The 57,671-nt window shown below is 72.0% G+C and carries 48 protein-coding genes and 1 pseudogene (1 of these 49 cut by a window edge); 27 read left to right on the top strand and 22 right to left on the bottom strand.

Annotation, left to right across the window (positions count from 1 at the left end; genetic code table 11):
- The first annotated feature begins 31 nt into the window (after nt 1–31).
- Entirely contained in the window at nt 32–217 is a 186-nt protein-coding gene (locus ACZ4EG_RS09800) for a hypothetical protein (protein ID WP_467790230.1), read from the top strand.
- A gap of 50 nt (nt 218–267) precedes the next feature.
- Here the strand turns inward: ACZ4EG_RS09800 and ACZ4EG_RS09795 are convergent, their stop codons facing one another.
- From ACZ4EG_RS09795 to ACZ4EG_RS09785, 3 genes are all read right to left on the bottom strand, one after another.
- Nucleotides 268–918, bottom strand: coding sequence for a class I SAM-dependent methyltransferase (locus ACZ4EG_RS09795; RefSeq protein WP_453546828.1), 651 nt, complete (start codon nt 916–918; stop codon nt 268–270).
- A gap of 163 nt (nt 919–1,081) precedes the next feature.
- The gene (locus ACZ4EG_RS09790) at nt 1,082–2,464 is read right to left on the bottom strand and encodes a S1 family peptidase (protein ID WP_453546156.1); all 1,383 of its coding nucleotides are present in this window, start codon (nt 2,462–2,464) and stop codon (nt 1,082–1,084) included.
- Nucleotides 2,465–2,581: 117 nt separating this feature from the next.
- Nucleotides 2,582–3,412 (bottom strand): SAM-dependent methyltransferase, encoded by an 831-nt coding sequence (locus ACZ4EG_RS09785; protein WP_390705923.1) that lies wholly within the window; start codon nt 3,410–3,412, stop codon nt 2,582–2,584.
- A gap of 188 nt (nt 3,413–3,600) precedes the next feature.
- Here ACZ4EG_RS09785 and ACZ4EG_RS09780 point away from each other — a divergent pair, with 188 nt between their 5' ends.
- From ACZ4EG_RS09780 to ACZ4EG_RS09770, 3 genes are read left to right on the top strand one after another with little or no spacing between them, the layout of a single operon-like run.
- Entirely contained in the window at nt 3,601–4,779 is a 1,179-nt protein-coding gene (locus tag ACZ4EG_RS09780; protein WP_453546161.1) for a MalY/PatB family protein, read from the top strand.
- Between the two features lie 49 nt (nt 4,780–4,828).
- The gene (locus ACZ4EG_RS09775; protein ID WP_453546163.1) at nt 4,829–5,587 is read left to right on the top strand and encodes a type 1 glutamine amidotransferase domain-containing protein; all 759 of its coding nucleotides are present in this window, start codon (nt 4,829–4,831) and stop codon (nt 5,585–5,587) included.
- A 10-nt stretch (nt 5,588–5,597) separates the two neighbouring features.
- Nucleotides 5,598–5,984 (top strand): PPOX class F420-dependent oxidoreductase, encoded by a 387-nt coding sequence (locus ACZ4EG_RS09770; protein ID WP_453546165.1) that lies wholly within the window; start codon nt 5,598–5,600, stop codon nt 5,982–5,984.
- 40 nt (nt 5,985–6,024) lie between these two features.
- On the opposite strand, the gene ACZ4EG_RS09765 is transcribed toward ACZ4EG_RS09770, so the two are convergent.
- The 5 genes from ACZ4EG_RS09765 to ACZ4EG_RS09745 all read right to left on the bottom strand — a co-directional run bounded on the left by ACZ4EG_RS09765 (nt 6,025) and on the right by ACZ4EG_RS09745 (nt 13,117).
- On the bottom strand, nt 6,025–8,787 hold the full coding sequence (locus tag ACZ4EG_RS09765; protein WP_467790229.1) for an alpha/beta hydrolase: 2,763 nt from the start codon (nt 8,785–8,787) through the stop codon (nt 6,025–6,027).
- Between the two features lie 222 nt (nt 8,788–9,009).
- The gene (locus tag ACZ4EG_RS09760) at nt 9,010–9,432 is read right to left on the bottom strand and encodes a Zn-ribbon domain-containing OB-fold protein (RefSeq protein WP_390706245.1); all 423 of its coding nucleotides are present in this window, start codon (nt 9,430–9,432) and stop codon (nt 9,010–9,012) included.
- 143 nt (nt 9,433–9,575) lie between these two features.
- Nucleotides 9,576–10,340 carry a TetR family transcriptional regulator gene (locus tag ACZ4EG_RS09755; protein WP_467790228.1) on the bottom strand — a complete coding sequence of 255 codons (765 nt, stop codon included), beginning with the start codon at nt 10,338–10,340 and terminating at the stop codon, nt 9,576–9,578.
- 75 nt (nt 10,341–10,415) lie between these two features.
- Nucleotides 10,416–11,702 carry a cytochrome P450 gene (locus tag ACZ4EG_RS09750; RefSeq protein ID WP_467790227.1) on the bottom strand — a complete coding sequence of 429 codons (1,287 nt, stop codon included), beginning with the start codon at nt 11,700–11,702 and terminating at the stop codon, nt 10,416–10,418.
- Nucleotides 11,703–11,767: 65 nt separating this feature from the next.
- Entirely contained in the window at nt 11,768–13,117 is a 1,350-nt protein-coding gene (locus ACZ4EG_RS09745) for a glutamine synthetase family protein (protein ID WP_453546174.1), read from the bottom strand.
- Between the two features lie 369 nt (nt 13,118–13,486).
- Here ACZ4EG_RS09745 and ACZ4EG_RS09740 point away from each other — a divergent pair, with 369 nt between their 5' ends.
- From ACZ4EG_RS09740 to ACZ4EG_RS09695, 10 genes are all read left to right on the top strand, one after another.
- On the top strand, nt 13,487–13,675 hold the full coding sequence (locus ACZ4EG_RS09740; RefSeq protein ID WP_467790226.1) for a ferredoxin: 189 nt from the start codon (nt 13,487–13,489) through the stop codon (nt 13,673–13,675).
- 3 nt (nt 13,676–13,678) lie between these two features.
- Nucleotides 13,679–14,887 carry an NAD(P)/FAD-dependent oxidoreductase gene (locus ACZ4EG_RS09735; RefSeq protein ID WP_467790225.1) on the top strand — a complete coding sequence of 403 codons (1,209 nt, stop codon included), beginning with the start codon at nt 13,679–13,681 and terminating at the stop codon, nt 14,885–14,887.
- Nucleotides 14,888–14,897: 10 nt separating this feature from the next.
- Complete coding sequence (locus ACZ4EG_RS09730) at nt 14,898–15,710, top strand: acetoacetate decarboxylase family protein (protein ID WP_467790224.1); 813 nt, start codon at nt 14,898–14,900, stop codon at nt 15,708–15,710.
- Between the two features lie 96 nt (nt 15,711–15,806).
- The gene (locus ACZ4EG_RS09725) at nt 15,807–17,267 is read left to right on the top strand and encodes an aldehyde dehydrogenase (protein WP_453546184.1); all 1,461 of its coding nucleotides are present in this window, start codon (nt 15,807–15,809) and stop codon (nt 17,265–17,267) included.
- Nucleotides 17,260–18,195: a 3,4-dihydroxyphenylacetate 2,3-dioxygenase gene (locus ACZ4EG_RS09720; RefSeq protein ID WP_467790223.1), complete on the top strand. Its 936-nt coding sequence runs from the start codon at nt 17,260–17,262 to the stop codon at nt 18,193–18,195. The genes ACZ4EG_RS09725 and ACZ4EG_RS09720 overlap by 8 nt, the downstream gene beginning before the upstream one ends.
- 12 nt (nt 18,196–18,207) lie before the next feature.
- On the top strand, nt 18,208–19,053 hold the full coding sequence (locus tag ACZ4EG_RS09715) for a fumarylacetoacetate hydrolase family protein (RefSeq protein ID WP_467790222.1): 846 nt from the start codon (nt 18,208–18,210) through the stop codon (nt 19,051–19,053).
- A 28-nt stretch (nt 19,054–19,081) separates the two neighbouring features.
- Nucleotides 19,082–19,693 carry a TetR/AcrR family transcriptional regulator gene (locus tag ACZ4EG_RS09710; protein ID WP_467790221.1) on the top strand — a complete coding sequence of 204 codons (612 nt, stop codon included), beginning with the start codon at nt 19,082–19,084 and terminating at the stop codon, nt 19,691–19,693.
- A 160-nt stretch (nt 19,694–19,853) separates the two neighbouring features.
- Complete coding sequence (locus ACZ4EG_RS09705; protein WP_467790220.1) at nt 19,854–21,311, top strand: APC family permease; 1,458 nt, start codon at nt 19,854–19,856, stop codon at nt 21,309–21,311.
- 61 nt (nt 21,312–21,372) lie between these two features.
- A complete protein-coding gene (locus tag ACZ4EG_RS09700; protein WP_467790219.1) occupies nt 21,373–22,863 on the top strand; it encodes an aldehyde dehydrogenase in 1,491 nt (496 codons plus the stop codon).
- Nucleotides 22,860–23,561, top strand: coding sequence for a gamma-glutamyl-gamma-aminobutyrate hydrolase family protein (locus ACZ4EG_RS09695; protein ID WP_467790218.1), 702 nt, complete (start codon nt 22,860–22,862; stop codon nt 23,559–23,561). Before ACZ4EG_RS09700 ends, ACZ4EG_RS09695 begins: the two co-directional genes overlap by 4 nt.
- Nucleotides 23,562–23,584: 23 nt before the next feature.
- Here the strand turns inward: ACZ4EG_RS09695 and ACZ4EG_RS09690 are convergent, their stop codons facing one another.
- A complete protein-coding gene (locus ACZ4EG_RS09690) occupies nt 23,585–24,157 on the bottom strand; it encodes a MarR family winged helix-turn-helix transcriptional regulator (protein WP_390731157.1) in 573 nt (190 codons plus the stop codon).
- Between the two features lie 188 nt (nt 24,158–24,345).
- Here ACZ4EG_RS09690 and ACZ4EG_RS09685 point away from each other — a divergent pair, with 188 nt between their 5' ends.
- Together ACZ4EG_RS09685 and ACZ4EG_RS09680 are read left to right on the top strand one after the other, a co-directional pair.
- Nucleotides 24,346–25,194 (top strand): ATP-grasp domain-containing protein, encoded by an 849-nt coding sequence (locus ACZ4EG_RS09685; protein WP_467790217.1) that lies wholly within the window; start codon nt 24,346–24,348, stop codon nt 25,192–25,194.
- A 55-nt stretch (nt 25,195–25,249) separates the two neighbouring features.
- Entirely contained in the window at nt 25,250–25,948 is a 699-nt protein-coding gene (locus tag ACZ4EG_RS09680; protein ID WP_467790216.1) for a peptidoglycan-binding domain-containing protein, read from the top strand.
- A gap of 280 nt (nt 25,949–26,228) precedes the next feature.
- Here ACZ4EG_RS09680 and ACZ4EG_RS09675 read toward each other — a convergent pair whose 3' ends face one another.
- The 6 genes and pseudogenes from ACZ4EG_RS09675 to ACZ4EG_RS09650 all read right to left on the bottom strand — a co-directional run bounded on the left by ACZ4EG_RS09675 (nt 26,229) and on the right by ACZ4EG_RS09650 (nt 35,420).
- Entirely contained in the window at nt 26,229–28,646 is a 2,418-nt protein-coding gene (locus tag ACZ4EG_RS09675; RefSeq protein WP_467790215.1) for a SpoIIE family protein phosphatase, read from the bottom strand.
- Nucleotides 28,647–28,731: 85 nt separating this feature from the next.
- On the bottom strand, nt 28,732–29,115 hold the full coding sequence (locus ACZ4EG_RS09670; RefSeq protein WP_363297995.1) for a hypothetical protein: 384 nt from the start codon (nt 29,113–29,115) through the stop codon (nt 28,732–28,734).
- Nucleotides 29,116–29,517: 402 nt separating this feature from the next.
- Nucleotides 29,518–30,441 (bottom strand): MurR/RpiR family transcriptional regulator, encoded by a 924-nt coding sequence (locus ACZ4EG_RS09665; protein ID WP_453546204.1) that lies wholly within the window; start codon nt 30,439–30,441, stop codon nt 29,518–29,520.
- Between the two features lie 129 nt (nt 30,442–30,570).
- Complete coding sequence (locus ACZ4EG_RS09660; protein ID WP_467790421.1) at nt 30,571–32,139, bottom strand: phospholipid carrier-dependent glycosyltransferase; 1,569 nt, start codon at nt 32,137–32,139, stop codon at nt 30,571–30,573.
- 239 nt (nt 32,140–32,378) lie between these two features.
- A pseudogene (locus ACZ4EG_RS09655) lies at nt 32,379–34,313 on the bottom strand (phosphatase PAP2 family protein).
- A gap of 198 nt (nt 34,314–34,511) precedes the next feature.
- Nucleotides 34,512–35,420, bottom strand: a complete 909-nt coding sequence (locus tag ACZ4EG_RS09650) for an N-acetylglucosamine kinase (protein WP_467790214.1) — start codon at nt 35,418–35,420, stop codon at nt 34,512–34,514.
- Nucleotides 35,421–35,681: 261 nt separating this feature from the next.
- On the opposite strand from ACZ4EG_RS09650, the gene ACZ4EG_RS09645 reads away from it, so the two are divergent.
- From ACZ4EG_RS09645 to ACZ4EG_RS09625, 5 genes are all read left to right on the top strand, one after another.
- A complete protein-coding gene (locus tag ACZ4EG_RS09645; RefSeq protein WP_467790213.1) occupies nt 35,682–36,812 on the top strand; it encodes an ROK family transcriptional regulator in 1,131 nt (376 codons plus the stop codon).
- A 271-nt stretch (nt 36,813–37,083) separates the two neighbouring features.
- Nucleotides 37,084–38,415 (top strand): ABC transporter substrate-binding protein, encoded by a 1,332-nt coding sequence (locus ACZ4EG_RS09640; RefSeq protein ID WP_467790212.1) that lies wholly within the window; start codon nt 37,084–37,086, stop codon nt 38,413–38,415.
- Nucleotides 38,416–38,572: 157 nt separating this feature from the next.
- Nucleotides 38,573–39,550: a carbohydrate ABC transporter permease gene (locus tag ACZ4EG_RS09635; protein ID WP_390705950.1), complete on the top strand. Its 978-nt coding sequence runs from the start codon at nt 38,573–38,575 to the stop codon at nt 39,548–39,550.
- A 15-nt stretch (nt 39,551–39,565) separates the two neighbouring features.
- Nucleotides 39,566–40,444, top strand: a complete 879-nt coding sequence (locus ACZ4EG_RS09630) for a carbohydrate ABC transporter permease (RefSeq protein ID WP_467790211.1) — start codon at nt 39,566–39,568, stop codon at nt 40,442–40,444.
- Nucleotides 40,445–40,462: 18 nt separating this feature from the next.
- Nucleotides 40,463–42,292, top strand: a complete 1,830-nt coding sequence (locus tag ACZ4EG_RS09625; RefSeq protein ID WP_467790420.1) for a hypothetical protein — start codon at nt 40,463–40,465, stop codon at nt 42,290–42,292.
- Nucleotides 42,293–42,322: 30 nt separating this feature from the next.
- Here the strand turns inward: ACZ4EG_RS09625 and ACZ4EG_RS09620 are convergent, their stop codons facing one another.
- On the bottom strand, nt 42,323–42,988 hold the full coding sequence (locus ACZ4EG_RS09620; RefSeq protein ID WP_467790210.1) for a nucleoside/nucleotide kinase family protein: 666 nt from the start codon (nt 42,986–42,988) through the stop codon (nt 42,323–42,325).
- 94 nt (nt 42,989–43,082) lie between these two features.
- Between ACZ4EG_RS09620 and ACZ4EG_RS09615 the strand changes: the two genes are divergently transcribed.
- Nucleotides 43,083–43,823 carry an HAD family hydrolase gene (locus ACZ4EG_RS09615; protein ID WP_467790209.1) on the top strand — a complete coding sequence of 247 codons (741 nt, stop codon included), beginning with the start codon at nt 43,083–43,085 and terminating at the stop codon, nt 43,821–43,823.
- Nucleotides 43,820–46,162 (top strand): glycoside hydrolase family 65 protein, encoded by a 2,343-nt coding sequence (locus ACZ4EG_RS09610; protein WP_467790208.1) that lies wholly within the window; start codon nt 43,820–43,822, stop codon nt 46,160–46,162. Before ACZ4EG_RS09615 ends, ACZ4EG_RS09610 begins: the two co-directional genes overlap by 4 nt.
- A gap of 41 nt (nt 46,163–46,203) precedes the next feature.
- Here the strand turns inward: ACZ4EG_RS09610 and ACZ4EG_RS09605 are convergent, their stop codons facing one another.
- Nucleotides 46,204–47,097 carry a M48 family metalloprotease gene (locus ACZ4EG_RS09605; protein ID WP_453546226.1) on the bottom strand — a complete coding sequence of 298 codons (894 nt, stop codon included), beginning with the start codon at nt 47,095–47,097 and terminating at the stop codon, nt 46,204–46,206.
- On the bottom strand, nt 47,094–47,477 hold the full coding sequence (locus ACZ4EG_RS09600) for a BlaI/MecI/CopY family transcriptional regulator (protein WP_453546228.1): 384 nt from the start codon (nt 47,475–47,477) through the stop codon (nt 47,094–47,096). The genes ACZ4EG_RS09605 and ACZ4EG_RS09600 overlap by 4 nt, the downstream gene beginning before the upstream one ends.
- A 193-nt stretch (nt 47,478–47,670) precedes the next feature.
- Between ACZ4EG_RS09600 and ACZ4EG_RS09595 the strand changes: the two genes are divergently transcribed.
- Nucleotides 47,671–49,158: a hypothetical protein gene (locus tag ACZ4EG_RS09595; protein ID WP_467790207.1), complete on the top strand. Its 1,488-nt coding sequence runs from the start codon at nt 47,671–47,673 to the stop codon at nt 49,156–49,158.
- Nucleotides 49,155–50,102 carry a lysylphosphatidylglycerol synthase transmembrane domain-containing protein gene (locus ACZ4EG_RS09590; RefSeq protein ID WP_467790206.1) on the top strand — a complete coding sequence of 316 codons (948 nt, stop codon included), beginning with the start codon at nt 49,155–49,157 and terminating at the stop codon, nt 50,100–50,102. The genes ACZ4EG_RS09595 and ACZ4EG_RS09590 overlap by 4 nt, the downstream gene beginning before the upstream one ends.
- Nucleotides 50,103–50,105: 3 nt before the next feature.
- On the opposite strand, the gene ACZ4EG_RS09585 is transcribed toward ACZ4EG_RS09590, so the two are convergent.
- From ACZ4EG_RS09585 to ACZ4EG_RS09575, 3 genes are all read right to left on the bottom strand, one after another.
- Nucleotides 50,106–51,308 carry a serine/threonine-protein kinase gene (locus tag ACZ4EG_RS09585; RefSeq protein WP_467790205.1) on the bottom strand — a complete coding sequence of 401 codons (1,203 nt, stop codon included), beginning with the start codon at nt 51,306–51,308 and terminating at the stop codon, nt 50,106–50,108.
- Nucleotides 51,309–51,581: 273 nt separating this feature from the next.
- Entirely contained in the window at nt 51,582–52,322 is a 741-nt protein-coding gene (locus tag ACZ4EG_RS09580; protein ID WP_467790204.1) for a phosphatase PAP2 family protein, read from the bottom strand.
- 72 nt (nt 52,323–52,394) lie between these two features.
- Entirely contained in the window at nt 52,395–53,057 is a 663-nt protein-coding gene (locus ACZ4EG_RS09575) for a DedA family protein (RefSeq protein WP_390705961.1), read from the bottom strand.
- Nucleotides 53,058–53,308: 251 nt separating this feature from the next.
- Between ACZ4EG_RS09575 and efeU the strand changes: the two genes are divergently transcribed.
- Both efeU and efeB read left to right on the top strand, forming a co-directional pair.
- Nucleotides 53,309–55,594, top strand: coding sequence for an iron uptake transporter permease EfeU (gene efeU, locus ACZ4EG_RS09570; RefSeq protein WP_467790203.1), 2,286 nt, complete (start codon nt 53,309–53,311; stop codon nt 55,592–55,594).
- Nucleotides 55,595–55,647: 53 nt separating this feature from the next.
- Nucleotides 55,648–56,919: an iron uptake transporter deferrochelatase/peroxidase subunit gene (gene efeB, locus ACZ4EG_RS09565; RefSeq protein ID WP_467790202.1), complete on the top strand. Its 1,272-nt coding sequence runs from the start codon at nt 55,648–55,650 to the stop codon at nt 56,917–56,919.
- Nucleotides 56,920–57,142: 223 nt separating this feature from the next.
- Here efeB and ACZ4EG_RS09560 read toward each other — a convergent pair whose 3' ends face one another.
- On the bottom strand, nt 57,143–57,671 hold the 3' portion of the coding sequence (locus tag ACZ4EG_RS09560; RefSeq protein ID WP_453546246.1) for a hypothetical protein. 431 nt of this gene lie beyond the right edge of the window; 529 of the gene's 960 nt are visible here — the last part of the coding sequence; its start codon lies off the right edge, out of view; it ends in the stop codon at nt 57,143–57,145.

Below are 57,671 nucleotides of genomic sequence, written 5' to 3'. Positions count from 1 at the left end.
TTACTCACATCGCCTTCACGTTCACCGGCATATGCTTCACATCATGTCCACCACTGTTGAAGCCGCCTCCGAGCGATCGGCCGCGGAGGTCAACGAGGAGATCAGAGCTTTGTGGCTCCGGTCGGGCGGGACACTGACCGTCGAGCAGCGCGAGGAGTACCAGCGCCTCGTCCTGGAGTGGTCCGCAGCGGCCCCGTCCCCGTCGCGGGCGGCCTGAGCGCCGTCTCTTCCCGCCGCCGGGGCGCTCGGGGGCTCCGATGTGCTTCGTCACGTGTGTTGCTTCCTTTTGCAGCGCAGGAAGATCTGCTCCTCGGGCTGCACGTCCACGCTCGCCGGCGCGTAGCTGTACGAGGTCTCCCCGACGATCTCGAAGCCCGCCGTCACGACCACCTCGCGCAGTTCCTCCCGCAGATAGCCGGACACCCGGATGGTGCTCCCGATGAACGGGATCGTGAAGTCGTCCACGTCCGCCTCCACCATCGACAACGCCAAGAGGCCGCCGGGAGCCAGCAGATGGTGGATGGTCCGCAGAGCGAGGGGGATCTCCGCGCGCGGCAGCATGAGCAGGGAGAAGAAGGCCGCGACCGCGTCGAAGCGGCCGAGGTCGCGGGGGCCGCCGGGCCGCAGGTCCGCGAGGTCGAGCTGATGGAACCGCGCCTCGGGCACGTTGTGGCGGGCCAGGTCGAGCATCCCGCGCGACAGGTCGACGCCGACGACCTCCAAGCCGGCGTCCACCAGTTGACGCGCGGTGGGTAGCCCGGTGCCGCAGCCCAGGTCCAGCGCGCGGGACCCGGCCGGCAGGGACTCGATGAGCCACTCGGTGGCGGCGATCTGCCCGTCCTTGTGCGGGAACGCCACGTCGTAGCGGTTGCCGATGGCGTCGAAGGCCTCTGCCTGACCCGTACGGTCGACCTGCATGTTCGCGTAACCGTGCTCGTCGGTGGGGCTGTTCACGAATAATCTCCCCTTTGGAGACCTCTTGATGTGATTTCTCACAAGTCGCAGGGCCGTGCAACGTCTGACCTGGCCGGAGCGGCTCGTGCCGGAGCGATCACCAAGAGTATTAGCCCGCCGGGGTGGATCAACCCCAGGTTGCCGAGTAATACCGCTGATACGCCCGGCGGTCCGCCTCCGCGCGGAAGTACCGGGTCGCCACCAGCGCGATCAGACTGCCCGCGATGACCAGCAGACCGGGACCGACGTTGCGGGTGTCGGTGAGCCGGGACAGCAGCGTCGCGCCGTCCGTGGTGCCGGTGACCGGGGCCGCGGACCCCGGCGAGGCCGCGCTGGGCGCCACGGCGCCCTGGTTGGCCGCCGTGGACGGCGCGCCGGACGGTGCGGCGTTCTGGCCGCCGTTGGCGTTCTGCTTCGAGACGATCAGCTGGACGCCGAGCGCGGACATCGCCTTCGTCACCGGCTGGAAGAACGTCGTACCGCCCGTGGTGCAGTCGCCGCTGCCGCCCGAGGTCACGCCGAGCGCGATGCCCTCGGAGAAGAGCGGGCCGCCGCTGTCGCCCGGTTCGGCGCACACGTTGGTCTGGATGAGTCCGGTGACCGTGCCCTCGGGATAGTTCACGGTCGCGTTGAGCGCGGTCACCTGGCCGTCGTGCAGCCCGCTGGTGCTTCCGCTGCGGAACACCCGCTGCCCGACGGTCGGATCGGCCGCCCCGGTGATCAGCACGCCCTTTCCGCCGCCGACGGCGACCACGTCGGCCCCCTGGCCGGCCTTGCCGGACGCGTACTGGATGAGCGAGAAGTCGCTGCCCGGGAAGTTGGTGTTGACCGTCGTGCCCAGCTGCTGGTTGCCCTGGTTGTCCCCGAACCAGATGGTGTTGGGGGGACCGCAGTGCCCGGCGGTGAGGATGAAGTCGCTGCGCCCGTTGGTGACGTTGAAGCCCAGGGAACAGCGCCCGCCGGTCGACAGGATGGGCTGCGCCCCGTTCAGGCGCGTGGTGAATCTGCCCTCGGTGCGGTCCATCTCCACGAAGCTGCCGATGCCCGTGGCGACCCGGGTCATCCGGGACCAGTCCGCGGCGGAGACGGTCCGGTCCGCCTCGACCACCACCCGATTGGTCCGGTAGTCCACCGCCCAGGCCGTGCCCGCCACCCGGGGTGCCGAACGCAGGGTGGCGGTGGCCGACTTGAGCTCGTTCATGCTGTGCGACACGATCTTCGCCTCGGCACCCGCCCGCTTCACCTCCGCCGCGGCCCGCTCGTCGGTGACCGCGACGACCGGGCGGCCGTCGGCGCCGATCCAGCTGCCCGCCGTACGGGCGGTGCCCAGCCTGGACACCAGGGCGGCGCCGGTGTTCCCGGCCGTATCCGCCGAGCTGAGCGGGAGGGCGGACGTACCGGGAGTCTCGCTCGCCATGGCGGTGGTGACCATCGCGCCTCCCAGAAGGAGTCCGCCGACCGCCGCCAGCTGCGTCACCCGCCGGACGACCCGTCGTCGTGCGTGCCTCATGCATGGCTCCCGAACCGTGAACGCGCGGTGTCAACACCGCGGGGCCCTCCGGTCGTTGAGCGCCCTTCCATGCATACGTGGCCCGGCGCGACGGCGTTCACCCCGTGGGTGATCTTCTCAGGCCTTGCGGGCCACCCCGCTGAACATGGCCACTTCCTCCGGCTCGGTGCCGTCCGTGTTCTCAGGCCGCCAACGTGAGCAGGACACCACGCCGGGCTCCAGCAGTTCGAGGCCGTCGAAGAACCGGGCGACGTCCTCGGGGGTGCGCTGGGTGAGCTTGGGCGTGCCGTGCTCGTTCCAGAACTTGACCGCCTCGTCCACGTCCGGCATCGACGGGCTGGTGATGGTGTGCGACAGCACGAGGTGGCTGCCGGACGGCAGCCGGTCCACCAGCCGGCGCACCAGGCCGTACGGGTCCTCGTCGTCGCCGACGAAGATGACCACGCCGAGCAGCATCAGCGCGACGGGCTTGCTGAAATCCAGCGTGCCGGCCGCGTGCTCCAGGATCGCGTCGACATTGCGGAGGTCCTCGTCCAGGTAGTCGGTACGGCCCTCGGGCGTGCTGGTGAGCAGGGCACGCGCATGGGCGAGGACGAGCGGGTCGTTGTCGACGTACACGATCCGGGAGTCCGGGGCGACGCTCTGGGCGACCTCATGCGTGTTGTCGGCGGTGGGCAGCCCGGTGCCGATGTCGAGGAACTGGCGTATGCCGACGTCGCCGACCAGATGCCGCACGGCGCGCCCGAGGAAGAGCCGGTCCGCGCGGGCGTACTCACCGATGCCGGGGTGCAGCTGACGGATCTGGTCGCCGGCCGCGCGGTCGACCTCGTAGTTGTCCTTGCCGCCGAGCCAGTAGTTCCAGATCCGGGCGGTGTGCGGCTGGTCGGTGTGGATGCGGGCGCGCAGCGAGGCGGCGACTTCGTTCGTGGCTGCCGGGTTGTCGGTCACGGGGTCAGCTCCTGGGGCCTGGTGCGAGTACGGCGTCAACACGCAATCTAGACGCCCGAGTTGATCTCCGCCGCACGTCCGTGGTTTTCCACCCCCGGCAGGCGGCCGCGCGGAGCGGCGCCGCGGCCGGCCGCGCCGGGATGTGCGCCCGATTCCGGCTCACCCCGCAGGCCCCTATCTTGAGCCCCATGACCAGCATCCCGCACGAGACGACAGGTGAACCGAATCCCCTGAGCGCACTCACCCTCGACCGCCTCCGACGTCGTACGAGCATGAAATGGCGCACCTACCCCGAGGACGTGCTGCCGCTGTGGGTGGCCGAGATGGACGTGCCGCTCGCCGCGCCCGTCGTCCGCGCGCTCACCGAAGCGCTGGAACTCGGGGACACCGGCTACCCGGCGGGCACCGCCTACGCCGAGGCGCTGGCCGCCTTCGCCGCCAAACGGTGGGGCTGGGACGGTCTGGCCGTGGAGCGCACCGCGATCGTGCCGGACGTGATGCTGGGCGTCGTCGAGATGCTCAGGCTGGTCACCGGGCCCGGCGACCCGGTGGTCGTCAACTCGCCGGTCTATCCGCCTTTCTTCCAGTTCGTCGAGCACATGGACCGGCGGGTGCTTCAGGCCCCGCTCGGCGCCGACCTGCGTATCGACCTCGACGGGCTGGAGGAGGCGTTCCGGCGGGCCGTCGCCGGGGGCGGGCGGGCCGCGTATCTGCTGTGCAGCCCGCACAACCCGACCGGAACCGTGCACACCGCAGATGAGCTGGCCGCCGTCGCCGCCCTCGCCGAACGCCACGGTGTGCGCGTCGTGGCGGACGAGATCCACGCCCCGCTGACCGCCGCGGGCGCCGCCTTCGTGCCGTATCTGAGCGTGCCGGGCGGCGAGAGCGGTCTGTCACTGATGTCGGCGTCGAAGGCCTGGAACCTGGCCGGCCTGAAGGCCGCGATCGCGATCGCCGGGCCCCGGGCCGCCGCCGATCTGGCCCGGCTGCCCGAGGAGGTGAGCCACGGCCCCAGTCACCTCGGCATCATCGCCCACACCGCCGCACTGGCCGACGGCGGCGCCTGGCTGGACGCGTTGCTGGCCGGCCTCGACGACAACCGGCGGCTGCTCGCCGCGCTGCTGGCCGAGCACCTGCCCGCCGTCCGCCACCGCCCGGCCGAGGCCACCTACCTCGCCTGGCTCGACTGCCGGGCACTCGGTCTGGGCGACGATCCGGCCGAGGTCTTCCTGGAGCGCGGCCGGGTCGCCCTCACCTCCGGGATCCCGTTCGGCACGGGCGGCGCCGGGCACGTACGCCTGAATCTGGCCACGTCGCCGGAGCTGATCACGGACGGTGTGCGCAGGATGGCGGCCGCTCTCCGGTGAGACGGACCGTCGTGTCATGGACACCTGGCCCGGCTGCCATCATGGGCCCATGCGCGTGCTGATGCCGGTCCCCGACCGGGACTTCGACGTGACCGAGGTGGCCGTGCCCTGGCGGCTGCTCACCGAGGCGGGACACGAGGTGGTCCTCGCCACCGAACGTGCCGGGACCCGGCCCGCCGCCGATCCCCGGCTGCTCACCGGAGTGCTCTTCGGGCAGCTGGGAGCGGCGGACGAGCCCAAGCGCTGGTACGAACAGCTCACCGCGGCACCGGAGTTCACGGCCACGGCCGCCTGGGCGGAGGTGACGGTGGACGACTTCGACGGGCTGCTGCTGCCGGGCGGACACGCGCCCGGTATGCGGCAGTACCTCGGTTCGCCCGAACTCCAGCGGCAGGTGGCCCGGTTCTGGGCACTCGGCAGGCCCGTCGGCGCCATCTGCCACGGGGTGCTGGTCCTGGCCCGGGCCCAGGACCCGGCGACCGGCCGCAGCGTGCTGGCCGGGCGCCGTACGACCTGTCTGCCCAAGTACATGGAACGCAGCGCCTATCTGACCACCGCCTGGCGTCTCGGCCGCTACTACCGCACCTACCCGGCGTACGTGGAGGACGAGGTGCGCTCGGCGCTCGCCGACCCGGGCACCCAGTTCGAGCGGGGGCCCAGAGTGCTCACCCGACGGGGAACCGCCGCCGATGACACGCACGCCTTCGTCGTCCAGGACGGCACCTATCTGTCGGCACGCTGGCCGGGAGACGCCTATCTCTTCGCCCGGCGCTATCTCGAACTCCTCGGCCGGCGGGCCTCCGCCTAGACTGCCGCTCATGGATGACACGTCGCTGGACCGGCTCGCATCGGGCAAGTACCTGCTGGTCACCAGTTACCGCAAGGACGGAACACCGGTCGCCACCCCGGTCTGGGTGGTGCGGGACGGGGACGCGCTCGGCGTGTGGACGGCGGCCGGCTCCTGGAAGGTCAAACGGATCCGCCGCCGCGCTGACGTCCTCGTCGGGGCCTGCGACGTGCGCGGGAACCCGAGCGGGGACCAGGTCGCCGCGACCGCCGAGATCGGCGACGCGGCCACGACCGGCCGCTATCGCGACCTCATCGCCCGCAAGTACGGCATCCTCGGCCGCCTCACCCTGCTGGGCAGCCGGCTGCGCAACGGGCGGGAAGGCACCGTCGGGATCCGGGTGACCCTGACGCCCTGAGGGAGCCTCGGCTCCCCCAGGGCGGGGGCTGCTAGGACTGCTAGGACGCGTTCAGCACCGTGCCGTTCAGCGTCACCCCGTCGGGCAGCGGCGTGCCATTGTCGTCCATCTGCTTCAGGCTCACGGACTCATCGGGCTCGCTGACCCGGTCCTTGATCGTGGGCAGGTCGACCTCGGTGCTGGTCCGGCCTGCCGGGAGGTTCACCCACAGATAGACGGACGCCTTGGACAGCGGGCGTTCCGGGTCGGGCTCCGCGACGGAGGCCTCCGCGAGCCAGTGCGGGTCCACGTCCTTCGTCGACAGCTCCGTTCCGGTGACCGGGACCGCCGTGAACACCGTCGAGAGGTCGCTGTCGGCGGCCTCGGACAGCGACAGCCGCCACTTCAGCGTCTTGCCCTCCTTCACCTTGTCGGCGACCGGAGTCACGGTGATTTTGGGGGCAGGGTCGTCGTTGCGCACGGTGATCCCGCCCCGGTAGGAGCCGACGACCGCACTGTGGATCGCCTTCACCACGATGTCGTGCTGGACGTCCGCGCCGTAGCGCGTGTTGCCCTTCACCTCGACCGGTACGTCGATGTCGTGGCCGCCGGGCCGTACGGTCACGACCCGGTTCTTGGCGGTGCCGGTCGCCGGGTCGAAGACATACACCCGGACCTGGCCGCTGCCCTGCCCGGACACCTGGACCGGCACCCGGTAGGTACGGACGCCCGAGTCACCCTCGTCCACCGTCGCACGGCCCACGTCGACGCGCGGCAGCGCGGCCGCCCGTACCGCGGGAGTGCCGGGGCGCCAGCCCCAGGCGTCCATCAGCCAGGCCTGCCCCTTGCGCGAACGTGCCGTCAGCTCCATCGACTTGATGTGCCGCAGATCGAGCCCGGCCCGGGTGGCCGCCGTCAGCGGCACCCGCACCTCGCGGGCCCAGTACGACGCGGTCCTCTCGCTGCCCGGCAGTCCGTCCACATGGGCGCGGCCGAGGGTCGCCCGGCGGCCGTGGGTGTCGGTGACGGACACGTCGAGTTGCGTCCCGGTGGAGTTCGGCGGCACGAACAGCCGCAGCGCCAGCGCCTTGGATCCGGCGAGGGACAGCGGCTCGGCCGTCTTCACCCGCGCGGCGGAACCGGCGGACGTCCAGCGCAGCGCGATCGCGTGCCGCCCGGCCTCCTTGTCCGTCTCCCACATCGCGAAGTGCGGCGAGGCACCCTTGGCGCCCCGGCCCAGGCAGGCCACGGCCGGGCTGGGATCCACGGCGGAGCACAGCTTGCCGCCGGTCACGGACACCTTGCCGTCCGGGAGGAAGCCGGCACCCCGGTTGGCGCCGACAGCGTGGCTGAGAACCCGCGCGGGATCCGCGGACGGGGCGCGCCGACCCGAGCCGTCGAGCAGCGGACGCACGCGGTCGTCACCGGCGACGAACAGGCGGGCCGCGGCCGCGATGTACGTGGAACCGGCCTTGTGCTGCTGGTCGGGGGTCAGCCGGGTGGCGGCGCGCTTCGAGCACACCGGGTCCCGGTGGTCCGGGTCGTCCCAGAAGTCGTCCTCCGCGGGGGCCTGTGCCTTGCCCGGAGTCCACTCGGTGTTGAAGTAGTTGTGGTTGGCGCCGATGACATAGACCGCGCTGTGCAGGGCGGTGCCGTTGGTGACCGCGCGGGTGCCGTCGACGTACACCTCGCCCTGAAGGTCGGAGACATCCCCGTCACAGCCCGGCAGGATCGTCGTCGACGGCACGTCGGGCACCGGGTTCTGGCCGAAGACGGTGGGGCCGATGAGAACGGTGCCGCTGATGTGCCAGCGCACCTTGCCGTGGTAGCCGTCCTGGTCGGCGGGCGGCGGGTACAGGCTGTCCAGCGCGGCCCGGTTCACGCCCTCGCCGCCGCGGGAGTGCCCGATCAGCAGCACCCGGGACAGGTCGGCGCGCGGCGCGCTCCGTACGACCGCCGGTGCCGAGTCGGGGTGGTCGGCCCAGTCGGCCCACTGGGCCAGGTGCAGCCGCACCAGCGACGAACGGGCCTGCGCTCCGCCGTCCTCGGCGGCGAAGTCCTGGCCGTTGATGCCGTTCGCCGCGATCGACACCGTCACATAGCCCTGCGAGGCCAGCAGCTTCTGGTCGCTCAGATAGCCGCGGTGGCTCGGCACCGGCTTGCTGCCGCGCGGGCAGGGCCACTCGCCGGTGACCTCGCCGTGCGGGACGTAGCAGGTGGAGTGGCGGCCGTGCAGGAACAGCGCGAGCGGGCGGCGGCCGGTGGCACCGGTCGGCGCCACCACCACGGCACGCATCTCGACCGGGGCCGAAAACCCGGGCAGGCGCACGGACTTGAGGCTGTACTCACCGGTCGCCGTACGGTACGGGCCCGGCTTGCCGGGGTCCACGGCGCCCGCGGGCAGCGGGGCCGGAGGCCTCGCCGCCGACCGGGCCCTGCTTGCTCCGGTCGCTCCCGCCGCGTCCAGCCGCCGTCCGCCGGACCAGACTTCGAGGCTCTTCAGATCGGCCGGCCGGACGCCGCCGATGCCGAGCCGGAACGTGTGCTCGTCCTTCCCAGGTGCCGGGACTCCCAACACCCGGCCTCCGGACCGGAATTCGACCCGGGCGTCGCCCATCGGCACCGGAGCCGAGGACCGCCACACCAACTGGGGTGCCGTGGGCTTCCCGGCGATGCGCCAGCCGGGTGGCAGACTCCCGTCGGTCACGGCTGCCAAGGGCTTGCTCTCAGGCGGCTGTTGAGCCTGCGCCGACCATCCCGAGGATCCTCCCGCCACCGCGAGCACCGCGGCGGCGGTGACCCATATTCGCCGGGCACGGACCACTGTTTCCCCTCCTCGCACGGCGAGTTCGGACGCCCCGGCCGTCCCGGGGGTCCCTCGCGCCCCGGAGGACGGAGAGGAGAGGCTGTGGGTTGCCTGTGCGGAGAGGGTGATCGCGACAATGGCCGAGACTGGTGGGGAGCCGGTGCGGAGACCGAGGAGAGAGCCGTGCGGAGTTGGCCCTCACGTACCTCGCACGCCCTGGCGTCGCCGCCCGCCCGGCCGTCAGGTCCAGGCGCGGTACGGCTCGTCGAGGAGCTGGAAGACCGGCTCGCCGCGGACGGGATCCTTGGCCGTGGACAGCCGGACGCGATCGCCGCTGTGGATGCCCACCGGATGACCCATGACCCGGCCCCGAACGACGAACCCCTCGGCCATCTCGATCAGCGACACATTGCGCGCGGCGGGCGTGTTGCGGTGCACCACCGTGGAGTGCCGGACCGTGCCCGTGCCCTCGCTGCGCTCGGTACGCAGCTCGCTGCCCTGGCACACCGGACACAGCAGCCGCTGGTACATCGCGGTACCGCACCAGGTGCAGCGCTGGTAGACGAGGGCGTCCCGGGTGTCGGCGGACGCGGACACGGGGTCGAGGACGCTCGTCGCGGAGCCGGCCGCCGGATGAACGACGCTTCCTGAGTGGTGGTACACGCTGGTCAACTCCCTGCGCTCGGCCGGAATCCCGCGTGCCGGCGCGGACCGTGCACGCATGTGCGCGGCTCACCGTGCCACCGTGCACGCCCACAGGGTATGGCACTGAGTGCCACTCGTAAAGGCACTCGGTACCCAGAATTTCAGTCGCGGCCCAGGGTCGACTCGATTTCCTGCACCATGCGCCACAGCGGGGCCCCGCGCCGGGAGACGAGCACGACCACGTCCTCGGGCCTCCCGGAGCGCTCCGCCCGCACGGAAGTGATGGGGCGTTCCGGACGTACCGGGAGCTTCTCGTCGGGCTCCGCCGCACCCGCCCGGCCGAAGGCGGACTGCACATAGCCGAGCGCGTGGTCCACCGTGGCGCCGGCGTCGCCCTGGCCGTCCGAACGCAGCCAGGAGCGCAGCGCGTTGTTGTGCGCGGCGACCACCGCGGCCGCGATCACGTCGGCCTGGAGGGTCCCGTCGGGCCGCCCGGCGAAACGCCCGCGGAGGTACTCCGCGAGCGCCCGCTCGTAGCGCCACACCACCGACAGCTCGTAGGCCCGCAGTCCCGGCACCTTCTTGGTGAGCCGGTAGCGCTGCACGGAGAAGGTGGGGTTCTCGGCGTACATCCGCAGCACCAGCCGGGCCGCGTCGCAGACCCGCCGCACCGGCTCCGCGTCCGCCTCGCTCCCGGCGAGGAACGCGGTCATGTCGGCCAGGCAGCGCTCGTGGTCGGGGAAGACCACGTCCTCCTTGGAGGGGAAGTAACGGAAGAACGAGCGCCGGCCCACTCCGGCGAGTGCCACGATGTCGTCGACGGTGGTCTGCTCGTACCCGCGTTCCAGGAACAGCTGGAATGCCGCCGCGACCAGGGCGTCCCGCATGGGCGGCTTCGCGGACGCTGCCGCGCTGCTGGAGCTCATGGACGCGAACGTAGCACTCGATCGCAGCGTATGGCACTCAGTGCAGGCTTGAGGGGGAACTGAGTGTCGGGCGACTCAGGCCAGGGTCACCTCCACCGGCAGCTTCTTGATGCCGTTCACGAAGTTCGAGCGGACCCGCGGCACCTCACCGGTGAGACGGATGCCCGCGAGCCGGGGGATGAGCTCTTCGAACATGATGCGGATCTCGGTGCGGGCGAGCAGATTGCCCAGACACAGATGGGGGCTGCCCTTGCCGAAGGTGACGTGGTCGTTGTGCTGCCGGGCGACGTCGAAGTCGTACGGATTGCCGAACACCTCCTCGTCCCGGTTGCCGGAGGCGTACCACATGACGACCTTGTCGCCCTCCTTGATCCGCTTGCCGCCGAGCTCGACGTCACGGGTCGCGGTGCGGCGGAAGTGGTACACGGGGGAGGCCCAGCGCAGGAACTCCTCCACGGCGGTGGGGATCAGGGAGGGGTCCTCCTGGAGGCGGGCGAGCTGCTCGGGGTGCTGGAGGAGGGCCAGCATGGAGTGGGTGATGGTGTGCCGGGTGGTCTCGTTGCCGGCGACCACCAGCAGCAGGAAGTAGTTGTCGAAGTCCCGCGGGGAGAGCGGGACACCGTCGCGCGGGGTGGTGTTGACCAGCTTCGACACCAGGTCCGTGCCGTCCTTGCCGCGCCGCTGCCGGGCCAGCTCCCGTCCGTAGGCGAACACCTCCAGCGAGGCGGGGGAGCGGAACGGCAGGTCGCGGTACTGCTCGCTCTCCTCGCTGTGCAGCAGCACGTCCGCGTAGTCCGGGTCGGTGTTGCCGATGATCCGGTTGCCCCAGTCGATGAGCTGCTGGTTGTCCGCCGGCGGCACGTCCAGCAACCGCGCCAGCACATTGATGGGGAAATCGGCCGAGATCTCCTTGACGAAGTCGAAGCCGCCCTTGGCGAGGGCGGCGTCCAGCGTGGTCGCGGTCAGACCGCGCAGGAAGTCCGTGTAGCTGCTGATCACGCTCGCGCCGAACTGGCGCTGGATCACGCTGCGCAGCGCGCGGTGGCGGACGCCGTCGAGCTCCAGGATGGAGGCGCGCTTCTTGATCTGGTCGTCGTCGAGCTCCTCCAGGTTGACGAACCGGGACGAGGTGAACGTCTCGGCGTCCCGGTCGACCCGGGCGATGTCCGCGTGCCGCGTCACTGCCCAGAAGCCGGAGCTGGGCGCCTCCTCCGGCTGCCAGTGCACCGGGTCCTCATGGCGCAGCGTGTGGAACATCCGCCAGGGGGTGACCCCGTCGGTGAAGTTGTCCAGGTCGGCGAGATCGACGTCCGACAGGGGCATCGGGTCGCTCGCGGCGGCGGTCGGGGTCTCGGTGGTCATGAAATGGCTCCTCGGCATCGGGGACGGCGGCACGGACGGCGACGTGGACGGCGTCACGGGCGGTGTCACAGGTGGTAGGCGTACTCGGTGAACTCCCAGTCGGTGACGTGCCGTTGGAAACGTTCGACCTCGTCGCGCTTGTAGGAGAGGAAGGACGTGGTGAAGTCCTTGCCGAGGACGTCGGCCAGGGCGGTGTCCGCCTCCAGCGCGTCCAGGGCGGCGGACAGGGTCGTCGGCAGCATGGCCGACCTGGCGGTGTCGTAGCCGTATCCCTCCAGCGGGGCCGGGGGCTCCTCGCCCGCCAGCACGCCGAGCAGCGTGGCGGCCGCGGTCCCGGCGATGGCGAGGTACGGATTGGCGCTCGCGTCGCCCAGCCGCAGCTCGAAACGGGCGCCGGAACCGCGCTCCGGCGGGATGCGGACCATGGCGCTGCGGTTGTCCAGGCCCCAGTCGATCAGCCAGGGGGCAAGGGTGTCGGGCCCGAAGCGCTTGTACGAGTTCACCGTCGGATTGAGCAGCGCGGCCAGCGCCGGAGCGTGCGCGAGGACACCGGCGACCGCGTGGCGCGCGGTGCGCGAGAGGCCGTACGCCCCCGCCTGGTCGTCGAACGCGTTGCGGTCGTCGGGGCCGTCGCAGGACAGGTGCAGATGGAAGCCGGAGCCGCCGGAGTCGTTGAACGGCTTGGCCATGAAGGTGGCGAGCCTGCCCTCGCGGCGGGCCAGCTCCTTGATCGCGGCCTTGAAACGGAAGGAGCGGTCGGCGGCCGACAGCGCGTCGGAGTGATCCAGGTTGATCTCGAACTGCCCGCCGTCGAACTCGTGGTTGCCGCTGATCACGCCGATGCCGAGGTCGCGCGCCTGGCGCAGGGTGCGCAGCAGGTGGTTGTCGGGGTCGGCGCGCAGTCCGGCGGTGTACACGACCCCGGGATTCCGCGCGTACCGGCGCCAGCCGCCGGCCGGGTCCGGTTCGCACAGGTAGTACTCCAGCTCCGGCCCGACGACCGGGTGCAGCCCGTGCTCGGCACAGCGGTCGAGGACCGTGCGCAGCAGGTCGCGGGGGGATTCGGGCGCCGGTGACCCGGTGGCCGGGTCGACGACCTCGGCGAGACAGGAGGCGACTCCGGGCTCCCAGGGCAGTGCGACCAGCGTGTCGAGGTCGGGGCGTACGGCGATGTCGGGCAGCCCGGCGTCCAGGCCGCCGCTGACCGGAACCACATCGCCCTGGGGGCTGGTGTGGTACACGGCCCGGCAGAAGGCGAGGCCGTGCTCCATGGCCCGGGGGAGCTCCTCGACCAGGAGGTCGCGCGCCCGGTCGGTGCCGAGCAGGTCGGGATAGGTCACCCGGACCACGTCGGTGCCGTCGGCGGCGAGCCGTTCCATGTGGCGGCGGACTTCCTGGATGTCGTGAGCGCTCACCGTTGTCTCCTGGGGCGGACGTCGGGCACCTCCGGGACATGCGGTCCGGGAGGTGGGTGGCGTGTGGCGGCAGCGTCGGGGCGCGGTGGGGGAGGGGTGGCTCCCAGGCGGCTCCCGGCATGCTGTTTGAAGCCAAACGGTATGGAGGGGTGGTCCGCGCCGCAAGGGGTTCGGGCCAAGAATTTATCCATCCGGATAGGTATTGACCAGGGGGTGGCGGCTCCCTACCTTGTTTGAAGCCAAACGAGTTCGGGGTGCGGTCACCGCACCCCGTTGGCCGGGGCCCCTCCTGAGCCGGAGGGGCCCCACCCCCTTACTTCGCTTTTCCTTCACCCCGCTCCGACGCCCTCACCCTCAGGAGGACCGGCCATGAAGGTCGTCGTCGACATGAACAAGTGCCAGGACCACGGCCAGTGCGTCTTCGCGGCGCCCGACGTCTTCCGGCTCGACGCCGACGGACGCCTCGGCTACGTCGCCGACCCCGACGACGCCCTGCGCGACGAGGTCGAAGAGGCCGCCGACGTCTGCCCGCTGCAGGCCATCAGGATCGAGGACTGACCCATGAGCGGTCGCATCGTCGTCGCCGGCGCCTCCATGGCCGGCCTGCGTGCCGCCGAACAGCTGCGTGCGGCGGGCTGGACCGGGGCCGTCACCGTCATCGGGGACGAGCCCCACATGCCGTACAACCGCCCTCCGCTCTCCAAGGAGGTCCTCGCCGGAAAGGCGCCCTTCGCGTCACTGGCCCTCCGTCCCCGCGGAAGCGTCGCCGACGTGGAGTGGCGCCTCGGCCGCAGGGTCGTCGCGGCCCGGCTCGTCGAACGGACCGTCGAACTCGACGGAGGCGAGGTGCTCCCGTACGACGGTCTCGTCGTCGCCACCGGCATGCGGCCCCGGCGGCTGCGCTGCCCCGGTCCGCTCGCGGGCCGGCACACGGTGCGCACCCTCGCCGACGCCCAAGGCCTGCGCGAGGCGCTGACCCGGCCCGGCGCACGGGTGGTCGTGGTCGGCGCCGGCTTCATCGGCTGCGAGGTCGCCGCCACCGCCGTGGGACTCGGCGCCGCCGAGGTGACCGTCGTGGATCCGCTGCCCCTGCCGATGGTGGGCCCGCTCGGCGACCTCCTCGCCCGCGCGCTGCTCGCGCGCCACGAGGAGCGCGGGGTGCGCTTCGCGCTCGGCACGGGTGTCGCGGGCTTCGAGGGCGACGACCGGGTCACCGGTGTCGTGCTGAGCGACGGCTCGGTCCGGCCGGCCGACGTGGTGGTCGAATCGGTCGGTTCGGTCGCCAACACCGAGTGGCTGGACGGCAACGGCCTCGACCTGACCGACGGCGTCCTCACCGACGAGCTGCTGCGGGTCGGCGGCCGCCCGGAGGTCGTCGCGGTCGGCGACGTCGCCCGCTTCCCCAACGCCCGCTACGACGGCGTGCCGCGCCGGGTGGAGCACTGGTCCATCCCCACCGACACCGCGAAGCAGGCCGCGAAGGCCCTCGTCGCCCATCTCGTCGACGGTGAGCCGGAGCCGGCGCCGTTCGCGCCGCTGCCCACCTTCTGGAGCGACCAGCACGACTTCCGGCTGCAGTCCTTCGGCGCGCCCGCGCTCGGCCTCGCCGACGTCCGGGTCCTCGACGGCGACACCGACGGCGACCTTCTCGCCGGCTACCACCGCGACGGCCGCCTGGTCGGCGTCGTCGCGCTCGGCGGCCCCGGCGTCGCGTCCGCCGCCGCCCGCTATCGCGCCGAACTGCTGAAGCAACCCGCCCTCACCGCGTAAGGAGCCTCAAGTGACCAGTGTTCGCGGTTACTTCCACCCCAAGACGGCGACGGGTGCCTCCTCGCTGATCCCCTCGCCGCCCTGGCACTACTCCGGCGACCTGCTCACTGTCGAATACCGCACGGATCCCTCGCGGGTGCGTGAACTGCTCCCCGAACCATTGGAGTTGGCCGACGAGGACCCCGGTGCGGTCGCCCTGATCTGGGCCGACTGGCAGTCCTGCTCACAGTCGGGCCCGGAGCTGCTCGATCCGGTGCTGTCGCAGTACAAGGAGGCCTTCGCGGTCGTCCGGTGCACGTACCGGGGGCAGACGTACTCGCGGTGCGTGTACATCTGGGTGGACAAGGACTTCGCGATCGCGCGGGGGCTGCACCAGGGGTATCCGAAGAAGCTCGGGTCCATTCACCAGACACGGCCGCATCCGTACGGGCCCGCTCCGCGGATCGAGGCGGGGGCGCGGTTCGGGGCGACGCTCGCGGCTGCCGACCGGCGGTTGGCTCAGGTGGTTGTGACCCTGAGGGAGCCTGCCGACACCAACGGGTTCGTCAACGGGCACCCCATGGCCCACCATCGCTGGCTGCCCTCGATCGAGAAGGGCAAGGGGCTTGCACTGGACGAGCTGATCGAGTCGGGGGCGGATTCCTTCCAGGGGGGTCAACCGTGGGTCGGTGACGCCGAGTTGGAGTTGTTCGCGGCGCCGACCGAGGAGTTGGCGCGGCTGGAGGTTCGTGAGCCGATCGCTGCGTACTACCGGCAGGTGGGCGTCGTATGGGACGGCGGGCGCTTGCTGGAGTCCGGGACGTCGGGGGTGAGTGCCGAGTGAGGCCGTCATCGAGACTCCGGACGTCTGTGGCTGGTCGCGCAGTTCCCCGCGCCCCTGGGTGGGTCGCCGTTCCCTCGTTCAACAGGAGCCGTTCGTATGTCTGACAAGATCGTCGTCGCCGGTGTTTCCATCGACACCCGGCACTGGATCGGCGGCCGGCGCGTCGCCTCCGAAGACACCTTCACCGACCACTCGCCCATCGACGGAACCGCCCTCGGCGAGATCGCCCGCGGCGGTCCCGCCGAGGCCGAGGCCGCCGTTGCCGCCGCCAAGGCCGCCTTCCCCGCCTGGGCCGCCACGCCCCGCGCCGAACGTGCCCGCGTCCTGCACGCCATCGCCGACGGTGTCGAGAAGCGGATCGAGGACCTCGCGATCGTCGAGACCACGGACAACGGGGCCCTGCTCCGCTCGCACCGGCGCGGTGTGATGCCCCGTGTCGCCCACAACTTCCGCTTCTTCGCGGACTGGCTGCTCCAGCTCGACCACGAGGACTTCGAGACGCGCGGCCACACCAACCACGTCAGCTGGGACCCGGCCGGGCCGTGCGTGCTGATCACCCCGTGGAACGCCCCGCTGATGCTGGCCACCTGGAAGGTCGCCCCGGCCCTCGCCGCGGGGAACACCGTGGTCCTCAAGCCCGCCGAATGGTCCCCGCTGACCGCCTCGCTGCTGGCCGACATCGCCGCCGAGGCCGGACTGCCCGCCGGTGTCCTGAACGTCGTGCAAGGGTACGGTGCCGAGATCGGCGACGCCCTCACCGCGCACCCGGACGTCCGCCGCATCAGCTTCACCGGCTCGGTGCCGACCGCCCGGCGCATCGCCGCCTCGGCCGCCGCCCGCCTCACCCCGCTGAGCCTCGAACTGGGCGGCAAGTCACCGCTGCTGGTCTTCGCCGACGCCGACCTGGACCTGGCCGTCGACCTCGCGGTGGAGCAGTACGACAACGCCGGTCAGGTGTGTCTGGCGGCCACCCGCATCCTGGTCGAGGAGTCGGTCGCCGGCGAGTTCACCCGGCGCTTCACCGAGAAGGCCGCGCGGCTGAGGCAGGGCGACCCGCGCGACGAGGCCACCGACATCGGCCCGAACATCCACCCGCGTCAGCTGGAGAAGATCGACGGGTTCGTGCGGCGCGCGATCGAGGCGGGCGCCCGTGCCGTCATCGGCGGCCACCCCGAGGACGGCCAGTACTACGCGCCGACGCTGCTCACCGATGTCGCCCAGGACTCGGAGATCGTCCAGGAGGAGGTCTTCGGCCCGGTCCTCACCCTGCAGACCTTCGCCACCGAGGAGGAGGCCGTCCGCCTCGCCGACGACACCCGCTTCGGACTGGCCGCCACCGTCGCCACCGGCGACCGCGCACGCGCCGAACGCGTCACCGCGAGGCTGGTCGCGGGCACCGTCTGGGTCAACTGCTTCTTCGTACGCGACCTGCGGGCACCCTTCGGCGGCTCCCGCCTCTCCGGCGTCGGCCGCGAGGGCGGCAGCTGGAGCTTCGACTTCTACTGCGACCTGAAGAACACCGTCACCGCCCCGAAGGGATGGAAGGACCATGGGTGAGATCGTCGGGGCGGGACTGCTCGCCCACGTCCCCACCATCGTGCTGCCCGAGGCCGACCGGCTGGCGCTCAACGGGGGCAGGGAGATCACCCTCGTCACCGGCCTTGAGCAGCTGCGCCGGGACGTCTTCACACGGGACGACTACGACACCGTCGTCGTCCTCGACTCCCACTGGGCGACCACCGTCGAGTTCGTCGTCACCGCCCAGCACCGCCGCGCGGGCCTGTTCACCTCCGAGGAACTGCCGCGCGGCATGTGCCGAATGCCGTACGACTTCCCCGGCGACCCCGAACTCGCCCACAACGTGGCACAGTTCGCCGACAAGCACGGCACCTGGATCACCCCGATCGACGACGACTACCTGCCGATCTACTACGCCACCATCAACCTCTGGAAGTTCCTCGGCGAGGGCCTTGCGGACAAGCGGTGGGTGACCATCGGCGTCTGCCAGACCGGTGACATGGAGGACCATCTGCGCCTCGGCCGGGCCCTCGCGGACGGCATCGCGGCCACCCCGGGGCGCCGGGTGCTGCTGATCGCCTCGGGTGCGCTCTCGCACACCTTCTGGCCCCTGCGGGAGCTGCGCGACCACGAGGCCAGCGACCCCGTCCACATCTTCACGCCCGAGGCGCGCGCGGCGGACGAGGAGCGGATCGCCTGGTTCAAGGAGGGCCGCCACGACAAGGTCCTCGACAGCATGGACGAGTTCTGGAGGTTCAGGCCGGAGGCCAAGTTCTTCCACTACCTGATGATGGCGGGCGCACTCGGCGAGCAGGCGTGCGTGGCCAGGGCCCGTCAGTACGGCGCGTACGAGAACTCCGTCGGCACCGGCCAGGTGCACCTCTGGTTCGACCGCCCCGCCGAGGGCTGGACGGGCACCGGTCCGTCCGTGCCGCCGTCCCCCCGCACCCCGCACAGCCGCGTCTGAGGAGCCCCGACCATGCCCGAATACCGCCGCATCCTCCTCGACGGCGCCGCCGTCCAGGTCACCGTCGACGGCAAGGAACTCGTCGCCGGGGACGGCCGCCGCGTCAAGACCGAGGACGCCCGGCACCTTCCCCCGGTCGTTCCGTCCAAGGTGATCGCCGTCCACCTCAACCACCGCAGCCGGGTGGAGGAGTTCCGGATCGACCTCCCGGACACCCCGACCTACTTCCACAAGCCGACCTCGTCTCTCAACTCCCACCGGGGCGCGATCGTCCGGCCCGAGGGCTGCAAGTGGCTGAATTACGAGGGCGAGGTCGCCATCGTCATCGGGCGGACCGCGCGGAACATCTCCCCGGCCGAGGCGGGCGAGTACATCGCCGGCTACACCGTCGCCAACGACTACGGACTGCACGACTTCCGCGACACCGACGCCGGCTCGATGCTCCGGGTCAAGGGCTCCGACACCCTGTGCCCGCTCGGGCCCGGCCTGGTCACCGACTGGGACTTCCACGGCAAGCGGCTGCGCACCTACGTCAACGGCGAGGTGGTGCAGGACGGTTCCACCGACGAGATGAAGTGGGACATGCACTATCTCGTCGCCGACATCGCCCGGACGATCACCCTGTACCCCGGTGACGTGCTGCTGTCCGGCACCCCGGCCAACTCCCGCCCGGTCCGGCCGGGCGACGTGGTGGAGGTGGAGGTCGAGGGCCTGGGCAGGCTCACCAACCATGTCGTCACCGGGCCCACCCCGGTCCGCTCCGACGTCGGCGCCCAGCCCACCGAGTCCGAGGAAGTGCTGTCCACGGCGCTCGGCGGGGACTGGGAGTTCCGCGGCATCCGGCCGCCGCGGCGATGAGGTGAACGGCGCGGGTAGGGTCACGTCCATGAGCGAGCCCGCCGGTGAGCAGCGCCCCCGCAAGCGCGTGAAGAACTACGGAGCCGGCCGGGAGGCCCTGCTCGACGCCGCCGTGCGCGTGGTGGCCCGGGGCGGGCTGCGCAGGCTGACGTACCGGGCCGTCGCGGAGGAGGCCGGGGTCACCCACGGGCTCGTCGTGCACCACTTCGGCTCCCGGGACGCGTTGATCGAGGAGGCGCTCGCGCACGCCGTGCGCTCCTCCCTGAGCAGCAGCGCCCTCGAACCCGGCACGGGTGAGATCGCCGACTTCTCCGTCGGCCTGGCGGACATGGTGGAGTCCGGTCCCGACCTCCAGGCGTTCCAGTACGAGCTGCTGCTGGAGGCGCGCCGCCGCCCGGAGCTGCTGCCGCATCTGCGGGGCCTGTACGAGGAGTACTTCGAAGCCACCCGGCGCGAGCTGTCCCAGATGCTGTCCCGGCCGGTCGACCGGGGCCTGTCCCGGCTGGTCTTCGCCGCGCTGGAGGGCCTGGTGCTGCACCAGCTCGTCTTCGGCGAGCGGGACGTCACCGAGGATGCCCTGGCCGAGCTTCGCGCCCTGCTGCGTGACCTGGGCGAACGGTCGTCCGGGGCCGACGTCTGAGGGTGGTCCGGCAGGGAACCCCCGTCGCGCCCGCGGCGGGGGTCTCCGCTGCGTAAATTCCTCCCTCGACCCCTTGCCATATGGATAGTTCCAGCCCAACATGAGGCAACTCGTTTGGCTCAAAACGAAACCTCCCTCCCCTCCTCAGCAGGTGATCCGAGTGGACAGTCAGACGGTCGACGCAGCACCCCGGGCCAAAGAGGCCCCCCAGGCAACGGGCACCCTCAAGCGCAACGCCCTGGGAGTCCTGGGCATCCTCTTCTTCGTCCTCTCCGCCCAGGCGCCGCTCACCGGCATCGCGGGCGCCGTCCCGATCGCCGTCGCGGTCGGCAACGGCCCCGGGGCCCCGGCCGCCTACGCCGTCGCCGGCGCGGTGATCCTGCTGTTCTCCGTGGGCTTCGTGGCCATGGGCCGGCACGTGGTGAACGCGGGCGCCTTCTACACCTACATCGGCAAGGGCCTCGGCCGGACCACGGGCAGCGGCAGCGCCGCCGTGGCCCTGTTCGCCTACTGCACGGTCCAGGCCGCGATGTACGGCCTGTACGGCTTCACGGTCGGCGGCCTGGTCCAGCACTACGGCGGGGTGCAGATCTCCTGGTGGGTGTGGGCCCTCGTGACCATGGTCGTCGTGCAGGTGCTGGGCGCCGCGGGCATCGAGATCGGCGCCAAGGTGCTCGCCGTGTTCGTCCTTGCCGAGTTCAGCATCCTGCTCGCCTTCGCCGTGGTCACCCTCGTCAAGGGCGGCGGGCCCGAGGGTCTCGGCGTCGCCCACACCTTCTCACCGGGCGCCGTACTGCAGGGCGCCCCGGGCGTGGCGCTGATGTTCGCCGTCGCGTCGATGTTCGGCTTCGAAGCCACCGCCATCTACGGCGAGGAGGCACGCGAACCGCACCGGACCGTGCCCCGGGCCACCTATCTCTCGGTCGCCGTGGTCACCGGCTTCTTCGCCTTCACCTCCTGGATGCTCGTCTCCTCCTACGGCCCCTCCAAGGTCACCGAGGCCGCGGGCAAGGCGCTGGCGGGCGGCGACTCCACGGTGTTCGTCTTCGCACCCATCGCGAACCAGTTCGGCGGCTGGGTCAACGACGTGCTGCCCGTCCTGCTGGGCACCTCGCTGTTCGCCGGCATCCTCGCCTTCCACAACTCCGCCAACCGCTATCTGTTCTCCCTCAGCCGCGAGGGTCTGCTGCCCGGCCGGCTGCGCTCCCTCAACCGGCGCCACTCGCCAGGGGCCGCGGGCGCGGTGCAGACCGCGATCGCCGTGCTGCTGGTCATCCCGTTCGCCGTCGCGGGCAAGGACCCGGTCCTCACCCTCTTCTCCTGGTTCAGCGGAGTCGGCGTCCTCGCCTGCATGCTCCTGTACTTCCTGACCTCGGTCTCCGTGATCGTCTTCTTCCGTCGTGAGCGCCTCGACACCCGGCGCTGGAACACCCTGATCGCCCCCGCCCTCGGCGCCCTCGGCATCGCCGCCGTGATCTGGGTGGTCCTGGCGAACTTCACCACCCTCATCGGCGGCGACGCCACCACGGCCACCTGGCTCGTCCTCGCCGTCCCCGCGGTACTGCTCCTGGGCGCCGCCGCCGCGCGCGTGGTCCACGCCCGGACCGCCGGCCGCTGACGCACCCCCGCCGGGCCCGGCTCCCCCGGGAGCCGGGCCCCATATCCCCGAACGGAACACCATGCTGGACGTCACCCATGACGAACTGCTGCGCCGGGCCAAGGCACTCGACCTGCCCGCGCGGCACCACATCGACGGGAGGGACGAAGCCGGGGGAGGGGCGACGTTCGCGGTAGTCTCGCCCCGCGACGGGCAGACCCTCACCCATGTCCCCGACGCGGGGACGGCCGAGGTCGGCCACGCCGTCGCCGCCGCCCGCCGGGCCTTCGACTCCGGCCCCTGGCCGCACCTCGCCCCCGCCGAGCGCGGCCGGGTGCTGCTCCGGATCGCCGAACTCCTCGAAGAACAGCGGGAGAGACTCGCCCTCACCGTCAGCCTGGAGATGGGCAAGCCGATCACCGACGCGTACGACATCGAACTGCGCGCCGCCATCACCACCTTCCGCTGGTACGGCCAGCTCGCCGACAAGCTCACCGACGAGTCCCCGCACACCGCCCCCGACGCCCTCGCCCTCGTCACCCGCGAGCCCGCCGGAGTCGTCGGCGCCGTCGTCCCCTGGAACTTCCCCCTCACCCTGGCGAGCTGGAAGGTCGCCCCGGCCCTCGCCGCCGGCTGCACCGTCGTACTGAAGCCGTCCGAGTCCTCCCCGCTGTCCGCCCTGCTCCTCGGCCGGATCGGCACGGAGGCCGGTCTGCCACCGGGCGTGCTCAACGTCGTCACCGGCGACGGCCCCACCGCGGGCCGGGCGATCGGCCTGCACCCCGACGTGGACGTCCTCGCCTTCACCGGCTCCACCGCCGTCGGCCGCCACTTCCTGCGCTACTCCGCCGACTCCAACCTCAAGCGCGTCTGGCTCGAACTCGGCGGAAAGTCACCGAACATCGTCCTGCCCGACGCCCCCGACCTGGACCGGGCCGCCGCCACCGCCGCCTGGGGCATCTTCTTCAACCAGGGCGAGATGTGCACGGCACCCTCCCGGCTCCTGGTCCACTCCTCGATCGCCGAACGCGTCACCGAGGCCGTCGTACGAAGGGCCCGGGAACTGCGCGTCGGCGACCCGCTCGACCCGGCCACCGAGCTGGGAGCCCTGGTCGGCGAGGCCCACCTGGGCCGCGTCCTCGACCACATCGCCACCGCCGAGACCGAGGGCGCCCGGCTGCGCACCGGCGGCGGGCGCACCCTGACCGGTACCGGCGGCAGCTACCTCGGCCCCACCGTCTTTGACGCGGTCACCCCCGGGATGCGCCTGGCCCGCGAGGAGGTCTTCGGCCCGGTGCTGGCGGTCCTCGCCTTCGACGACCTCGACGAGGCGGTACGGCTCGCCAACGCGACCGAGTACGGACTCGCGGCCGGCCTGTGGACCTCCGACCTGTCCACCGCGCACCGGGTCTCGCGGCAGCTGAAGGCGGGCACGGTCTGGGTCAACTGCTACGAGGAGGGCGACCTGACCGTCCCCTTCGGCGGCATGAAGCAGTCCGGCAACGGCCGGGACAAGTCCGTCCACGCCCTGGAGAAGTACACGGAGCTCAAGACGACCTGGATCCAGCTGTGACCCGCCCCCTGATCGCCATCCCCGCCCGCTTCAGCGCGACCACCTCCGCCCTGCGGTACGCGGCCGAGGTCAACGCCGGCGCGCTGATCGAGGCCGTGTGGCGGGCCGGCGGCGAACCCGTGAGCCTTCACCCCGCGGACACCGGCGTGGCCGACCGGCTCGCCCGCTTCGACGGCGTCCTGCTCCCCGGCGGCGGCGACCTCGCCCCGCACCGCTACGGCGCGACCGACACCCACGACACCGTCTACGACGTCGATGACCTCCAGGACGCCTTCGACCTCCGGCTCGCCCGCCACGCGCTGGAGTCGGGCCTGCCCCTGCTCGCCGTCTGCCGCGGTCTGCAGGCGGTCAATGTGGCCCTCGGCGGCAGCCTGGAGCAGGACATGGGCGGCCCGGAGCGGGAGCACCGCCACCTCGCCCACCCGGTACGGATAGCGCCCGGCACCCTGCTGGAGCAGGCCACCGGCGCGGAGAAGGCGGACGCCTCCTGCTACCACCACCAGCGCGTCGACCGGCTCGGCACCGGACTGACGGTCACGGCGACCGCCGAGGACGGAACCGTCGAGGGCCTCGAACTCCCGGCTGCCCGGGGCTGGTTCACGGCCGTGCAGTGGCACCCGGAGGACACGGCGCACCGGGACCCGGCCCAGCAGGCACTCTTCGACGCTCTGGTACGAGCCGCCCGGAGCCGGGCCTGAGCACGGCCCCCGAGTTCACGAGTTCACGCCTTGGGCCGCCGCCCGCTGCGCCGGGGCGCGGGCTCGGCACCGTCCAGCAGCTGCCGGCGCCGCTCCTCGCCGTGCTCCTCCACCTGGAGGACGACCTGCCGCAGCCCCTCCGCGAGGCTGCGGCACCCGTCGTCGTCCAGCCGCGCGGTGACGAATGCCTCCTCCTCGTTGAACTCCGGGAACACCCGCCGCATCAGGTCCTCGCCCTTGTCGGTCAGGCTCAGCAGGACCAGCCGGCCGTCCTGCGGATGCCCGGCCCGGCGCAGCAGCCCGCGCGACTCCAGGGTGCGCGCCACACCCGTGAGCGTGCCCTTGGAGATCCCGGCCTCCTCCGCCACGTGCCGGGTCTCCGACTCGCCCCACACCCACACCACCCACAGGACCACGAACGCCGTCCAGGTCAGGTCCGAACCACGCAGCACGGAGTTCTCCAGGTGCTGGCGCACCGCCGAGGCGGCCCGGTAGATGTTGGCCACGGCCGCCATCTGTTCCCGGCGGATCGGGATGCCGCCGAGCTTCTCCGAGACGAGCCTCTCGGCTTCGGTGATGGATCGCTGGCCGGGCACGGGCGCTCCTTCGGGTCGCTGCGCGGACACCGCACGGCCGGGACCGGCCGTGGATGATCGTTCGGACTCAAATTGTACGGATCTCTTCCCCGTGGCCAATGCCCCCGGGACCGGGGCCGGGGGTCGGAGCCGCCCGCGCGGCAACGTAACCTTTCCGCACCTGCCCGCCCGATGCCCGAGGAGACCCCTTGCCCGCCGCCGGCCCCCGTGTCCTCTACGTCACCGACCTGGCGTACCCGGCCCGCGGGCGGCGCTACTGCGACGAGGACATCTTCCTGACCTCCCGGCTGCGCGAGCACTTCGACCTGGCGCTGTGCCATCCGCCGGCGGCGGCGGCGCTGATGGACGGCTTCGACGCCGTGGTGATCCGCAACAGCGGTCCGGTCCTCGGGTACCAGGAGGCGTACGACGCCTTCCGCGCGCGGGCGCTGAGCGACGGGACACGGGTCTACAACCCGCTCACCGGCCGGGCGGACATGGCCGGAAAGCAGTATCTGCTCGATCTCACCGCGGCCGGCTTCCCGGTCATTCCCACCGTGGACCGGGCCGAGGACCTGCACCTGCTGCCGGCCGCCGAACGCTATGTGGTCAAGCCCAGGCTCGGCGCGGACTCGATAGGCCTGGAGATCGTCCCCGCCGACCGGCTGCGCGACCTGGCCGGCGGGACCGTGCTCGTCCAGCCGTGCGTGGACTTCGCCTACGAGGTGTCGTTCTACTTCGTCGACCACGACTTCCAGTACGCCCTGTACGCGCCGGACGTCGCGCAGCGCTGGCGGCTGGAGCCGTACGAACCCGCGCCCGAGGACCTGGAGTTCGCCCGGCGCTTCATCGACTGGAACGGCCTCGAACACGGCATCCAGCGCGTCGACGCCTGCCGCGCCCCGGACGGCGGTCTCCTGCTGGTCGAGCTGGAGGACCTCAACCCGTATCTGTCCCTGGACGCCCTCACGGAGGACACCAGGGAAGCCTTCGTCGCCGCGATGACGAAGTCCCTGCGCCGCTTCGTCGGGAGCGGGCCCGGCCCGGCCCGACGCTGAACCGGCGCGACGCCCCTTCCGTATCTCCTCACGGGGATCGCGGAAGGAGAGCAGTGTGTCGACACCGCCCGACCCTGAACAGCCGCCCCACGGCCCGGTCCTGGAACCCGTCCGCGTCCTGCGCCTGCGGCGCTTCGACGCCCTCGCGGAGCTGATGCGGGAGATGCGGCAGGACGCCGAGGGCGCGGAGGACACCGAGAGCTACGAGGCCGTCGCGAACCCGCGGTGGCGCAACGTCGCCGAGGACGAGACCCAGGAACTGCCGCCCCTCGGCCACGCCCGGCACGCGACATCGGTCGGCGGCCGTTTCGGCTTCGGCACCGGTCTGCGCCGGGCCGGCGTCGCGGTCGCGGTGTCCGCGGCCGCACTGGTCGGCTTCGGCTGCGCGCTGCTGCTGCCCGGCCGAGGAGACGCCGCCACCGCCGCTCCGCCCGCCGCTCCGCCCACGACAGCACCCGCCGCCCCCGCCACACCCAGTACCACCGCCACTGCCACCTCGGCCGCCGACCCGGACGGTCCGGGCACACTGCGTCAGGGCGACAGCGGCCCCGAGGTCACCGAACTCCAGCAGCGCCTGCTGGCCGTCCCGGACGTCTACCGCGGCGGCTCCACCGACGGCCACTACGACACCGTCCTCACCGAGGCCGTGGCCCGCTTCCAGCTCTGGTACGGCATCTCCGGGGACGAGACCGGGGTCTACGGCAACGACACCCGCCGGGCGCTGGAGTCCCGCACGAGCCTCGACGGCGGCTGACGGGCGGACGGGGCGTCGTACCTGGTCACCCGGGGGAATGACATCATCCCCGGATACTCGAACGCCCGGCAACGACTGCGGAAAAGCGCGGTGACCGAAATCCCCCTGTACGTCACCATGGGGCACCTGACGTACGGCTTTTTGCCGCCCTGATCCGAAGGCGTCCCCGATGAGCGGCTCCCGCATCCCGGGCCTCGTGCTGCCCGCCGTATTCCTGCTCGCCCTCGTCGTGGGCCTGTGCTGGTACTGGTGGCACCGCGACGAGGACTGACGGCCGCGCCTACGTCTCCGCCGGAGGCACCCGGATGTCCAGGACGCACACGTCGTCCCGGCGCTCGCCCTCCAGCATCGAGCCGAGCAGCGCGTCCAGGGAGCCGGCCCCCTTGTCGTCATGGGCGAGGACGGCCTCGGCGAGACGGGCCAGGCCCGTGTCGAGATGCTCGCCCGGCCGCTCGACCAGACCGTCGGTGAACAGCAGCAGCCGGTCCCCGGGTTCCAGACGGCACTCCGCGGCATCGAACTTCGGGGACGTGCTCGCCCCGAGCAGGATGCCGTCGGGCCGGTCCAGATAGCGCGCCTCGCCCCGGCGCAGGAGCAGCGGCGGCAGGTGACCCGCCTGGGCCCACTTGAACCGGTGCTCCTGCGGCGCGTACCGGGCGAGGACCATGGTGGCGGTCGTGTTGCTGTCCCCGGAGTGCAGCAGCAGGGTGTTCAGCCGGGCGAGCGCCCCGGTCAGCGAGGAACCCGTGCTGACCATGCCTTTGGCGGTGAAGCGGAGCTGGGCCATGGTGGCCACGGCGTCGATGCCGTGGCCCGCCACGTCGCCGATCACGAACAGCGCGTCCTCGTCGGGCAGTTCGATGGCGCTGAACCAGTCGCCGCCGACATGGATCTCCGACCGGGCGGGCAGATAGGCGACTTCGACGCGCAGTCCGGCCAGTCGCACGGGTGCCTTCGGCAGCGGCAGCAGCGCGTGCTGGAGCCGGGTGGCCAGCGCCCGTTCGGCCTGCAGGATGCCGCGCTGCAGCAGGATGGCCCGCTCGCTCTCCACCAGCGCGAGTTCGGCGCTGCGCTGCGCGGTGAGGTCCTGTATGAAGCCGTGCACCTCGACGGGCGTGCCGTCCGGGTCCGCCACCGCCTCGGCGACGGCGCGCAGATGCCGTATGCCGGAGGCGGACCTGATCCGGAAGGGCACGTCGAACGGCTCCCCGGCGCGGACGAGTTCGGTGACGGCGTGGGACAGCGCGGGAGCGTCCTCGGGCAGCGCGAGGTCCGGCAACTGCCGCAGGCGGACCGGGCCGCGCGCGGGATCCCGGCCCAGCAGGGCGTAGACCTGGGGCGACCAGGTCGCCTCGCGGGTGGCCAGGTTCCAGCTCGCCCAGCCGAGGTTGCCCAGCCGCTGCACGTCCGCCAGCCGCTGCTCCTGCCGGGCCACGGGGTCGTGCCGGACCCAGCTGACCAGCAGTCCGTCGCCCAGCCGCGTCGCCTGCACCGAGTACGTGGCGGTCTCCCGCACCCCGTCGACGACCTCGTGGTAGGCGAACGGCTCGCCCTGGTACGGCTGCTCACCGGCGAGCGCCGTCAAGTACCCCTGCCACAGCGGCTCGCCCGCGACCGACGGGTAGCACTCGAGGATGCGCAGGCCGAGCAGCTCACGCCCGGTCCGGCCGAAGACGTCGACGGCCCGCGGGGTCGCGGCGTCGATCCGGTAGTCCTCCACCTCGCCCGATGTGCCGCGCAGCGGGGTCAGCAGGACCGCCGCGCCCGGGAGCGCGTCGAACACCGCCTGCACCGTGTCGGCGACACCCTCGTCGGTGCGCCCCCGTGCCCGGTCGAAGGCGCGCAGCCGGCCGGCGCAGAGCCGCGCGGCGGCCCGCAGGAGTTCCCGGTCGCGCGCGGTGAAGGGGCCGGCGGGCCGGCGCAGGACGCCCAGCACCACCTCGGCCGTGCCGCCCGTCGGCACGGGCAGCCAGGCACGCGACAGCCACCGCTCGGGCGGATTCCCGATCAGCAGGTAGCGGTCCCGGTCCGTGGCGAAGTCCTCCAGCCAGCGCGGCTCCCGGGCCCGCAGCGCGTCCAGCGCGGCCACTCCGCTCAGTGGCGGCACATGGCGCCACTGGCCCGCGAAGGTTTCGTCGAGGCCTGCGTGTCCGACGAGTTCGAGCCCGCCGTCGGGCCGCAGCACATAGAGCACGACGGCGTCGGCGCCCACGTCCGGACCGAGGTGTGCCAGCAGGGACGCGGCGAGTTCCTGCGGCGAGTCGACGCGGACCAGGGCCTTGCCGAGACGGGCGAGGACCTCGGAGCGCTCGTCGGTCCCGGCGGCCGGGGCGTCCCATGGGGCGCTCCCCTCGGATCGGACGGGACCGGACCCGGTGCCGGCCGCGACATCGGTGGAGTCCGTGGCGTCGAAGGCGTGGGCCAGGGGCGGCGTCAGCGCGCCGAGCGTGAGCAGGCACTCCTCGACGAGGGTGCGGTGCCCGGTCCTTGCGCGTTCGACGAGTTCCTCGTGCGCGGTGTCCGGGGAGCAGCCCGTCATGGCCATCAGCGCACCCTTGGCGCGCTCCAGTACCGCCGAGGTCGCCGTCTGCTCCCGCAGCAGGTCCATCTCCGCCCGCTGTCTGGCCACCACCCTGGCCAGCGCCGCCAGGTCGGGGACGGTGCCGCTCTCCGCCGGTGGTGCGGGCTCACTCGTCACGAAGTGAGCATTGCACACCTGGGTCCGTCCGGGAATCGAGGCCTCTGGGCATCCGGCTTCGCTCCGCCGCCCGGTGACCGGCAGGTCAGCGGCCGGTGCTGTGTCCGACGAGGGCCTCGGTGACCGCCCGGACGCTGCGTGCGATGTGCTGCAGCTGCATGACCTCCGCCGCGTACAGCTTGATCGTGTGCTCGATGACCGACTCGGGTATCCCCAGCACGGGCAGCTCGGCCCGCGCGGTCTGCAGTGCCGTCCGTGCCACCCGGATCTCGTGCTGGACCTGGATCTGCGCGTGCCGGGCGAGCAGCACGGGATGACGGATGAGCGCCGGATAGCTGGCGTAGCGGGCCGGTACCAGCTCGCGCAGCCACTTGGCAGCCGAGCGCTCCCAGTCGTAGCTGCCGGGCGTCTTGACCTGGCAGGGCCAGTCCTGGCTGATGCGCGTGGTGGTCGTCAGGGTCATGATCATCGCTTCCGGGTGTGCGGTGTGCGGCGTCGTGAGGGGTGGTCCGACGGATTCTGGGGCGGCCCCGGTCTAGGGGATGACCGGGGCCGCCACCACGGGCGAGCCGCGCAGGCGTCGCCCGACCGAACACCCCTGGCACCGACGTGGGTAGGGACGGCGGCTGAGGGTGTCCGTTCTGGGGCCCCGGGCGTCGGGCGCCGGCGCGGCGGGTGGTGCTGCGTGCGCATGGGCGGTCCGTCGGCTTTCTCGGGGCGGGTGCGATCCGTGAGCAGTATTTATATATGCCGTCGCCTTTGCAAGACGTATGAAAACATTCATGCGCGATTTGAGGTGAATGATCCCCGTACAAGGCCTTGTGGGCGAAAGGGGCGAGGAGCCGCCGGGTCGGTGGCGGTCGGACCGGTGTCAGTCCTTGAGGAAGAACTGGTGCTGCTCGGCGACCTGCTCGTAGTCCTCGAGGCGGGCCTGGGTGCGCTCCGGGTCGGCATCGGTCATGGCCTGGAGCAGGGCGGCGGACATCACGTTGGGTGCGGCATAGGAGTCGAAGACCAGGCGGGAGCCGGTGCCGGTGGTGAAGGTGACGTCTGCCTCGTCGGCCAGCGGCCCGAGCGCCAGGTCGGTGATCAGGGCGACCCGCAGGCCCGCGCCGCGCGCGACCCGGATCGCGGTCAGCGTCTCCTGCGCGTGCCGCGGCATCCCGAACGCCAGCACCCAGGTGCCGCCCGCCTCGCGCGACTGCAGCAGCGCGTCGTAGGCGACGGTGCCGCCCCGGGTCACCAGCCGTACGTCGGGGTGGATGCGGCGGGCGGCGTAGGCGAAGTACTCGGCCAGCGACACGGAGATGCGCAGCCCGAGCACGGTCAGCGGCGTCGACCGGGACAGCTCGCGGCCGAGCCAGATGACCCGGTCGGGGTCGGCGAAGTCGCGCCGGAGGTTCTCCAGGTTCTGGATCTCGGCGTCGACTGCGGCCTGGAGTTCGTTGCTGCGGTCCTCGTCGGCCGCGCCGGGGCCGCCGGCGAGGGTGCGCAGGGCGATCGACTGGAGCTTCTCCCGTAGCGCGGGGTAACCGCTGAAGCCGACCGCGGCGGCGAACCGGGTCACCGACGGCTGGCTGACGCCCACCCGCTCGGCGAGATCGGTGATCGACAGGAACGCGGCCTCGGTGATGTGCTCGATCAGGTACTGGGCGATGCGGCGCTGCCCCGGGGACAGCCGCGGGCCGTCGAAGAGCTCCCTGAGCTGGGAGGTCGGTGCAGCTACCGCCTCCGGAACGGTCTTGCCCGAGGTGATCGCGGACGCCTGCGCGCGTGCCTGCTGCGGCGATGACACCGGTGCGCCTCCTTTGTCTCCCACGAAACCTCAACATAGCTCACGGACTGTGGTGACCAGGGGTTGTGCGAGAGCTCCGGATCGGCTCCGAGACGGACGCACGGCCGGCGGTGCGGACCCGCCCACGGGTCAGCGTCGGTAGATCGTGATCGAGTGACCGACTTCGTCGATCGGATGAGCAGTCTTGATCAATTCGGCCAGTTTTCCGCGTGCCTTGGCGACCCATGAGTCCGACACCACCAGCAGCCCGTGCACGTCGTCCTCCGGCACCTTGCGCGGATCGGACGCGTGGACACCGTAGTACGACGGCACGGCACTGCCCTTGTACACGAGCCAGACCCGCTCGCCCCGGTACCGCCGCTCCAGCCGGTCGGCGAGCCGGCCCAGGTCCTGGCCCCAGTCCACGTTGGAGTCGTGCAGCCGCAGATGGGTCTTCGCCGGTCCGCCGAACGCCTCGTTGGAGTACGGCAGGTAATACGGGTACGTGCGCAGCGAACTGACGGCGACGAAGGCCACCAGCGCCCCGGCCGCCACCGGCGCCCACCGCCACCGCACCGCGAGCACGCAGCCGCCCGCGACCGCGAGGAACATCGGCATGAACAGGGCGTACCGTGTGCCGAAGTCCCGCGACCCGGTCATCGCCGCGGCCAGCAGCACGGCGGGCGGGACGAGCAGATACGGCGCGGCGGGCCGCAGCCGCCGTACCGCGACGACCACCACGGCGCCCGCCGCCCACAGTGCGAGCATGCCCAGCGGGGTCTTCACCAGCAGGGCGGCCGGGAGGTAGTACCAGAGCGAGCCGGTGTAGAGGCGGCCGAACAGATAGCCCTGCCAAGGAAGGTTCTCCAGGCCGAACTGGGCACGCATCCCGGCCCGGAACGCCCCCGGGAACGGCATGAGTTCGACCAGGCGTTCATGCAGCCCGCGGATGACCGGCACCGGCTCGGCGGGGGAGAACCGCAGTCGCGGGTCGACCGCGAGATACGTCGCCCATACGACGGCGATCGCGGTCAGCGCCACCACGGCCGCGCCCGCCAGACCGAGCGCGAGAGCCCTGCGCCGCTCGGCACGACCCTGCGGACGGCGGGCGTGCCACACGGACACCAGGGCCAGCGCCATCAGCACCGGAATCGCGGGCAGCGCGCTCATCTTGGTGGCCACCGCCGCCCCGAGCGCCGCACCGGCGAGCGGCAGATACAGTCCGGGCCCGCGGCGGGCCCGCCACACCAGCCACGCCGACGTCAGCACGAACCCGGCCGTGGGCACGTCCAGCGTGGCCAGCGAACCGTGCGCGACGACATCGGGGGAGAAGGCGTACAGGGCCAGGGCCGTCAGCCCGGCCGCCGTGCCGGCGACCTCGCGCGCGAACACCAGGACCACCAGCCCGAACAGCAGCGTCAGCGCGATCACCGGCAGCCTGGCCCACAGCATCAGCCGCCACGGGTCGTTCCCCGACTCGTACAGCAGATGCCGCCCCACCTGCCCCTGACTGCCGGGGAACGACGCGTCGTAGTGCGGGTCGGCTACCGCCACCCCCGCCATGATCACGAGCTTGCCGAGCGGCGGGTGCTCGGGGTTGTAGCGCAGCCGATGCTCGTGCAGATAGTCGGTGGCCGTGGCGACGTACACCGGTTCGTCGATCGTCGGCGTCTGCCGCGCCGCCGCGGTCACCATCGCCACGGCCATCTGGGTGAGCATCAGCACCACGAGGAGCGGCACCAGCCACCGCCGGCGCCGCCGCAGGCCGTCGTACAGGCGGGCGGGCGCAGTCGCCCACTGTGCCTGCTGTCCACCGCCGTCACGGACCTCGGGTTCGAGGACCGGTTGCTGTTCCCGCGCCATCATCCGCCCTGCGCCGACAGCCACCGCAAGGTGGCGGGAGCGATCAGTTGCCGTGTCATGGCCTTACTGTCGCAGCGCTCCCGCCGCCAGGCGCGTCACCGCTTCACGAGTCGTACCGACAGACCCTCTGCCGTATAGACCGGTACGGCCCGAAGCCGGTCGGAGTTCACCTCGACGCGGTCGAACTGGCCGCGCAGCAGCGGAACGTCCACGACCGGCAGCGTGCCGCCCGCGGTCGGCGGGCGCTCGGCGTCGAGGCGCAGCGACAGCACGGTGCCCCGGCCCAGCACCGCCCGGTGCTTGACCACGAGGGGCACCTTGCGGCCGGCGCGCAGCGTGAGCTCCAGCGTGCCGGAGTCCTGTGTGTACACACCCCGCACCCGCACGCGCTCGTCCACCCGCAGCGTTCCGCCCGAGACCCGCACGTCACCGTGGCCCAGCGCGTCCTCCGCCTCCGCCACCAGCGTGCCCGCGGCCAGCACGGTCCCGCCCGTGTACCGGTTGCGGCCGGTCAGCGTCAGCGTGCCGGTGCCCCGCTTGGTCAGAGCGCCGCACCCGTCGATGTCGTTGCGTCAGTTGTCGGCGGCGGCGAAGCCCCCGGCGGCCGCGTCCAGCGTGACCGTGACGTCGGAGTCGAAGGCGCCGTAACCGTCCGCCGCCGCGAAGAGGTTGAGCCGGCCCCACTGCTCGGCGCCGTCGAGCAGCACGTACCCGGAGGGCAGCCCGGTGGTGCGCAGCACCTCGCGCCGCTGCGCCGCGTCGAGGTACGGCAGCCGCGTCTCCAGCAGCGCCTCGGCACCCTTGGGCACGGTCAGGGGCAGGTCGCGGCCGTGCCGGGTCAGCACATAGGTCAGCCGGGGCGTGGCGGCGTCGGCGTTGGCCTCGCGGTCGGCGTACGGGTCGCTGTCCGGGCCGGCCGAGTGCGCATAGGCGTACAGGGTGTCGTCCGTCGTCCCCGTCCGCTGCTCGAAGTAGGCGAGGGCCTGGGCCCGCGCCGCCGCCTTGAGGCCGGCGTTGGCCGGGTCGGCGAGCGTCGCGGCGGCCAGCGCCGTGGCCATCACCCGGCCGCCGATCACATCCACGGTGTTGTGCATTCCGGCCACGATCCGGGTGTGGCTGAGCTCCAGGGCCCGGGTCACCAGCTCCTGGAAGCGCTCGGGGACCGCGTACGCGTACGCCAGTGCCGCCAGGTGGAAGGCGTTGGTGTGCCCGCTCGGGAAACCGCCGTCGTCGCTGGGGGACGTGCTGCGCTGGCGCAGCAGCTGTGGGGCGACCACCACGTCCGACTCGTAGACCGGGTACCCGAGCGCGTCGGTGTTCCCGGTGTCGACGACCTCGCTGTCCTCGTTCATCCGCCACGGACGCGGGTACTGGTAGGCGTACTTGGCGGGGTTGCCGGAGGCGTACGGGCCGCGCACCGTGTCGACCAGTTCGGCCACCTTGCCCAGCGCGGAGTCGTACGCGCCCGCGCCGAGCGCCGAACCCGCCGGGGCGCCGGCCGGTACCGCGTCGCTGATCGTGGTCGCGGGAGTGCCGTCGGGCGCGCTCGTGATGGACGTGACCGCCTTGGCGCCCGCCTTGTACAGATCGGCCAGCGGGCCCAAGCCGGCGATCATGGCGTAGCTCTGGTGCTGCCGGTCGTAGACGAAGGCCTCCTTCGCCTGGGCGTCCGTGCGCCGGCGCGTGACCCGGGCGCAGTAGCGCATGTTGGCGCGCAGCACCTCGGGCCGCAGCGCGGTGCCGGTGTTCCAGGCGGAACCGGTCTTCCACACCTGGGCGAAGCCGCCGAGGACGCGCACCACCGCGTTGGTCTCGGGCGTCAGGTTGGCGATGACATTGGTCTTGTAGTCGTCGACGAACGCGGCGGCGGTGGTCGCGGCCTTGGCGTCGGCGGCGGACAGCCAGCCGACGAAGGTCGGGGCCGCGAGCACCCCGGCGGAGGCGCCCAGCGAGGTCCTGAGGAAACCACGCCGGTTCACGGCGAGTCCACGGGACGACGCGTCGGAACGGTGCCCGGCTGATGACGGCATGCGTGTGCCTCTCTTGAGTTCTTCGGCCGTACGGCCGGGGGAGACCCACGTGAACGACGGGGTGGGAGATGCTGTTCGGGTTTTGTCGGTCCCGTGGGAAAGAAGTTGAACGAGCGAATATCTAGGGCCGGTTCGTGTCCCGTCGGCCAGGGACCGGTGACCGGTACGTGACCCACGCGTGAACGGCGGCCCCGCGATTCACAGAAACGCACGCGCCAGTGCCAACGCGCCCTCCACCGGGGGCACTTGCAGGGGCCGCGGCCGGGCGCCCGGCAGGGCTTCGGCGAGCGCGGTGGCGAAGGCGTCGTACAGGCGCGGCTGGGTGAGGACGGTGCTGCCCGCGACCACCACGTCGTCGACGGCGAGACCGCGTTCGGCCAGCCGCACGACGAGCGCCGCGAGCGAGCGGCCCCCGGCGGCGATCACATCGCGGGCGAGGAGCGAGCCCGCCTCGGCGGCCGTGAAGACGACCGGGGCGTGCCGGCCCCACTCCGCGGACACGTCGGCGGCGCTCTCCAACGCCGCACCGAGCGCGGGGACTTCGGCCACGTCGAACGCGGCGACAAGACCCGCAGCCAGTGCGTCGGGTTCCTCTCCGCGGTCGTGGGCGGCCCAGACGGCCCGCGCGGCCTCACGGACGAGTCCGGCCGCGCCGCCCTCGTCGCCGAGGACCGCGCCCCAGCCGCCCACCTGCACGGCGAGGCCGTCGGCACGCCGGCCCACGGCCACCGAGCCGGTGCCGGCGACCAGGCCCACGCCCTTGGCCAGGCCGGCCGCTGGGACGAGGAGTTCGGCGTCGCCCACGACCGTGACGGGAACGTCCAGGAGATCCCGCAGCGCGGTACGGATCGCCGCGCACTGGCGGGGGGTTTCGCAGGCGTGCCCGCCGATGGCGAGGGCGGCGGGGCGGGCGCCCGCGGGCAGCGCCTCCCGGACCAGCGCGGCCAGCCAGCCGGCGGCGGCCCCGGGGTGGTGCGGCCGCCAGCCGCTGCTCGTACGGACGCGGTCGGCGACCGTGCGGTCCCCGGCCACGGCACGGAGATGGGTCTTGGTGCCGCCCACGTCGATACCGACCACGAGAGGGCACGAAGGGAGTGCGTCCTGCACGGATCCTCTTTCGTCGTTGCAGTAGCCGCGACGGCGGGCGAGCCAAGTCCGGACAGGGGAGGGCGAACAACTAGGGAAGCCCCGGGACGGGCCTCTGACGGAACACGGCAGGCGAGTACCGTGAAGTTCGTTAGGAAACTAACTAACGAAGTATGGTGCGTCAAGAGGCAGTCCATCGCCGCATTCCCGGAGCGGATCGAACCGATCGACCGACCGGGGAGCGCGGCCCTCGACCCGTGTGGGGGAACTGTGGAACAAGACGTGGCGGACGCCCCCCGCCTGACCGAGAGCGCGAGCTCGGTCTTCTCCGTGCTGGCCCGGGCGGGCAGCGCGACCCGGCCACAGCTCGCGAGCCTGGCGGGCCTGTCCAAACCGACGGTGTCCACCGCCGTCTCGGAGCTGGAGAGCGCCCGGCTCGCCGCCCACTCCGGCACCGCGTCCAGCGGCACCGGCCGTACCGCCGCCGTCTACCGGCTCGGACCGGCCGCCGGAGCCGTCCTCGCCGTCGACCTCGGCCCGGCCCTCACCCGGGTACGCGGCTGCGCCCTGGACGGCACCCTGCTGGCCGAGGCCACCGGTCCCCGGCCGGACGCGGCCGATGTCGTACGCGAGACCCTCGTCGCGCTGCCCGCCGGCACCCCGCTGCGCACCATCGTCGTCGCCGTCGGCGATGTCACCACGCAGGGGGAGGGCACCCGGGTGCGCCCCGCGACCGCCAAGGCCGGCCCCGTCTTCGACGCCATGGCCGTGGCGCTGCCGCCGGGCGTCCCCGTCCACCTGGAGAACAACGTCAACTGCGCCGCGCTCGCGGAGTTGCACGAGGGCGCCGCCCGCGACCGTCACAGCTTCGGCTATCTGCGGATCGGCGTGGGCATCGGCCTCGGCATCGTCGTCGGGAGCCGGGTGCTGCGCGGGGCCAACGGCGCCGCCGGCGAGCTGGCCCGGCTGCCCTATCCCTGGGCCGAGGGCCGCGAGCCGCGCCAGGAGGCCCTGGAGGAGTACATCGGCGCACGCTCCCTCCTGCGCCGGGCCGCCGAGGCCTGGCAGGACGCCGACGGGCCCTGCCCGGACACCGCCGAGCGGCTGTTCGCCCTGGCCGGGCAGGGCCGGGCCACCGCCCGCGCCGTCGTGGCCCGCCATGCCGCGGACATCGGTCGGCTCGCCGCCGCCGTGGTCGCCGTGCTGGACCCGGGACTGATCGTGCTCGGCGGCAGCACCGGCGCGGACCCGCAGCTCCTGCCCGGTGTACGGGCCGAGTTGGCGCGGCTGAGCTGGCCCACCGAGGTGGTCAGCAGCACGGTCGGGGACCTCGGCACCGTCGTGGGCGCCGCCCGGCTCGCGGTCGCCCGGGGAGTCCAAACCGTGACCGAGGCCGCGCACACGAAGGATTGACGGCCTCCGACTCGGTCTGCCAATGTCCGGACAAGCGCTTTCTAAGTCGGCCGGGACGCCGACTCGGGGTGAGCGTTCCCGCCCGTACGAGACGTACGGCAGCCGCGCGAGGGCGTGCTCGACGGCGACGGCCACGGTGGCCGGGGATCCCACCCGCCAGGACGGTGCGGCCGGGCGAGGCCGTGCCCCCGGAAGGCGCATCCCATGAAACTCGCACCCGTGCCGCAGCGACCGGCCGGGAAATCCGTCACGCACCTCCAGGGAGGACCCGGTGGGTCACCAGATCTCACGCAGAACCCTCTTCCGCACCGCGAGCGGACTCGCTGCCGCCGGCGCGCTCGGCGGCACCCTCGGCGCCTGCTCCGGCGGCACCGGAGCCGGCAGCACCAACAGCAAGCTGACCATGATCTGGTGGGGCAGCGACGACCGGCACGCGGCGTACAAGAAGGCGCTGACCTACTTCCAGCAGAAGAACCCGAAGATCAAGATCCAGGAGACCTACTCCGGCTACGACGGGTACTTCGACAAGTTCAACACCAACATCGCCGGCGGCTCCGCCCCCGACCTGCTCCAGATGGACACCGCGCTGGTCGCCCAGTACGCCCGCAAGGGCGTCCTCGCCCCGATCGACGAGTACGTCGGCAAGACCCTCGACCTCACCGGCTTCTCCAAGACGCTCCTCGCGGCCGGCACGGTCGACGGCAAGCTGTACGGCGTTCCGTCCGGCATCGGCGTCAACCAGCTCACCGTCAACCGCACCGGCCTGGAGAAGCTGGGCCTGAAGCTGCCGGACCGCGAATGGACCTGGGCCGACCTGAAGAAGATCGCCCAGGACGTCTACAAGAAGAGCGGCGGCAAGACCTACGGCGTCGACGACGGCGGCGGCTCCACGCTCCAGTGCTTCGAGATCTTCGCCCGGGAGAAGGGCCAGCAGTTCTTCTCCGACGACGGCAAGAAGCTCGGCTTCACCTCCGACACCCTCCAGGAGTGGTGGGAGTACTGGGCCGAGATGCGCAAGACCCATGCTTCCCCGCCGCCGGCCGTCACCTCCGCCGCGCACAACGACCTCACCAAGAACGCGGTCGTCATCGGCAAGGCCCTGTTCACCTTCGACTCCGGTGTCTACGGCGCGGGCGGCTCCATCACCAACGCCCAGCTGGACTTCCTGCCCACCCCGCAGGGCGACTTCTCCGGCGCCCGCGAGGGCAACTTCGTCAACGGCGGTGTGCTGCTGAGCGCCACCAAGGCCAGCAAGAAGGTCGCCGACGCCGTGAAGATCATGTCGTTCTTCGCGCAGGACGCCACGGCGATCAAGGACATGCAGCTGCTGCGCGGCATCCCGCCGACCGCGAAGGCCCGCGACCTGATCGCCTCGGGCCTGACCGAGACCGACAAGCTGAACATGGCGAACGCCGACTACATCTCCCAGCGCGTCTCGAAGGCGTCCAACGCCCTGCCCGCCCCGGTGCCGCCGCCGCAGGGTGCCGACCAGATCTGGGACCTGCTGTTCCAGTCCAACCTCGCCGTCGCCTTCGGCAAGAAGACGATCAAGGCACAACTGGGCGAGTTCTTCGACCAGGCGGCGGGAATTCTGGGCGCCTAGCGGCTCCGCCGGAATTGCCGCGAAAGGCTGGTGCCGCGATGTGCCGTCGATCTGCTGACGGCATCGTCGTGGCTGGTCGCGCAGTTCCCCGCGCCCCTTCGGGGGCGCGGCAGTGCACCAAATGAATGAAGTACCCGGAGGGCCAGGGAGAATGAGAATGACCACCGCGCAAACCGACGCGGTCGTGAAGGAGCCGTCGGGTTCCGCGACCCCGTCCGACCAGCGGGAGCGCGACCGTATGCGCCGTCGCCTCGCCAGACGGCGGGGCGGAGGGTGGTGGCCGTATCTCTTCCTGGCCCCCTGGTTCATCGGGCTGTTCGGACTGACGATCTACCCGATGCTCGACTCGCTGTACCTCTCCTTCACCGACTTCGACCTGCTGACACCCGCGCAGTGGGTCGGCCTGGACAACTACCAGCACATGTTCGGTGACGACCCGGTCTTCTGGGACTCGGTGCACGCCACCCTCCTGTACGTCGTCGTCTCCGTGCCGCTCAAGCTCGCGCTCGCCCTCGGCGTGGCGATGCTGCTCAACCGCGACCTGAAGGGCATCGGCCTGTACCGGGCCGCCTTCTACCTCCCCTCGCTGCTCGGCGGTGCGGTGGCCATCGCCATCGTGTGGCGTCAGGTTTTCGGCGGTGACGGTCTGTTCAACGACTTCCTCGGCTGGTTCGGCATCAAGGGCCAGGACTGGATCTCCAGCCCCGACAGCGCGCTCTACACGCTCGTCCTGCTGGCCGTCTGGCAGTTCGGCACGCCGATGGTCATCTTCCTCGCCGGCCTCAAGCAGCTGCCGAAGGACGTCTACGAGGCCGCCGCGATCGACGGCGCCAGGCCCGTCACCCGGTTCTTCCGCATCACCCTGCCGCTGCTGACGCCGATCGTCTTCTTCAACGTGGTCCTGCAGATCATCGACGCGTTCAAGACGTTCACCCCCGCCTTCGTGATCAGCAACGGCTCGGGCGGACCGCTCAACTCGACGATGCTCTACTCCCTCTACCTGTACAAGAAGGGCTTCACCGACCTCCAGATGGGCTACGCCTCGGCGCTCGCCTGGGTGCTGTTCCTGGTCATCGCGGGCTTCACGGCGGTCAACTTCATCGCCGGCCGCTACTGGGTCCACTACGACGACTGAGCGAGGAGTTCTTCGATGTCCGCCCTGACCCCGAACGCATCGCCGCTGCACAAGCTCCGCTCGGCGACCGGCGCCCGCCGCATCTTCATCCACACGGTCCTCATCGGCGTGGCGATCGTCATGCTGTACCCGCTGCTGTGGATGCTCAGCAGCTCCCTCAAGCCCGACACCGAGATCTTCACCCACCCCGGCCTCATCCCGAACGCGCTGCGCCCGGCCAACTACTCCGAGGGCTGGAGCGGCTCCGGCAACTCCTTCTCCCTCTACATCACCAACTCACTGATCGTCACGATCGGCGCGGTGATCGGCAACGTGATCTCCTGCTCGCTGGCCGCCTACGCCTTCGCGCGCTTCGAGTTCCGCGGCAAGAAGCTCTGGTTCGGCCTGATGCTCGGCACGCTCATGCTGCCCACGCAGGCCGTCCTGATCCCGCAGTACACGATCTTCTACAACCTGACCTGGATCAACACCTATCTGCCGCTGATCGTCCCGAAGTTCCTTGCGATGGACGCCTTCTTCATCTTCCTGATGGTCCAGTTCATCCGCTCCATCCCGCGCGAGCTGGACCAGGCGGCCATGATGGACGGTGCCAACCCCCTGCAGATCTACTGGAAGATCATCCTGCCGCTGATGAAGCCGGCCCTGGTCACCACCACGATCTTCACCTTCATCTGGACCTACGACGACTTCCTGCACCAGCTCGTCTACCTCCAGCAGAACGACCGCTTCACCGTCCCCCTCGGCCTGACCCTGTTCCTGGACAAGACCAGCGGCTCCTCCTACGGCGCGATGTTCGCCATGTCGACCCTCGCGCTGCTGCCCACCCTGATCTGCTTCCTGATCTTCCAGAAACGGCTGGTGGAAGGCCTCGCGACCAGCGGAATGAAGGGCTGAGACCACGTGAGCACTCCCGTGCACCTCCCGCGCCAGCGCGGCCCGCTGCACGACCTGCCGGACACCCCCGAGGCGTACGACGCCGTCCTCGCCGACGTCGCCGAGCAGGCCCTGGCCCGCCTCCCCCCGGACGGCAACCTCGAACACCCCGGAGCCCTCGACGACATCGGCGACACCTCGCTCGGGATCACCTCGCTGCTGGCCCTGGCCTGGCAGCGGGGCGGGGACCCGCGTCTGCCGGAGGCCGTACGGCGCAGCCTCGCCTTCCATCTGCGCGAGCGGGTGTACACCGAGGACAACCCCGGCTATCCGAACCTGAGAATCCGCGACTCCCGCCTCCCGTACGCCCGTTACGTCCTGGAGACGGGCGCGCACCCCGTTGGGGACTGGCCCAGCACGGTGTGGGCCCTGCTCCAGCTCGTCAACCTCCTGGACACCGGCGAGGGCCTCGTCGAGGACGAACAGCGGCGTGAACTGGTCGAGTTGGGCCAGGGATACTGGCGATGGCTCACCGAGGCCACCTTCTTCAACCCGCAGGAGGCCGGCAACCAGGCGATCGGCTGTGTGGTCGGCGGACTGATGCTGGCCCGGCATCTCCCGCCGGAGGAAGGGGAGTTGCTGCGCGCACGGGCGCTCGCCCTGTACACCGCCGAGATCCGCGCCCACCGGGTCCACGACCGCGGCGCCCTGCTGCCACCCGAGCACGGCGGGGCGTACGACAACAACTACGGTCCGATCTCCCTCTCCTTCCTCGCCCAGGCCCACCGCGTCAGCGGCGAGGAGGTCTTCGCCGAGGACGGCGACGCGCTGGCCGGCTACATCGATGCCCGGCTGCCGGGCGGCGGCTTCGACAACGGCGGCCCCCGCTACAGCGAGCAGCACTCCGGTTTCGAGTCGGTCCTCGGCCTGCGCTACTTCAGCGGCCGTATCGGCTCCGACCTGGGCCGCTACCGGGGCGACACCCGCTGGGGCCGGCACGCGGTCCAGCCGGACGGGGGAGTCGACGGCCACTTCGCGTGGATGCTGGTCTGGCAGATCCAGGACACCTCGCGCTGGCACCGCACGCCGTCCTCCTCGACCCATCGGCACCAACTGCGCGCGGGCACCGTCTCGGTGGCCTTCGACGGCCGGATGACCCCGTCGCTGATCGAGGCGGCCGGGACGTACTACCTGCCCGCGGCGGTCAACAGACAGCACGGCTTCGGCCCCGTCACCGACGGATTCCTGCTGTGCCGCCCCATGGGCGAGGTCCGCGTCCGGGACGTACGCGCCGACGGACTGACGGCCAAGCTGGTCACCAAGCCGGTCGTCGGCCGCGACCATGTGCTGCGCCATGTGCGGTCCCTGTACGTCACGGACGGCACGAGCCTGTGGGTGACCGTGGCGGTCGAGCGGCTCGACGGGGTGCCGTATCTGCTGGCCGGGCTGCCGTACGCGGCGGACGACGGCGACCGGGTGCGCCGGGTCGCCGAGGGCGAGGTGACCTCGGCGGGCGCGCTGCGTCTGACGCACCCCGAGGCGCGGGGCGTGGACCACTTCGACGCCCGTGCCGACAGCACCCAGGAGCAGGCGGCGTTCGCGCTGGCCGCCGACCCGCGCGGCTACGGCAACCCCGACGAGGGCTGGCGGCATCTGGTGAGCTCGACGGCCCTGGAGGCGGGCCCGGCGGCGGGCGGACCGGTGGACCTGCACGTCTTCGCCGTACGGTACGGACCCGGTGACACCTTCGTTCCCGCCTTCGAAGCCGGGGAACAGGGCCTGACCGTCCGTACCGAGGCCTTCACCGCGTTGATCGGCGAGGCGGCGGGCGACGCCCACGGCGAGCCCGGACTGACCCTGTACACCTGAGCAGGCCGACCCGTGGCGCGGTGACCCCGGTCAGGGTTCTTCCGCCCCGTGCGGCGCGGGCAGCGCGGACCGCGGCACCACCAGGTCGGCCCGGTTCCGTGTCGTCTCGATCAGGTCCGCGTTGCGCTGGTCCGTGCCCCGCACCCAGGCCACGGCGGCCTCGTGCTCCTTGCCGAACTCCTCGTGCCGGGCGACCAGTCGGCGGATGCGCTCGTCCTCGTCGATCTCGCAGAACCACACCTCGTCCAGGCACGGCCGCACCCGAGCCCAGGAACCCGCCTCCAGCAGCAGGTAGTTGCCCTCCGTCACCACCAGCCGGGCCGTCGGCGGCACCGGGATCGCGCCCGCGATCGGCTGCTCCAGCACCCGCTCGAATCCCGGCGCGTACACCACCTCGTCGGTCTCCTCGCGCAGCCGCCGCAGCAGCGCCGCGTATCCCGCCGCGTCGAAGGTGTCCGGCGCACCCTTGCGGTCGCGGCGGCCCAGCCGGTCCAGTTCGACGTCGGCGAGGTGGAAGCCGTCCATGGGGACCTGCGCCACCCAGGGCGCGCCGGTGCCGTTCAGTTCGCGGACCAGGTGCTCGGCGAGGCTCGTCTTGCCCGAACCGGGGCTGCCCGCGATGCCGAGGAGCGCGCGTGGTCCGCGCTCGGCGAGGCCGCGGGCGCGGCTGAGCAGATCGTCGAAAGTCAAGGACACGCAGGAGAGTGTCGCACCGCGGCCGGTCCCCGGTTCCCGCAGTGTGGCCTTCGCCACCCACTGGAAGCCGCCCGTCGGGGGAAGGGTGCTGGGTATGACTGAGCTCGGTCTGCCCGACACCATCCTGGCCTGTCTCTTCGACCTCGACGGGGTCGTCACCAAGACGGCCGTCGTCCACGCGGCCGCCTGGAAGGAGGCGTTCGACGAGTTCCTGCGCGACTACGAGGGCGAGCAGGGCCGGCCGTTCGACGCCGACGCGGAGTACGACGAGTACGTCGACGGACGTCCACGCGCCGACGGGGTGCGGACCTTTCTCGACTCCCGCGGCATCGCACTGCCCGAAGGCGCCCCCGACGACCCGCCGGACGCCCATACCGTCCACGGCCTCGGCAACCGCAAGAACGACCTGCTCCTCGCGAAGATCCGCACCTCTGGTGTCGAGGCCTACGAGGGCACCCTGCGCTACGTCGAGGCCGTCCGCGCCCACGGGCTGCGCACCGCGATCGTCTCCTCCAGCGCCAACTGCCGTGACGTACTGCGCTCCGTCGGCGCGGAGCACCTCTTCGACGTACGGATCGACGGGATCGTCGCGAGCGAACGGAAGCTGCCCGGCAAACCGCACCCGGACACCTTCCTGGCCGCCGCCCGCGACCTCGGCGTCGAGCCCTCCGCGTCAGCCGTCTTCGAGGACGCGCTGGCCGGCATGGACGCGGGCCGCGCCGGCGGCTTCGGATACGTGGTCGGTGTCGACCGCGTCGGACAGGCCGCCGCGCTGTACGCGCACGGCGCGGACGTCGTCGTCGAGGACCTCGCCGAGCTGGGAGGCAAGCGGTGATCACCCATCGGGCGTACACGGTCGAACCGTGGGCCGTGCGCGAGACCGACCTCAACCTGGACGTGCTCGCCCAGAGCGAGTCCGTGTTCGCCCTGTCCAACGGCCATGTCGGCTGGCGCGGAAACCTCGACGAGGGCGAGCCGCACGGTCTGCCCGGCAGCTATCTCAACGGTGTCCACGAGGTGCATCCGCTGCCGTACGCCGAGGCCGGCTACGGCTATCCCGAGTCGGGCCAGACGGTCATCAACGTCACCAACGGCAAGATCCTGCGGCTTCTCGTCGACGACGAACCGTTCGACCTGCGCTACGGCCGGCTCGTCGCCCACGAGCGCACGCTGGACCTGCGCCGGGGCGTACTGGAGCGGACCTGCGAGTGGGCCTCCCCGGCGGGCTCGACGGTCCGGGTGCGCTCGACGCGGCTGGTGTCGCTCACCCAGCGGGCGGTGGCGGCCGTGGCGTACGAGGTGGAGGCCGTCGGCGCGCGCTCCCGGGTGGTGATCCAGTCGGAGCTGGTCGCCAACGAGCAGCTGCCCGGGGCCAACGGCGATCCGCGCGCGGCGGTCGCGCTCCACTCGCCGCTGGAGCAGGAGGACCACTTCGCCTCCGGCCGGCGGCTGCGGCTGGTGCACCGCACCCGGCGCAGCGGTCTGCGCGTGGCGGCGGCCGCCGACCATGTCGTCACCGGCCCCGAGCGGACCACGACCCGGAGCGAGAGCGACACGGACGTGGCCCGGCTGACCGTCACCGCCGTACTGGAGCCGGGACAACGGCTGCGCGTGGAGAAGTTCGTCGCCCACGGCTGGTCCGGCAACCGCTCCCTGCCCGCCATGGCCGACCAGGTGGACGCCGCCCTCGCCGCCGCCGCGCACGACGGCTGGCAGGGGCTGTTGGACGAACAGCGCGCTTTCCTGGACGACTTCTGGGCCCGCGCGGACATCGAGGTGGACGGCGACGAGGAGATCCAGCAGGCCGTCCGCTTCGCCCTGTTCCACGTCCTGCAGGCAGGGGCCCGCGCCGAGCAGCGAGCGATCCCCGCCAAGGGGCTGACCGGCTCCGGATACGACGGGCACGCCTTCTGGGACACCGAGATGTTCGTGCTGCCCGTCCTCACCTACACCGCCCCGTCAACCGTCGCCGAGGCGCTGCGCTGGCGGCACAACACACTGCCCGCGGCCCGGGAGCGGGCGACCCAGCTCGGCCTGGACGGCGCCGCGTTCCCCTGGCGGACCATCGAGGGCTCCGAGGGCTCGGCGTACTGGCCGGCCGGCACCGCGGCCTTCCATGTGAACGCCGACATAGCCGACGCCGTCATCCGTTATGTCGAGGCCACGGGGGACACGGCCTTCGAGCGGGAGGCCGGTGTCGAGCTGCTGGTGGAGACGGCCCGGCTGTGGCGGTCGCTGGGCCACCACGACCCGCACGGTGTCTTCCACATCGACGGCGTCACCGGCCCCGACGAGTACAGCGCGGTCGCCGACGACAACACGTACACGAATCTGATGGCCCGCGCGAACCTGCTCGCCGCGGCCGACGCCGTCGCCCGGTATCCGCAGGAGGCGGAGCGGCTCGGCGTCGACGAGGAGGAGAGCGCCGCCTGGCGGGACGCCGCCGAGGCCGTGCACCTTCCCTACAACCGCGAGCTGGGCGTCCACGAACAGCACGCCGGGTTCACCCGCTACCAGCGCTGGGACTTCGCCGGCACCCGCCCCGACCAGTACCCGCTGCTGCTGAACTTCCCGTACTTCGACCTCTACCGCAAGCAGGTCGTCAAACAGGCCGACCTGGTGCTGGCCATGTACACCTGCGGCGCGTTCTTCGACGACGACCACATAGCCCGCAACTTCGCCTACTACGAGCCGCTGACCGTACGGGACTCCTCGCTGTCCGCGTGCTGCCAGGGGGTCATCGCCGCACAGGCGGGCCATCTGCGGCTCGCCTACGACTACGCGGCCGAGGCCGCTCTGATGGACCTGGAGGACCTGGAGCACAACACCCGGGACGGACTGCACATCGCGTCCCTGGCCGGTACCTGGATGGTGCTGGTGGCGGGGTTCGGCGGGCTGCGCCGGTCCGGCGACGGGCTGAGGTTCGCCCCGCGACTGCCGGAGAGGTTCCGTCGGCTGGCCTTCGGACTGCAGTTCCTCGGCCGTCGGCTGCGGGTGGAGATCGAGGCGGACAAGGCCGTCTACACACTCCTGGACGGTGACCCGCTGACGATCCACCACCACGGCGAGCCGCTCACCCTCGACACCGACGGCCCCACCGTGCGCCCGGTACCCGCGACACCACTCCGCCCGGCCCCCGAACAGCCCCCACACCGCGGCCCGAACAGCGGCTGAGCGGGTTCGGCGCGGTAGCCCCTCCGCTCCGGTGCACGAGGTCAGGTCAGTACGCTTGCCAGCAGGCCGTACAGGTCGCCCGTTGCGTCGGCGGCCAGGAGGGCCGGGAGGGCGCCCAGGGCGAGGACGGCCGCGGCGGCCGACAGCATGCGGGGCGGTGGGGCCGTCTGGAGGGCCGCGATACGGCGGGTGACGGCCCGGTCGGTGAAGTTCAGCGTGCACGTGGGCCGGACCCGGCCCGCGGTGAGGGCGGCGCGGGCCAGGGCGCGGGCGGTGGCCCCGCGGTCCCCGACGGCGTCCGCCGCCCGCTCGTCCGCCCCGCGTTCCACGAGGAAGGCCACGGCGTCACGGACCGGCGAGAGCAGGGGGTTCGCCGCGGCGGCGAGCGTGGCCGCGGTCACCAGCAGGCCGTGCCGGTCCGTCAGATGGGCACGTTCGTGGGCGAGCAGGACCCGGCGCTCCGCGGGTTCGAGCGCGCACAGCATGGCGGAGGTGACCAGGATCCGGCCCGGACGACCGGGGATCGCGAAGGCCTGCGGCACGGCGGACGCGGCGACGATCAACTCGGTGTCCGGCGGCTGCCCTTCGCACAGCCGCCGCAGTGCCCGGCGCGTGGAGCGCTCCGCCCGCAGGGCCCGGTGCACGCGCCAGGCGACGACGGCCAGCGCCAGACACGCGGCGACCCCGATCACCTCGGGCACCGGATCGGCGATACGGTGCCCGTCCTCGCGGGCCTCCCGGACGACCGGCGGCGCGTCCCCGAGCAGCGCGGTGGCGAGCAGGACCAGGGACCAGGTGGTGGCCGCCGCGGTCAGGACGGCCGCGGAGACCAGGACGCGGGCGGCGAGCGCAGGGGCGACCCGTCTGCCGATCACCGGGCTGACGGCGGGGAGCAGCAGGGCCAGCAGCAGCGGGGTGTAGACGTCGAACCTCATGCGCCGCCTCCGCCGAGCAGTTCGCGCAGTGCCCGTTCCTCCTCGGCGCTCAGTCCGGACACGAACTGCTGCAGCGCGGCGATCGGGTCGGGGCCGCGGTCCAGGGCATCGTGCATCGCCGCGGCGGTCAGCTCGGCCGCGTTCTTCGCGGGCCGGTACGCGCCGCGCCGCCCGTCCGCGTCACGCAGGACGAGACCCTTGTCGTACAGCCGCTTGAGGATGGTGTGCACCGTGTTGTAGGCGAGCCCGCCGTCGAGGTCCGCCTGGATCTCGGCCGGCGTCAGCGGCCGCTCGGTGGCCCACAGCGTGGCCAGGACCTCGCTCTCCAACTCCCCGGCGCTGCGCCTCTCCACCCTGCCGCGGGACCCTGTGCCAGCCATGTCCCAACCTTACAGCGCGTAGGGCCGTCATTCGTATGGCCGTACCCCTGCTGCACACTCCTCCGATGCGGGCTAGTTTGACCATGATTCTCGCGAATCCCGTATTTCTCCTTTCTCTGTGATTTCCGCCCTCGGCACTACAGGCTGTAGGGTGATGGGGCTTCTGCAAGCTGTAGGGGCAGAGGGGTGGACGATGGCCGGCAGCACGAACGCCATGCTCGCCGGGGCGCGACGCGGCCGAGCCGGGGACATGTCCGACGGCACCCGAGGCGCCCGCGCCACAGGCCCCCTCGCCGCCGTGGCGGCCGCCTTCACGCTCGCCCAGCTCCTCATCGTGCACCCCGGGATGGGCCTCGGCTGGGACGAGACGGTGTACGTCAGCCAGTTCAGCTCACAGGCCCCGGCGGCCTACTTCAGCGCACCCCGCGCCCGTGGCATCTCGCTGCTCGTGGCGCCGATCACCGCATGGTCGTCGTCCACCGCACTGCTGCGGATCTACCTCGCCCTGCTGTCCGGCCTCGCCCTGTTCCTGGCGCTGCGCGCATGGCGGGGGCTTTTCCCGGTCCGCGTACTGGCCCTGGCGGGCGGCCTGTTCGCCTCGCTCTGGGTGACGCTCTTCTACGGCCCACAGGCCATGCCCAACTACTGGGTCGCCGTCGGCGCACTCGCCGCTGCCGCCTGCTTCCTGCGCGCCCGCGCCGACCACCGCGACCGCGCCGCCCTGTGGGGCCTGGCCGCGAGCGGGGCGCTGATGGCGTGGATGCGGCCCACCGACGCGGTCTGGGCGACCCTGCCCCTGCTCGTCCTCGCGCTGTACCGCCGGCTGTGGCGGCCGCTCGCCTTCCTGCTGGCGGGGCTCGCGTCCGGGGCCGCGGAGTGGGTGATCGAGGCGTACGTCGGTTACGGCGGCCTCGCGCAGCGGCTCTCGGACGGCTCCGCGATCCAGGGCGGCCTCGGCTGGCACATCGCCGTCGCCGACCAACTGCGCAGCCTGGGCGGGCGGGCCCTGTGCCGCCCGTGCACGGGAGCCATGCCTGCCCCCGTGGTCACCGTCTGGTGGCTCGTCCTACCCCTGTTCGCCGTGTTCGGCCTGGTCGTCGCCGTCCGGGCGCGCCGCACCGCCGTCACCCTCGTGCCGCTGGCCTGCGGCGCCACCGCCGCGTTCCCGTACCTGTTCATGATCGGATACGCGGCACCCCGCTTCCTGCTGCCCGCCTACGCCCTGCTCGCCCTCCCCGTCGCCGTTGCGCTCGTCCACCTGGTGACCGCGCCCGGCCGAGCCTGGCGGCCGGTGGCCGTGACCCTGGTCGCGCTCGGTCTCGCCGGTCATCTGGCGGTGCAGTACGCCGTCCTGGAGCACACCGTCGGCCGGACCACGGAAGCCCGTCGCGGCTGGGCCCGTATCGCCGCCGAACTGCACCACCTGGGCGTCGGCCCGCCCTGCCTCGTCACCGGGCACGACGCGATCCCCATCGCGTTCTACGCCGGCTGCTCCTCCGCCGCGACCGCGGGCCACAACGCGAACAGCACGGCGGCGGTCATCGCCGGGACCGCACGCCGTATGCCCGTCGCCACACTCGTCACCACGGGCAAGCGCCCGCCCGCCTACGCCCGCGACTGGCAGTTCGTGCCCTTGGGCGCGCTCCGCCTCTACTACGCCGGTCCGGCAGCCGGCTCATGACCTCCTCGACGAGCATCGCGCCCGCACTCGGCCGCCGACGGGCCTACTGGCAGGCCGCCGCCTCTCTCGCCGTCCTGATGTGCGCGGTCTACCTGGCACTGCGGCACTGGCCCGCGCTCCACACCGGGGCCCTGCGGCTGGCCGTCGCCGACCAGGGGTGGCTGCTGGTGGGCGCCGCGGCCGCGGCCGCGACCTGGGTGTCCTCGGCGCTCGCCCAGCAGGGCGCGGTCACCCGGCCACTGCCCGGCGGACGCCTGGTCGCCGCCCAGTTCGCCGCCTCGGCCGCCAACCACGTCCTGCCCGCCGGTCTCGGAGCGGGCGCGGTCAATGTGCGGTTCCTGATGCGCTGCGGACTTCCGGCGAGCCGCTCGGCCAGCGCGCTCGCGGTCAAGGCGACGGCCGGTGCGGTGGCCCGCGGCGCCCTGATCGCGGCGCTCGCACCGGCCTGCCCCGGCCTGCTGCGTATCCCGCACATCCCCCCGGCCGCGCTCGTCGCCGTACCCGCCACGGCCGCCCTCGTGGTCCTCCTGCTCAACAGCCCGCTGTGGCCCCGGTGCCGGTGCGCCCTGGCGGCCGTACTCGCCGACATCCGCGCCGTGCACGCCGATCCGCGGCGCGCGGCCGCGCTGTGGGGCGGCTCGCTGGCCTTCGCCGCCCTGCACTGCCTGGTGCTGATCGCGGTCACGCGGGCCGTCGCCCTCCCGCTGCCCCCGGTCCGGGTGGCGCTGCTGTACCTCGCCGCCAGCAGTGCCGCCGCCCTGCTGCCCACCCCGGGTGGCCTCGGCTCCCTCGACGCGGCGCTCGCCCTCGCGCTCACCTCCTCCGGAGCCCCCGGCGCCACGGCAGCGTCCGTGGTGCTGGGCTACCGCCTGCTGACCGTCTGGCTGCCCCTGCTCCCGGGCCTGCTGGTGCTCGCCCTGCTGATTCGGCGCAAGTCGCTGTAGCCCTCAGTGGTCGGAGTTTCCGTCCTTTCCGTGCTTGCCCTTGCCATGTCCGCCGTTGCCCTGATCCCCTCCTTGCGGCTCCGTGGGGGACGGGGCGGCTGATGTCGCCGCGGGGCTCGGGGTCTCGTCGACAGGCGCGGACTTGACGGTCACCGGGGTGGGCGAACCGGGTGACGACGGGCCGTTGTCGCCCGAACCGAGCGAGGCGCCAAGGGCGACGGCCGCGCCGAACACGGCGATGGCCGCACCGCCCAGAACGGCCCGCGAGGACAGTATCCGTGCGCCGCGCTGCCGGGCGTGCGGGGCTTCGGCGACAGCGGTCTGCGGGGGCACGGAGGACGGAAGGATCGGAACGGGCATGGCAGCGGTGTCGGCCGGTTCCATGGCGGCCGGCTTCCACTCCTGCGTGGCAAGCCAGTTGGCCGCCTGCCCCGCGGTCGGCCGGTGGGCCGGATCCTTGGCGAGCAGGTGCAGCAGATACTCGGAGAGCAGCGGGGGTATCTCCGGGCGCAGTTGGGCCGGTGCCGGGGGCTGGACGTCGACGTGCTGCTGCACCACGGCCAGCGAGGTCGAGCCGCGGAACGGGGGCCGGCCGGTGAGCAGTTCATACAGCACGCAGCCGAGCGAGTAGACGTCGGAGGCGGGCTGCGCCGGGCGTCCCAGGGCGCGCTCGGGGGCCAGATAGTCGGCGGTGCCGAGGACCTTGCCGGTGGCGGTGAGTGTGCTGCCGGCGTCGCCGGTGAAGCGGGCGATCCCGAAGTCGGTGATCTTCGCGGCGCGACCGGAGGTCAGCATGACGTTGGCGGGCTTGATGTCCCGGTGGATCACTCCCTCGCGGTGCGCCGCGGACAGCCCCGCGGCCACCTGCGCCGCGACGGCGGCCGCCTCCTGCGCGTCCAAGGTGCCGCGCAGCGAGCGCTCCTGGGCCAGGCTCCAGCCGTCGACGAGCTCCATGACCAGGTACAGCTGATCGTCGTGGGCGCCGAAGTCGTACACGCCCACCACGTTGGGGTGGTTGAGGCGGCCCGCGATCTGAGCCTCCATCCGGAACCGCTCGGTGTCCGTCGCCTCTTCCGCCCGCAGGAGCTTGACCGCGACGGAGCGTCCGAGGACCTGGTCGGCAGACCGCCACACCTCGCCCATCGCGCCGCGTCCCAGTAGCTCTTCCAGCTCGTAGCGGTCCGCCAGCAGCACGTGTGCACCCACCCCGACTCACGACAACACCTGAACACCGCAGACCCGAATCATCATCATTAAAGATCATTTAGGAGCGGCGTGCCCAGGTTACCCGGGCCGTGAAGATGCCCGGATCCGGGCCCGAAGGTGGCGCCGGGCAGGCAGACGACGGGGGAACGCCTGCCTGCCCGGCGCGTGGTCGCTCGTCCATTCGGGGGGAGCGAGCACCACGGCCCCCTCAGGCCATTCCGTACAGCGCAGCGGCCTGCCGCGGTGTCACACCCCGGGCCGCGCCGCGGAACGTCACACAGGGCGTGATCGTCCTCGACGCCCCGGATCCCGGGGCGTGTGCTCCTCCGGCGGCGCATCGGCCGTGTCCCGGTGGGTGGTCAGGTTCCCGATGACCCCCGCAGGGAGCCACCAGGCCGCCGCACACACGCAGACTCCGAGCCAGCCCGCCGCGAACAGCCAGCCGCCCAGTACGTCGGTGAACCAGTGCACGCCGAGAAAGACCCGGGTCAGCCCGACCAGTACGCCCCAGCAGCCCACGGCGAGAAAGATCGGTGCCCGGCCGCGCGGGGCGCGCATCCATATCGCGAGGATCACCAACCCGGCCGTGACGGCCGACGTGGTGGCATGCCCGGACGGGAACGCCCAGCCCGAGGCGTGCGTCTGCCAGTCGGCCATCGGCGGCCGGGCCCTGGCGACCAGTTCCATCACGCCGTACCGTAAGGCCTGGGCGGCACCGAGGCAGGCGGCACCCAGCAGCGCCGCGACCAGCCGCCGGCGCGGCGTGCGGCCCACGAACAGGCCGGCCAGCATCACCAGCGCGTACGGGATGATCCCCGTCCCCGTGGCCGTCACCCCACGGGCCAACGCCACCGCGACGTCCGGCCGATGGGCGAGCGACCAGGACAGCAGATCCCCGTCCAGGAACAGCGGAGCCCCGTGGCCGCCGACCACGACCATGGTCAGCACCACGAACGCCGTCCAGGCGCCGAGCCCGACGCTGCCCGCGAGTTCCGCGAGGCCCTTGCGGTTCATGACCGCAGCCCCCTGCGGTTCATGACACCGCCGGCTTCAACCCGGCGTCCGCCGAGCCCTCGAACGCAAGAATCATCCACGGGCCTCCTTGGCGGCCTTGCGGGAGCGCAGCACCTCGGCGACGAGCGGGAGCAGCGAGACCACCACGATCAGCGCGATCACCGGCAGCAGGTACTTGTCGATGCCGGTGATCGAGGAGCCGAGCGCATACCCGGCGAGGGTCAGCCCGATGCTCCACACGAGCCCGCCGGTCACCTGCCACACGGTGAAGGTCCGGGCGGGCACGCCGAGCGCCCCGGCCATCGGGTTCAGCACCGTCCGTACCACCGGCACGAAGCGGGCCAGCACGATCGCCTTCGCGTGGCCGTACCGCTCCAGCAGTTCCTCGGCGCGTTGCGCGCCCTCGTGCAGCCGGGCCGAGCGGCTGCGCGTGAGCAGGGCTCCGCCCGCCTTGCGGCCCAGCAGATACCCGCACTGCGAGCCGGCCAGCGCGCCCACCGCCGCCGCGACCAGCAGCGGCGCCAGCGACAGTTTCAGGCCCCGGTCGGCCGTGCCGGCGCACAGCAGACCCGCCGTGAACAGCAGCGAGTCGCCGGGCAGGAAGAAACCGATCAGCAGTCCCGTCTCGGCGAACATCACCACGCCGACGCCCAGCACGCCGAAGGCGGCCAGCAGCGAGTGGGCGTCCAGCACATTGACGGCGAGCTGCGACGACAGGTGTGGGGGAGTGGTCATCGTCGTCGGCCCTCCGCTTTCGTCTCGTTCGGCAACAGGTCAGTCCTGACTACATTTTTGTAGACGGTCTACGCAACTGTAGACGACCGCCTGAGGTGGATCGTTCCCCTATTGGTTCCCCATGGGTTCCCCGTCGGCTCCCGGGCTTTGCCCGCACATTGCCGCTTCATGACCGAGTGACTGCATGGGTGTAGTCATGATGGTCGGCAGAGGTAAGGCATGCCTTCACTAAGTCGGGAGGGTTGCAGGGCATGTGGGACGACGCGTTTCCGAGTTTCCTCATCGGGCTGAGGGAGGGACTCGAAGCCGGACTCATCGTTTCCATCCTGGTGGCCACCCTGGTACGGGCCGATGCCGGAAAACGGCTGCCACAGGTGTGGACAGGTGTTCTGGCCGCCGTCGCCCTGGCGATGAGCTTCGGCGCTGTCCTCACGTTCACCGCGGCCTCCCTGTCCGCCACCGCCCAGGAGGCGTTCGGCGGGACCCTCAGCGTGATCGCCGTCGCGTTCGTCACCGCCATGGTGTTCTGGATGCGCCGTTCGGCCCGCAGCCTCTCGGGGGACATCAGGGAGAAGGTGACCGGCGCGCTGGCCATGGGCTCGGGCGTGCTGATCCTCACGTCCTTCCTCGCGGTCGGCCGCGAAGGCCTGGAGACCGCCCTGTTCCTGTGGACCACGGCCCGTGCGGCCGGTGAGTCCGCGGGCCCGCTGACCGGCGCCGGAATCGGGCTCGTCCTCGCGGCGGGTCTGTGCTGGGGCCTGTACCGGCGGGTCCTGAAGATCAACCTCTCGAAGTTCTTCACCGCGACCGGCGCCGTCCTCATCGTCATCGCCGCCGGCGTCCTCGGTTACGGTCTGCGCGACCTCCAGGAGGGCGGGGTGCTGCCCGGGAAGGCCTCGTACGCCGTCGACCTGGGCGGCAGCGTGGACGCCGGCTCCTGGTACAGCACCCTGGTGCAGGGCGTGTTCAACCTGACTCCGACCATGACCTGGCTCCAGATGGTCGGGTACGTCGGCTATCTCGCCGTGGTGATGACCCTGTTCGTGCGCGGGGTGACCGCGCCGACGCCCAGGACCGCCGCCGCACCCGCCTCCGCAGGGGCCAGCACGGCCACGCCCGCCGCCGACGCCGCCGAACGTGCCGCCGCGGCAGCCGAGCGCGCCGCCCACGCGGCGGAACGCGCCGCCGCCGCAGCCGAACGGGCGGCCGCCCGGGCCGAGGGCGCCACACCAGCGACCGAGCCCGCAGGCACCGCGTCCGAGTCGGCTCCCGTGTCCGACTCGACTCCCGTGTCCGAAGAGCCCGCCCCCTCCGCCGCCGAGTCCCACCTCGGCGCCGAGGAGCCCGCCCCGGAGCCGAGGGCCACCCCCACGGCCCGCCGCCGTCCCGCCTGGGTCGTTCCCGTTGCCGTCGTCGCCGTCCCCGCAGTGGTGGCCGGCATGGTCGTCGCCCTCGCCCGGCCCAAGGCGGCCGGCGCCCAGACCGTCGCCGTGTCCGAGAGCGAGTGCGGCAAGGGATTCACCGCGCCCGAGCCCGGACGGCAGACCTTCCAGATGCACAACACCGGCGGCAAGACCGCCGAGGTGTACCTGATCGACCCGGCCACCGACGCGGTGTACGGCGAGATCGAGGGCCTGGCCCCCGGCACCACCCGGGACCTGGTCGCCACCGTCGCGGGCGGCACATACGCCTGGCGCTGCGTTCCCACGAGCGGCAGGGCCGTCACCTCCAAGGCCGTCACCGTCAGCGGCACAGGAGCCGTCAAGGCGGTCGTACCGGTGTCGGAGAACGACCTGGCGGCGCCCCTGACGGCGTACAAGGAGTACGTCGAACAGGGCCTGGCCACGCTCGTCACCCAGACCGGCACGCTGAACGACGACATCAAGGGCGACCACCTCGACCAGGCCCGTTCCGACTGGCTGACCGCGCACCGCACCTACGCCTCCCTCGGTGCCGCCTACGGCACCTTCGAGGACTTCGACCAGCAGATCAACGGCAGGCCCGACGGCCTGCCGGGCGGCGTGCGGGACCAGGACTTCACCGGCTTCCACCGCATCGAGTACGGGCTGTGGCACGGACAGTCCGCGGACGAGCTCAAGGCGCCCGCGCAGCAACTCCTCGACGCGGTGAACGGACTCCAGAAGGCCTTCCCCACCCAGGAGTTCGCCCCGGGCGACCTGCCCCTGCGCGCCCACGAGATCCTGGAGAACACGCTCCAGTTCGAACTCACCGGGGACACCGACCTGGGCAGCGGCACCGGACTCGCCACCGCCGACGCCAACCTCGCCGGCACCCGCGAACTGCTCACCGTGCTCCGGCCGCTGCTGACCCCCCGCGCCCCGAAGCTGCTCCCCACGGTCGACGCGGACATCGCCCGGCTCCAGAAGCTTCTGGACGCGGCACACAACGGCGACCGGTGGACCCCCGTCGGTCAACTCGACGCCGCCGCCCGGGAGCGCGTCAACGGCGCCACCGGCCGGCTCCTCGAAGACCTCGCCCCGGTGCCGGACCTCCTGGAGATCAGGAAGTCGGCCTGATGGGCACCGAGCACGGCAACACCCCCAGCACGTACGAAGAAGGGAACCCCCCGATGTCCTCTGCCGAGACCCCGGCCCACCCGGTCGGCACCGGCCGCCGCTCCTTCGTGCGGAGCGCGCTCGGCGCCGGGGCCGCGGGCGCGGTCCTGGCCGGCGGAGGATTCGCACTCGGGCAGACGGGCGGCACGGCCGAAGCGCAGGCCGCCGACGCCACCCGCACCACGAAGGTGCCCTTCCACGGCCCGCACCAGGCCGGAATCGTCACCCCGGCGCCCGCCGCGGCCACGTTCGTCTCGCTCGACGTCATCGCCGACAGCCGCGCCGAACTCACCGACCTGCTGCGGACGATCACCGAGCGGGCCCGGTACCTCACCACCGGCGGCACCCCCTCCGACCTGGGCGTCGGCGCCCCTCCCTCCGACAACGGCATCCTCGGCCCCGAGGTCCCCTCCGACGCGCTGACCGTCACCGTCGGCGTCGGCGCCTCCCTCTTCGACGACCGCTACGGCCTGGCCAAGGCACGGCCCGCCCGGCTGACACCGATGCGCACCTTCCCGAACGACAAGCTGAACGCGGCCGAGTGCCACGGCGACCTGTCGTTGCAGCTGTGCGCCAACAGCCAGGACACCGTGCTGCACGCGCTGCGCGACATCGCCCGGCACACCCGGGGCGGCATGCAGATCAAGTGGCGCATCGACGGCTTCCAGAACGCCCCGCGCCCGACCGGGGCCCAGCGCAATCTGCTCGGCTTCAAGGACGGCATCGCCAACCCGGACGTCACCTCGGCGCGCGAGACCGACCGTCTGATCTGGGTGGGCGACGGGCAGGGCGAGCCGGCCTGGGCGACCGGCGGCAGCTACCAGGTGATCCGGATCATCCGGATGCTGGTCGAGTTCTGGGACCGGATCTCCCTGACCGAGCAGGAGAAGATGTTCGGCCGCCGCAAGGACACCGGCGCCCCGCTCGACGGCGCGAAGGAGACCGACATCCCGCGGTACGCCAAGGACCCGCACGGCACGGCGATCCCCCTCGACGCGCACATCCGCCGGGCCAACCCGCGCACCGCGAAGACGGACGGTTCACGCATCCTGCGCCGCGGCTACAACTACGACCGGGGCGTCGACAGCGTCGGCAACCTCGACATGGGCCTGGCCTTCTGCTGCTACCAGCAGGACGTCAGGCGGCAGTTCGAAGCCACCCAGACCAGGCTGATCGACGAACCCCTCGTCGACTACATCTCCCCGACGGGCGGCGGCTACTTCTTCGCGCTGCCCGGCGTCAGGGACGCCAAGGACTGGCTGGGCAGGGGCCTGATGGAGGCCTGACTTGTCCGGTCCAGGGCGCTTTTCCGGTCCGTGGCCAAGACCTGTCCGCACATTTACCGGCCATTACTGCATATTGGTTGCAGGTACTGAAGGATGGCGCAAGGCTGTGGACGGCAGCCGCCCCTGATTCCGCTCCGCCCTCCCCGCACAGCCCGAGGCGAAGCTCTCGGTCTGGCACCGCGTCGCACCTCGATGACGCGGCAGGAGTGGATCAGGGTCGGCATCACCCGCGCAGTCGCAGGTCACCCCGCCACTTCACCAGTTGCTTCTCCGGATCCCCGGTGAACGACCACGGAGTACGCGTCACCCTGCGGCCCTGCATACGCAGCAGCGCGGCCGCGATGTCGTTCGCTCCCGCCAGACAGGCCGCATGGGTCAGGTAGTTCAGGTCGCGCAGCTCGCCCGGGGCGACGGGGGTGTCCCCGCGGCCCGTGATCCAGCGCTGCCAGGTGCGGCGTACGTCGCTGACGGCGCCGTCGTGGCTCCAGTGCTGGCCCATCGCCACCGCGGAGCGCTGCCCCTGCGCGCCGTCGAGGACATACCGGAACTCCTCTACCCGGGCGTACTGCACCAGCACCGGCAGCGCGCAGCCGGACGGCGCGACCCCGGCCGCGTCGCGGGCGAAGTCGTACATGAGGCCGTGGGTGCCGTGCCAGCGTGCGGAGTAGTAGTGCAGCACCTGGAGGTGGCTTTCCACGCTGTACGGGTCGCGTCGGTGCAATTCGTCCCACCAGCGCGCCAGTTCCTGTCGA

It is taken from the genome of Streptomyces sp. NPDC025638 (assembly GCF_055558775.1).
Note: the sequence above shows the minus strand (reverse complement) of the source record. Positions and strands in the feature narration are given on the sequence as shown.

Bases quoted from the DNA above. Each gene is read 5' to 3' on its own strand.
- ACZ4EG_RS09800 (WP_467790230.1), top strand. From the start codon at position 32: ATGCTTCACATCATGTCCACCACTGTTGAAGCCGCCTCCGAGCGATCG.
- ACZ4EG_RS09795 (WP_453546828.1), bottom strand. From the start codon at position 918: ATGCAGGTCGACCGTACGGGTCAGGCAGAGGCCTTCGACGCCATCGGC.
- ACZ4EG_RS09790 (WP_453546156.1), bottom strand. From the start codon at position 2,464: ATGAGGCACGCACGACGACGGGTCGTCCGGCGGGTGACGCAGCTGGCG.
- ACZ4EG_RS09780 (WP_453546161.1), top strand. From the start codon at position 3,601: ATGACCAGCATCCCGCACGAGACGACAGGTGAACCGAATCCCCTGAGC.
- ACZ4EG_RS09775 (WP_453546163.1), top strand. From the start codon at position 4,829: ATGCGCGTGCTGATGCCGGTCCCCGACCGGGACTTCGACGTGACCGAG.
- ACZ4EG_RS09770 (WP_453546165.1), top strand. From the start codon at position 5,598: ATGGATGACACGTCGCTGGACCGGCTCGCATCGGGCAAGTACCTGCTG.
- ACZ4EG_RS09755 (WP_467790228.1), bottom strand. From the start codon at position 10,340: ATGAGCTCCAGCAGCGCGGCAGCGTCCGCGAAGCCGCCCATGCGGGAC.
- ACZ4EG_RS09750 (WP_467790227.1), bottom strand. From the start codon at position 11,702: ATGACCACCGAGACCCCGACCGCCGCCGCGAGCGACCCGATGCCCCTG.
- ACZ4EG_RS09740 (WP_467790226.1), top strand. From the start codon at position 13,487: ATGAAGGTCGTCGTCGACATGAACAAGTGCCAGGACCACGGCCAGTGC.
- ACZ4EG_RS09735 (WP_467790225.1), top strand. From the start codon at position 13,679: ATGAGCGGTCGCATCGTCGTCGCCGGCGCCTCCATGGCCGGCCTGCGT.
- ACZ4EG_RS09725 (WP_453546184.1), top strand. From the start codon at position 15,807: ATGTCTGACAAGATCGTCGTCGCCGGTGTTTCCATCGACACCCGGCAC.
- ACZ4EG_RS09720 (WP_467790223.1), top strand. From the start codon at position 17,260: ATGGGTGAGATCGTCGGGGCGGGACTGCTCGCCCACGTCCCCACCATC.
- ACZ4EG_RS09715 (WP_467790222.1), top strand. From the start codon at position 18,208: ATGCCCGAATACCGCCGCATCCTCCTCGACGGCGCCGCCGTCCAGGTC.
- ACZ4EG_RS09710 (WP_467790221.1), top strand. From the start codon at position 19,082: ATGAGCGAGCCCGCCGGTGAGCAGCGCCCCCGCAAGCGCGTGAAGAAC.
- ACZ4EG_RS09700 (WP_467790219.1), top strand. From the start codon at position 21,373: ATGCTGGACGTCACCCATGACGAACTGCTGCGCCGGGCCAAGGCACTC.
- ACZ4EG_RS09670 (WP_363297995.1), bottom strand. From the start codon at position 29,115: ATGATCATGACCCTGACGACCACCACGCGCATCAGCCAGGACTGGCCC.
- ACZ4EG_RS09660 (WP_467790421.1), bottom strand. From the start codon at position 32,139: ATGCTCACCCAGATGGCCGTGGCGATGGTGACCGCGGCGGCGCGGCAG.
- ACZ4EG_RS09635 (WP_390705950.1), top strand. From the start codon at position 38,573: ATGACCACCGCGCAAACCGACGCGGTCGTGAAGGAGCCGTCGGGTTCC.
- ACZ4EG_RS09630 (WP_467790211.1), top strand. From the start codon at position 39,566: ATGTCCGCCCTGACCCCGAACGCATCGCCGCTGCACAAGCTCCGCTCG.
- ACZ4EG_RS09615 (WP_467790209.1), top strand. From the start codon at position 43,083: ATGACTGAGCTCGGTCTGCCCGACACCATCCTGGCCTGTCTCTTCGAC.
- ACZ4EG_RS09605 (WP_453546226.1), bottom strand. From the start codon at position 47,097: ATGAGGTTCGACGTCTACACCCCGCTGCTGCTGGCCCTGCTGCTCCCC.
- ACZ4EG_RS09600 (WP_453546228.1), bottom strand. From the start codon at position 47,477: ATGGCTGGCACAGGGTCCCGCGGCAGGGTGGAGAGGCGCAGCGCCGGG.
- ACZ4EG_RS09595 (WP_467790207.1), top strand. From the start codon at position 47,671: ATGGCCGGCAGCACGAACGCCATGCTCGCCGGGGCGCGACGCGGCCGA.
- ACZ4EG_RS09590 (WP_467790206.1), top strand. From the start codon at position 49,155: ATGACCTCCTCGACGAGCATCGCGCCCGCACTCGGCCGCCGACGGGCC.
- ACZ4EG_RS09580 (WP_467790204.1), bottom strand. From the start codon at position 52,322: ATGAACCGCAAGGGCCTCGCGGAACTCGCGGGCAGCGTCGGGCTCGGC.
- ACZ4EG_RS09575 (WP_390705961.1), bottom strand. From the start codon at position 53,057: ATGACCACTCCCCCACACCTGTCGTCGCAGCTCGCCGTCAATGTGCTG.
- efeU (WP_467790203.1), top strand. From the start codon at position 53,309: ATGTGGGACGACGCGTTTCCGAGTTTCCTCATCGGGCTGAGGGAGGGA.
- efeB (WP_467790202.1), top strand. From the start codon at position 55,648: ATGTCCTCTGCCGAGACCCCGGCCCACCCGGTCGGCACCGGCCGCCGC.